Below are 57,671 nucleotides of genomic sequence, written 5' to 3'. Positions count from 1 at the left end.
CGACTATTGCCGCGGTCAACGGCATCGCCTACGCCGGCGGATTCCTGCTGGCCCAGCAGTGCGACCTCGTCGTCGCGGCTGAACACGCCAGGTTCGCGGTCAGCGAGGTGAAGGTAGGTCGCGGCTCGCCGTGGGCTGTACCGCTGTCGTGGCTGCTGCCGCCGCGGATTGCGCTGCAGATTCTGATGACCGGCGACCCGATCACTGCCGAGCGGGCCCGCGAGGTCGGGATGGTGAACGAGGTCGTGCCCGCAGCGGAGCTGCGGGCCCGAACGCAGGAGATCGCCCTGCGGATCGCTTCCAACGCACCGCTTTCGGTACTTGCGGCGAAGAAGACGGTATACCTCTCCGCAGAGCACCACCTGACGGAGGCCTACGACCTCGCCGACCAGATATGGGAGCCGGTGTACCTCAGCGCCGACGCGCAAGAGGGTCCCGCCGCCTTCCGCGAGAAGCGCACACCGGTCTGGAAGGGACGTTAGCCGTGGCCGTGACAATGGAGTCCTTGATCACCGACATCGAGGCGGAGACGGCCGACCTGAGGTCGCTGATCGCCGAGTTGCCCGACGGCCCGGCCGGGTGGGACGCGCCCACCCCCGCAGCAGGCTGGGCGGTCCGCGATCAGATCAGCCATCTTGCGTTCTTCGACGACGCCGCGGTGCGGTCAGCCACCGACCCCGACGGGTTCACCGCCGAGATGCTGCCCATGCTGGCCGACGGCCAGATTTCCCCGGACACCATCGCCGAGCGCTACCGGTCGATGCCGGGAACCGAGCTGCTGTCCTGGTTCGACGGCGCGCGCCGCGCCCTCGTCGCTGCCTTCGCCACGATCGACCCCTCAGTGCGGGTGCCATGGTTCGGCCTCCCCATGAGCGCGGCTTCCTCGCTGACCGCGCGGATCATGGAGACCTGGGCGCACGGTCAGGACATCGCCGACGCGCTGGGAGTGACCCGTGTGCCCTCGGCCCGGTTGCGCCACGTCGCCCACATCGGCGTGGGAGCGCGGGCGTTCAGCTACATGGCCAACGGCCTGGAGGTGCCCGAGGAGCCCGTCCGTGTCGAGCTCACCGCACCGGGGGCCGCGCTGTGGACCTGGGGCCCCGACGGCGTGCCCAACCGGGTCACCGGCACTGCGCACGACTTCTGCCTGCTCGTCACCCAGCGCAGGCATCGCGACGACACCGCACTGCACGTCACCGGTCCGCTCGCCGACCAGTGGCTCTCCATCGCGCAGGCCTTCGCCGGACCTCCCGGTGGCGGGCGCACCGCAGGACAGTTCGACGGAGGTGTGTCGTGAGGGACCCGGTCCGTATCGGCAATTGCTCGGGCTTCTACGGCGACCGGATCGCCGCGGCGCGGGAGATGGTCGAGGGCGGGACGGGCGAGCAGAGCATCGACGTGCTCTGCGGGGACTACCTCGCTGAACTGACGATGCTCATCCTGGCGAAGGCCCAGGCGAAGGATCCGGCGGGCGGCTACGCGCGCACGTTCCTGACCCAGATGGAGCAGGTGTTGGGCACCTGTTCCGACCGCGGTATCAAGATCGTGGCCAACGCCGGTGGGCTCAACCCGGCCGGGCTGGCCGTCAGATTGCGCGAGCTTGCGGACCGGCTCGGTATCGCCGTCCGGATCGCCCACGTCGAAGGTGACGACCTGCGCGGGAACCTCTCCGCGATCACCCCTGCGGTCGGTGAGGTCAAGCCGGTGTCGGCCAACGCCTACCTCGGGGGCTGGGGTATCGCCGAAGCGCTGGGTGCGGGCGCCGACGTCGTCGTCACCGGACGGGTGACAGACGCCTCGCTGGTCGTCGGCCCGGCCGCCTGGTGGCACGGGTGGGAGCGCACCGACTGGGACCGGCTCGCCGGTGCCGTCGTGGCCGGCCACGTCATCGAATGCGGACCACAGGCCACGGGCGGCAACTACGCCTTCCTCGACGAGATCACCGACCGTCGCTACCCGGGCTTCCCGATCGCGGAGGTGGCGGCCGACGGCTCGTCGGTGATCACCAAGCACGCCGACACCGGGGGGCTGGTGTCGGTCGGTACGGTCACCGCCCAGCTGCTCTACGAGATCGCCGAGCCGGCCTATTTGGGGCCCGACGTGGTGACTCACTTCGACACGATCTCGCTGGCCCAGCAGGCCGAGCACCGGGTGGCGATCACGGGTGTCACCGGCAGCCCGCCACCGGAGACGCTCAAGGTGGCGCTGAACGAGGTCGGGGGCTACCGGAACACCATGACGGTGGTGCTCACCGGCTTGGACCTGGAGGCGAAAGCCGCGTTCGCGCAGCAGCAGCTGTTCGACATCCTCGGCGGCCGGGGGTCCTTCGCCGAGGTCGACGTCCGGTTTCTGCGTTTCGACACACCGGACGCCCCCACCAACGACCAGGCGTGCGCGCACTTGCGGATCACGGTCAAGGACACCGACCCGCGCAAGGTCGGCCGGGCGTTCTCGAGCGCAATCATGGAGATCGCTTTGGCCGGGTACGCGGGCTTCCACACCACCACGCCACCCACGTCGGAGTCGGCGTTCGGCGTGTACCGTCCAGCGGCCGTGCCCCGGTCGAGCGTGACGCAGGTCGTGGTGCTGCCCGACGGTGAGCGCCGGACGATCGCCGATCCGCCGACCGGTAGCGTGCCGGGCGCGAAAGTCGCGGGCAGCTCGGCCGCTGCGCCGCCGACCGAGCCGACGTGCCGCGCGCCACTGGGTGCGGTGCTGGGCGCGCGGTCCGGCGACAAGGGCGGCAACGCCAATATCGGTCTTTGGGCCCGCGACGACGCCGGCTATGCCTGGGTGCGCGAGCACTTAACCGTCGAGCGACTGCGCGGGCTGCTCGGCCCGGAGGCTGCGCAGCTGCGCATAGAGCGATTCGAGCTGCCCAACCTGCGTGCGCTCAACGTTGTGGTGCACGGGCTGCTGGGGGAAGGCGTGGCATCCTCGACCCGGCCTGATGCCCAGGCGAAGGGCTTGGGCGAGTACCTGCGCTCCCGCATCGTCGACATCCCGCAATCCTTGCTCAGCGCGACCTGACAGGGCCGATCCGGTGCGGCCCGCCGGCCACGCGGTCGGCGCGTAGTCGCCGCTCCCCGTTCGCCGCTTGACTTAGCACCTGCACCAGAGCCTTGTCGCGGCCATATGGTGAGGACGACCGGATGCCACAGCGTCCACCAGACGGTATGGAGGCATTGACCAGATTTCGCCGAACTGTGCGACGAATACGGCGCACCCTCCTCTGCGGGGATGTCGCATTTGCCCGATGAGTCGGGTACCGCCCGTGGATTTCGGGTTCACACGTGCGGGAAGCTGGGCGGCCTGCCGTCGGCACCTACGAGTTCGACCCCGCATTGTGAGCAAGTGTTAACGTTCGTATTGTGATTCCTGGGTCTACAGTGCTGCGCGAGCACGCGTCGCGAACGAAGGAACAAGGAAGGTAGCGGTGAACAACGCGGTCGTTGCCGGACGTACTCGGGTCCGCGGCGAGCGTCGGGAGCGGATCCTCGCCTCCGCGGCGGAGTTGATTGCCGAGCGGGGCTATCACGCTGTTTCCATGGCCGACATCGGAGTTGCATCAGGCGTTGTTGGCCCGGCCATCTATCGCCATTTCAACAGTAAGAGCGACCTTCTGGCGGCACTCTTCGAGAGAGTGGTGGACAACCTCCTGAAGCGTGCCACTGCGATCGTAGAGCAATCGCGCGACGAGGCGGAGGCGTTAACCATGCTGGTGTCCGACCAAGTCGCCTTGGTAATGGATCAACGCGAGTTGGCGATGGTGTATTACCGCGAAGTGCACAACTTGCCGGATCAGCATCAGAGCCGATTGCGCCGGAAACAGCGGCACTATCTAGAAGAGTGGGTGCACCTCGTCGGGGAGTTGCGGCCCGCGGTCGACGAGATCGAACTCCGGGCGATGGTCCATGGGGCGATCGGCGCCATTCAATCGATCTTGCACTACCGCGGCACTGGTTTGGCTCCCGAGCAGACCTCTGCACTTCTCCTGGCGATGGGGCATGCCGTGCTTGGCGTCCCCGCGTCGAGTTACCAGACGGGCGCCGTGACCGCTGAACCATCGAGTCCCCGTCCCGGCAAGCCACAGCACTAGGGGCATTCTCGGGCACACGAAGACGACTCGACTGCAAGCGAACTCGGCGGCTATCCATTTGATCGGCCGTACCCACACCATCTTCATCCGCCAACGCCGGCCTGCTACGACGAACTTTCGAGACCAATCCCGGATGTGCAATTCGATCTAGAGCGAGCGAGCAATGATTTCCTTCATGATCTCGTTCGTCCCACCGTAGATTTTCTGAACGCGCGCATCGGCCCACATCCTGCCGATGGGATACTCGGTCATGTAGCCGTACCCGCCGTGTAGTTGCAAGCAGTCATCGAGGGCCACCATCGCGCGCTCAGTAGTCCACCACTTCGCCATTGCGACAGTGGGAATGTCGAGTTCACCACGCAGGTGGCGGACGACGCAGTCGTCGATGAAGACACGGCTGATGTGGGCATCGGTTGCGACCTCGGCAAGTTTGAACTTGGTGTTTTGGAAGGCGAAGACTGGCTTGCCGAAAGCGTGCCGATCCTTGGTGTACTCCACCGTGAACTCGAGCGCTGCTTCCAGCACCGCCACTGCGCCGAGTGCGAGGATCAATCGCTCTTGAGGCAGTTGCTGCATCAACTGGATGAAACCCTGGCCCTCAGTCGTACCGAGCAGATTCTCAACGGGAATGTGCACATCTTCGAAATAGAGTTCGGAGGTGTCCTGGCCTCGCTGACCGACCTTGTCCAACACCCGACCTCGCCGAAAGCCCGGCCGATCGCCTTCGACCAACATCAAAGAGATGCCGTTCGCTCCGGCAGTCGAGTCGGTCTTGGCGACGACGATGATCAAGTCAGCCTGAGCGCCGTTGGTGATGAAGGTTTTCGAACCGTTGATGACGTACTCGTCCCCGACGCGTACTGCCTTGGTGGTGACCGACTGAAGATCTGATCCCGTGCCTGGCTCCGTCATCGCGATCGCACCGACCATCTCGCCGGTCGCCAGTCGTGGAAGGAAGCGCTCCTTCTGCGAATCGGTGCCGTACTCGAGCAGATAGTGGGCGACGATTCCGCTATGAAGCGGCGCGCCCCAAGCCGAATCGCCGATGCGGGCCTGCTCCTCGATCAGGACCGCCTCGTGAGCGAACGTTCCCCCACCTCCGCCGTACTGCTCGGGGATCGACATGCATAGCAACCCTAGGTCGCCCGCTCGAGTCCACAGATCTCGATCCACGTGGTGCTGCTCGATGAAGCGGTCGCTGTGCGGCGCAACCTCCTTCTCGCAGAACGTGCGCGCCAAGTCGCGCAGTGCATCGAGGTCATCATCCATCCAGCTAGAGCGATTGGCGGCCATTCGAGTGTCCTCACTGTGTCTGTTTGCGCGCCGATCCCTAAATGGTTTCGCGAGGCGCAACGGGTACATGGTGTACCACGAACCCGGTCCTGGGTACAACCCGTACCCAGAACTTTCCAGCGCACGGTGGGCGTTACGGTGGGCATCGTGGAGCGGAAGCACTGGGTGGACACCACAGCGGTCCGTCGCGCAACCAGTAGATTGCCGGGTCGTGATCTGCGTCGTGAACAGATCATCAAAGCGGCGCTCAGCGCGATCGAAGAGAACGGGCCCCACGCACTCACGGGCCAAATCGCGGACAAGGCGGGTTTGGGCCGAACGCACTTTTACCGCCATTTCGCCAGTAAGGAAGAACTCGATCTGGCCGTGGCTCGTTACGTCCACCGCGAACTCACTGCCAAGATTCGTCTAACTCTGGGAGTGCGGGGATCACCGCTAGACGTGATTCGCGCGCCGGTCACTCAGCACGTTGTGTGGGCTGACGAAAACCCCAACCTCTATCGGTTCCTCGTGAACCGACACTACCGGCGAAGCACCGAGAAATCCGCGCCCGGTAGCAGTGCGTTCGCATCTGAACTCGCCCTGGCGGGCGCGCGTTACTTTCCCCGGTACGGCGAAGACTCCGCCGCGGCAGACCGGAACGTCGCCGCCATCATGGGCCTGATCGACGCATCAGTCCTGTGGTGGCTGGACCACCGAGACTCCACCCGTGAAGAACTCGTCGTTCGGTTGACACGGCAAACGTGGCTGATCATCGACGACAGGCTGCGCGAACTGGGAATCCAGCTTGATCCCCAATCCCCCCTGAACGACCCCACGGTCTCATCGAGTACAACCCCCGCCTCCCCGCGCTGAACCATCGGGTCTTCGACGCAGCCGTCAACGATGTCCGCGTTGGCGCCGCTCACCGACGCCACGCATCAACGCGAAAGCATTCAAGCCAAGCGACGGTGCGGCATCGCCGGCGCGGGCAACGACGCCACGCCACCGCGGAACTACCCGAAATACTTGGCGGCTTCCCAGCAGCTCGAGTCCTGCGCGGGCGACGTCTGCAGCATCCAAGGGACTGGCGCCGGCGAACAAAAGCGCCGCTCCAGGGTCGGCAACTCGGTCGGTGACCATCTTTGTACTTACCACGTCAGGGCACAGTGCACGGGCGCGGATTGGCAAACCCGCATGGTGAAGGTCGCCCTGCAAAGAGGTGGTGAACGACAATACGGCAGCTTTGCTCGCTGCGTACATAGCGAGCCCCGGGACAGGTGCCAGAGCGGAGAGCGACGCGATGTTGAGGATCGCACCTCCACCTGCGCCCATAGCGGCGACTGCGGCGTGTGAGCCGGCGACAACGCCGCGTACGTTGACATCAAGAATCGACGCAATCTCGCCATCGGTGTGGCTCCAGCTGTTACCCGCGATCAAAACCCCAGCGTTGTTTACCCATACGGCCAGACGGCCCGCGGCCGAAGCCTGCGCAGCGACATCACGATGGCCCGACGGGTCTCGTACGTCTTGTCTGGTACTCCAGGCGCCACCGCCCACTTGGGCTGCAGCACGCTCTGCTGCATCGCCGTCGACGTCCGTGAGCAACACCCTGTGACCGGTACCGGAAAGTTGTCTCGCAATCTCCAAACCAATCCCTCGACCTGCCCCGGTGACGACCGCTATTGATGGCGCTGGCATGTCAATCCCTTCCTCAGGTCGACGTCGGCTTGCCGACTATGGTTTGCACAAGTTCGTGAGGGGTTCCCGACGCACATCGGACTAGTGTCAATGTCGCCGACACGCCGATGTCCGTTGACGCCCGGTCTGGCCCAACCCGTCTAGGGGTTCTAGACCTCACCGCGCAGCGACGTAAAGGGCGAGCCGTCGATCGGGAAGGGTAAGGCCGTATCCCCCCACCGAGCGCGTTAGCCGTCCGCGGGAGCCGTTGCGATTTCAGGGCTTCCGCCGCGGCGACCTCGATATCGGCCATTGTCGACTCAGTTCTCATGGGGCACACTCCTCCCCCTGTGCGGGCGCAAACAGCACCGATGTCAGCCCGCCCAAGGCATAGTCGCGATCTCGATGGGCGCCCTTGTCATCGGTTCCCCCCGGGAATCTCGTTGGCGGCGGTAAACGCAAAGAGGCAGCATCTGCCAAAGGCCGACTCGATCGACAGTGTGGGTCGACAATACGTCCACCCAACTGCCGCTTTGAGCGTGCCACACGAGACCGCCATCAGTCGGCGCTGTCGGTGCCGCTTGAAACGGTCGAACCGGTATGGGCCGGCTCGGGCGTCCGACCGCTCGACGAGTTCGTAGCCACTGCATTCGAAAGGACGTATGCATTCCGTCGCGGCCGCCTTGTACGAACGCGATAGAGAAAGGTGGGGCTGGGCCAGTTAGTGGATATCGAACCACGCGCCGAGCGATACCAGCTAGAGCACAGAGTCCATACGGATTTGTCCAGGCGGCGACTCAACAGTTGATTGAAGCGCCACTCCGCGGTGGCACGCACTTCGACAGCAGTGCCCGGGTGGGCCCGGAGAACCTTCATCAACCTGACTATGTGTCGGGCTTGCGACTCGAGCATATAGACGATCGACCCTGATCCCACGTTCGTATTGGGCCCATACATCATGAAGAAATTCGGGAAATCTGGTACCGACAAGCCGTAATAGGCGTGCGCACCATCTGCCCAGACTTCGGACAGCTTCCGGTCCGCGCGGCCGTGGACCTCCATAGGCGAAAGAAACTCTGTGGCAGTGAAGCCGGTGCCGTAGATGACGACGTCGGCGGCATGGAAGCCGCCGTCAACCGTGCGAATTCCCCCAGCTTCTACTGCCTCGATATCTTCAGTCACTAGTGAAACGTTGGGACGCCCGAGTGCAGGATAGTAGTCGCTAGAGAAAAGAATTCTCTTGCATCCGGGAGCATAGTCAGGTGTGAGCTGGGAACGCAGGTTGGCATCGCGCACCTGGCGACCGAGGTGCCCGAGGGCGACGGCGCCGAGGGCGCGTGCTACTGGCTTTGCATCCACGAGCGCCAACGCCAAGAACTCGAATATCGTCCAAATCATCAGGCGCTCACCGAGTCGCAGGATGGGTAACCTGCGCAGCAGCTGGTGATGCCGCTCACCGTACTGGCGATCGATTTTGGGCAGCACCCACGGGGCTGACCGTTGGAAGACATCCAAGTGCTCAGCGCATTCAGCCACCACCGGGACGAACTGCACCGCACTTGCGCCAGTGCCAACGACCGCAACCCTCTTACCGCTTAGATTCAGATCGTGGTCCCAATCGGCGGAATGAAAAGACGGGCCAGCGAACCGCGATATTCCAGCAATGTTCGGAACCGAAGGGCGGGACAGCTGGCCCACGGCCGAAATCACCACGTCACACTCCAACTCCTGGTTGGTAGTCGTGGTCAGACGCCATGTGTTCGAGCGCTCATCGAAGGTTGCCTTGGAGATTTCGGTTTGCGTCCGAAGGAGGGGTGGCAATCCGCTTTCGTCGACGACGCGGCGAAGGTAGGCGAGGATGTCGGGCTGTTCTGCGTAACGCCGACCCCACGTGGGATTTGGCGCCGACGAGATTGAGTACAACTGCGACGGGACATCACAGGCGGCACCCGGATAGGTGTTCTCGCGCCAGACTCCCCCGACACCATCGCCCTTTTCGACAATGAGGACGCTGTCGAATCCAGCGCGTTTGAGGCGGAGTGCCAGGGTAATTCCCGCGAAGCCGGCGCCGATGATGACGATAGACGGGTTCCCTTGGGAATTCGCCTGGTTATGTTCGAGTTCAATGGTTTTCATCGTTAGCTCATCACCCTTCTTGCTGGGGCGCCGAGGGGCGAAGCCGTGCGTTGAGACGCTGTCAACCACGGTGGCCGCGGTCGCAAGAACTCGCCACCGCGCCCGAGGGCCTTCCAGCGAAAGGGGTGTCCAACTTCTCGACACTGGTTCCGCCCTCGGACCGGGGCACCACGAGTACTCCCCGTAGTACGCAGTCCCTGACCGCCAGGCCATGCAAGTCGGCGGGAATCACTTGCGTGAGCGGCCGGACGCCGCGACGCACCGTCGCCGCGACCAAGTGGCTCGCCATGATCGGATTCGTCTTGGCAGGTGGAGTCATCCGGCAGTGTCCACCTCTTGTGGCGCAGCGTCCGCCGTTTTCGCCGGTCGCCGTTCGAAACGGTAGTCCGCCAGGTCGAATCGTCGACTGCGCCAGACCGTTTCGACCGTCGTCGTCGGACGGAGTGGCACGTCCCCATGCTTGTCGAAGTAGTAGCTGTTCGCGCCCGCACAGCTGTCCTGCCAGAAGACTTGCGTATGCCGCCGTGCCAGCATCTCCGCAAAGAAGCGTCGATTCGCCTCCTCACGTACCTCGACGTAGTTCGAATCGGCCGCCCGGGCATGCCGGAGGCAACGAAGAATGTGACCTGCCTGTGCCTCGATGAGTGCAAAGTAGGAAGACCCGTTGTACCCATACGGGCCAAACACTGAGAAGTGGTTCGGAAATCCCGGCACGCTGACGCCCTCATACGCCTGCAGGCGGTTCTCGTCCCACCACTGAGCCTGGTCTCTGCCACCTACACCTGCCAGCGAGTAGGTCGGCATGCTGTCCGATTCCATGACCTTGAATCCCGTTGCCAGCACGAGCACATCGATCTCGTGTCGTCCGCCATCCGCCGTAATCACCGCGGTTTCATCCACCCGGGTAATTGGGTTGGTTTCGAGATGAACGTTGTCGCGGTTGAATGTCTTCAGATACTCGTTGTGGAAGCTTGGTCGCTTGCAGCCCAGCGCGTAGCGGGGTGTCAGCTTCTCCCGAACGACCGGGTCGGTGACTTGCCGACGCATATAGCTGATCGCTACGCGCTCAATCGCCGACGAGAGCGGTATGGCGGTATGGAAGTGCGCTGCAACGGGGAAGGTGAGTTCGACAAACGCCTGGCTGGCTCCCCGCGCGGCGATCTGCGCCCCAGGTGCGAGCCTGAGGAGGGCACTCAGCGCGCTGGGCACCGCGAAGTCGAGTTTCGGCAGGCACCATATCGGTGTGCGTTGGAAGACGGTGAGTCTTTCGACGCCCTTGGCTATCGAGGGGATCAGTTGCACCGCCGAGGCGCCCGTTCCGATGACGGCGACTCTCTTTCCGGTGAGAGTTTGCTGATGGTCCCAACGCGACGTGTGCATCGTGACCCCGCCGAAGTCTCCAACACCCGGTATATCCGGTGACTTTGGTCGGGTGAGAACCCCGGAGGCATTGATGACGAACCTAGCTGTCAGTTCCTCGTCCGCCGAGGTATACAGACGCCATAGTGTCGATTCCTCGTCGAACTCAGCCCTCACAACCGTGACTCCGAAGCGAATGCGCGACGCAAGGCCATACTTTTCCACGCAATGCTTCGCGTAGTTCTTCAGTTCGACCCCCGGCGCATAGGTGCGTGACCACGACGGGCGTTTCTCAAAAGAAAACTGGTAACTATATGACGGGATGTCTACTGCAATCCCAGGGTAGGTATTCCAGTACCACGTTCCACCCACCCCTTGGGCCTCATCAACGATGAGGAAATCTGAGAAACCTTCCTTGAGCAGCTTGATGCCCACCCCGATCCCGGAGAATCCAGCTCCGATGACCAAAATCTCGTGGGTGGGGACCTCGTACGTAGGGGCTCCGGAGGTGGGGGCATCCTCGTCGCCCGCGACATGGACACTCAAGCGTCTTTCCTCACACTCGAGGCTGCACGCTTAGGCGGTACTTTCCCAACGCCCACGTCCACGACGTCTGCTCTGACGTCTGGCCGCGTTGGCAAGGCGCCTGCGCTTTTGCGGCCCTGGGCGACCTTGGCCACACGCAAGCCGTTTTCGGCGTGTTCCACTGTTTGGAGTTCACGCCGTGCGGTTGCCGGGTTCGTCACGTAATCACCCATGTCGACCTTGGACAATGCGCGCACGAACTGGGTGGCGAAACCGGGGTACATAGTGCCGTTGTATCCGTCATTCGTGAGGTACCAGCTCTTGCAGCCCGAATTCCATGTCGTACTTACCAACCGTCGCTGTACCTCGCCGTGGTAATCATTTTGCCGGTCTTCTCGGACCTCGAGCGTACTGAGATCATTCTCGACTATCGCACCAATGACTTTGACGATGTAGTTGATCTCGGCTTCCATGTACACGAGGGCCGAGTTATGGCCGGGCCCCGAATTCGGACCGAATGTGAAGAAGAGATTGGGATAGCCTGCGACAGTGACACTCCGGTACGCATAGGCGCCCTCGGACCACTCGTCGGAGAGCTCACGACCATGCGCGCCTCGGATGGGAAAAGGCGTACCGGCCTTGCATACATCGAAGCCGGTGGCAAACACGATGCAGTCCAGTTCGTGTTCGATGCCATCTGCGGTCCGTATGCCATTCGGCGACAGGGTCGCGATCGGCCATGAGACGAGCTTGCAGTTGTCGCGCTGAAGAGCCGGGTAGTAATCGCTGCTCATCAGCATCCGTTTGCAGCCGGCGCGGAAGTTCGGAGTGAGCTGGCGCCTGAGCCAACTATCCGAAACCTGCCTCCGCAGATTCGCCTTCGCCACCAGCTGGATGCCGGTGGTGACCGGGGTATCCCAGACCATCCCGACGGCCATGAGCTCGTGCACCCAGAACCAGGCCTGCCGTGCCGCATTTTGCACGAGAGGCACTCGACGAAACGCCGTGCGCGCCCACTGCGGATGGGAGAAGTCGGGCCGAGGCAGGACCCAGCCGGGGGTGCGTTGAAAGACCTTCACCGAGCGCGCAGTGTTCACCAGTTCGGGGATGATCTGCACCGCGCTGGCGCCGGTGCCCACCACTGCGATCCGTTTGTCGCTCATGTCGTAGTGGTGATCCCAACGCGCACTGTGGATCTTGTGACCAAGGAAGGTGTCCAGTCCGCGGATGTCAGGCAGGCTCGGATTCGCAAGCGGCCCGCTGGCCATCACTGCGGTGCGCGCCTTGAACTCGGAGCCGTCAGCAGCCTGCGCTGTCCATAGTGCGCTTTCGTCGTCGAAATCCAGACCGGTGACGTTCACGCCGAACCGGATGAAACGCGACAGCGAGTGCTTGTCCACCATCGTCTTGATGTAGTCGAGTATCTCGCCGCTGCCCGAGTATGCGCGGGACCAGTTCGGATTCTGCTCGAACCCGTAGGAATAGAGCAGCGACGGGATGTCACAAGCTGCGCCAGGATACGTGTTGTCCCGCCACGTACCACCCACCTCATCGGCGCGTTCCAGTATGAGGAAGTCGTCAATACCCTGTTGTAGCAACCGGATTGCGGTTCCCAGGCCAGCGAAACCCGCACCGACTATCAAGACGTTCGTGGTGTCGCTCATCTAGCCACCGGTTCATAGGTCAACTCTTCGGTCCACGATGGCGTCTTACCGAGCACTGCCGTGGGGAAGTAGTCGATCGCGGTACCTAGTCGCTGCGAGATGTAATGCAGTGGCTGAGAACGCTTTATACTTGCCGACATGTGGGCCTTCAGGATGTGGTAGCCCGGCACGCGACGCGTGAACTCGCTCCGATCCCCTACGTTCTCGTAGCGCATGACCGCGTTGTACAACTTATCCTCCGACAGACCCATGGCGTTGAGGTTGGCCAGCATCCGCGTGAGCAACGGCACGTATAGGAGTCCGCCGGCAAGGATTCTCGGGTCGACCAGTGCCCCTATCGTCTGCATCGCGTGAATCCGCATAGGGCTAGCACCGAGATCGTTCAAGACTTGGAACCCGACCGCTAGGTGCCGCGACTCGTCATTGTTGACCTTGTTGAAGACCTCGGCGCACAAAGGATCCTGCACCTCATCGAGCAGGAACTTCAGCAACGCTCCGTCGAGCGCAGTCTCCAAGGCGGGAATCGCCGCGCCGATAACCGTCAACGGGAGGGCCTCAGCGTATCGGTCAAGCCACTCGATGACCAGCCGAATGTTCTTGTTGGGCACGGGGACTTCCCCTACTTCAAGCATCCCCCAACGTTTCATGAGAGCCAGTTCCGCGTTGGCGTGCCGCTGCTCCTCGGCATGGAAGTACCGGTAGATCTCACCTAGGGCCTCGAACGGCGCCTTCGGCGCCATGGCGGCGAAGGCTCGGGCCCCGACGTGTTCGATCCACACCACGTCAGACATGAACTGCTTCAGGCCGGGCCGCTGTTCATCGGTGACCTTGTCGGCGCCCGGCGCATCCCAGTCGATGTCGGCCAGCGCCCACTGCCGATTCTTGATCGTCTCGAGCATGTCGCTGTATTCGAATGCCATTACGGTCTCCTTCGTCCTTGTCGGGAGTGACTTAGCTCGATTTGGTCAATCAAACCGAGAGCACGGGTATACGTGGCAGGCACTGCCCGTTTGAAGAGCCATAAGGTCTTCGCGTCGATTCGAGGTAAGACGTGCAACCGTCCGTGGGCCGTTCGCGTTGATTGTCCCGCGAGCCAGCAATTCCGCTGACGCGCCCGTTCTCTCATCAAGTTGGTTCAAAGCTTGGAGGCTGGCTCCCGTATGTGGGAGCTGTCGACGATGTTGGTTCTGACGAACGCTGGGCACAGTACCCACCACTCGTCCACGCGAACAGGCATAGTCCCAAGCGAAGGCACGGCCGATTCCGCTGCCCGCCCCCGCAACAACCACGTTGGCGCGGCGGCTGGGGCGAGGCGACCCGTCCAACGGCAAGAGATTCATCGGTACCGATTCCTTTAGAGATTGGGCGATGTCGGGTGGTTGAGTCAAGCCAATCTGCTGCCAACTGGTGGCAGTGAACGCAATTGTGGTCACGTGCCACCAGTTTTGCTCGCGCATCAATCGTTGTCAAGACGCAGGCCTGGGAACGTAAGCAGCAAGATGGGGCGGCGTACGGGCGCCGGATTGACGACCGGGTGGCGCTTAGTCGAAGCGGCAATGGAAGTCTGGGCTGAGAGCGGATGGGCTGCCGACTGCCGTGATGCGTTGACTACGCGCCAGAGTGGCGTTGTGGGATCGCCGATCCATGAGGAGTTCGAGGCCCGCGATGAGTTGCTGCTGGCAGCGTTCGGCGGCGTCCGAACCAAGCTGCTCGGCGGGTGTGCCGAACGCGTGGGCACCACCAACCGGGACCTTGGTCCCGCGAACTCGAGCGTTGTTCTCCGCATCGCCCAGCATGCTGACCGAACCTGAATTCTGCTGACACAAAAGTCGGGGTAGTTCGACATGCAAGGTCGTCGCCCAGTGGCGTTACGAGGAGCAACCCAAGAATGGCTTTGCGCATCGGCACTTAGCGGCCGGCGGGACCGTCGAACTGATTGGCGCCAGGCACGCGAACAACTGGTCCATGTAAGTCAAGTGGACGTCGTCGAACATGGAGCAGGCTGCTCCAGCACGGGACCACCGCTACGTGGTCCGTACGTCTCGCTGAATGGCATTGTGAGCACCCTCGCTCGCACAGGCATCATTCGAGAAAGGGCGTGCGGCGACGCAGCCGACTCGCCTCCAAGATGGCTAGCGGTCAGTACCGTCGGCTGTCGAAGCCGACGCTGCTCGCTCGTCGAATGACGAGTTGTACTCATAACCCGATCCGCTTGGCGATGATCTCCTTCATGATCTCGGTAGTACCGCCCCCGATGCCCAGGATGCGCGAGTCGCGATAGTGCCTTTCTACCTCGGTCTCGCGTAGGTAGCCCATGCCACCGTAGAGTTGGACGGCGGTGTCAACGGCGAGCGCGCAGGCCTCTACGGCTTGGTTCTTGGCCATCGAGACCATCCGCACGTCGGTGTCTCCGGCGACGATGCGGTCCACAGCGGCACGGGTGTACGTACGAGCCACGTCGACGGCCGTCGACATATCGACGATCTTGTGCCGCACCACCTGTCGGGTCGATAGCGGTCGACCGAAGGTTTCGCGCTTCTTCACCCAATCCAGCGTCAGGTCGAGGCAGCGCTGGGCCGTGGCGTAGCACTGGACGGCGATGAAAGCACGTTCGACTTGGAACTGTTGCATGATCTGCAGGAATCCGCTGCCTTCGGGGCCAACCAGATTGACCACCGGCACGCGCACGTCGGTGAATCCGAGTTCGGCGGTGTCGGAGCACAGCCAGCCCATCTTCTTCAGTGTCCGCGAGACCGAGAAACCCGCGGCGCCACGCTCCACCACGAGCAGTGAAATCCCCGACGGGCCCGGGCCGCCGGTACGCACGGCGGTGGTCACGAAATCGGCGCGGACACCCGAGGTGATGAACAGCTTCGCACCGTTGACCACGTAGTGGTCGCCGTCGCGCCGTGCGGTAGTGCGGATGCCGGCGACGTCAGAACCGGTGTCTGGTTCGGTGATGCCGAGGCTGCCGATCTTCTCCCCGGCCAGGGTCGGCGCCACGAAGCTGCGGATCTGCTCGGGATCGCCCTGCGCGGCCATATGGGGCACTGCGATGTGATGCGTAAGTAGGCTGGCCAGCAAGCCCGACGAGCCGCCGGCCTCCATCACGGCCTCAGTGAGCAGCACCAGGTCGCGCAGGTCACCGCCGGAGCCACCGATCTCTTCCGCGAACCCGATGCCCAGCAACCCCGCTGCGGCTGCGCGGCGGTGGAGTTCTCTAGGGAGTTCTCCGGCGTCCTCCCAGTCTTGCAGGTGAGGAACGATCTCCTTCTGGGTGAACGACATGGCGAGGTTGCGCAACGAGATGCGCTCGGGCGTCATCCACGGGTCGGCTGCGGCCGCCTCCGCTTCCCGCTGATCCGGCTGTTTCATGTGAGTTGCTCCTGCTGTGATCACTCGGGGACGGCACGATTGCCACGTCGACCCCGATTGTCCGCGAATGTTAATGATCGATAACGTAGCGTGTCAGGAGATCGACGTTGATGTCATTTGGAGGAAAGTTGATTGACGTCCTGCATGACCGGGTCGACACCCGCGCGCCGGTATACCTCGAGAATCGCGAGGGACTTATCGCGCAGCTCCATGCGCTCGCCGAACAGCTAGCGCTGGCCAACGGTGGCGGCGGCGAGAAGTACGTCGCCCGGCACCGTAGCCGCGGCAAGATGCTGGCTCGGGAGCGCGTCGAGCTGCTCATCGACCCCGACACGGCCTTCCTGGAACTCTGTCCGTTCGCGGCGTGGGGCACGAAGTTTCCGGTGGGCGGCAGCGTTGTGGTCGGCATCGGCATCGTCGAAGGCGTCGAGTCGATGATCATCGCGCACGACCCGACGGTGCGCGGCGGAGCCTCGAACCCCTACACGTTCCGAAAAGTGTTCCGGGGCATGGCAGTCGCCCGCGAGAACCGCCTGCCCATCATCAACGTCGTCGAGTCGGGCGGGGCGGACCTGCCCACGCAGGCCGAGATCTTCGTGCCCGGGGGCCAGCTATTCCACGACCTCACCCAGCACAGCGCGCTGGGCCTGCCGACCCTCGCGCTGGTATTCGGTAACTCGACGGCAGGCGGCGCGTACATCCCCGGCATGTGTGATTACGTGGTGATGGTCCGCAACCGGTCCAAGGTCTTCCTCGGCGGTCCGCCGCTGGTGAAGATGGCGACCGGCGAAGTGTCCGACGACGAGTCGCTCGGCGGCGCAGACATGCACGCCCGCACCTCCGGGCTGGCCGACTACATGGCCGAGGACGAGCAGGACGCCATCAGGATCGGGCGGCGCATCATGGCCAGACTGAACTGGCGCAAGCTCGGGCCCGGACCGACACATTCCCCGGCCCCCCCGCTGCGAGATCCCGACCAACTCCTCGGGATCGCTTCGGTGGACCCCAAGGTTCCCTTCGACCCACGTGATGTCATCGCCCGAATCGTGGACGGGTCCGCCTTCGACGAGTTCAAGCCGCTATACGGCACCTCGCTGGTCACCGGTTGGGCCTCGATCCACGGATACCCGGTAGGGATCCTGGCCAACGCGCGCGGAATCCTGTTCAGCGAGGAGGCGGAGAAGGCCGCCCAGTTCATTCAGCTGGCGAACCAGATCGACACGCCACTGGTGTTTCTGCAGAACACCACCGGCTACATGGTCGGCGCGGAGTACGAGCAGGGTGGCATCATCAAGGACGGCGCGAAGATGATCAACGCCGTCTCAAACAGCGCTGTCCCACACCTGACGATCGTGATGGGCGCGTCCTACGGTGCGGGCAATTACGGGATGTGCGGGCGGTCCTACTCTCCCCGCTTCCTGTTCACCTGGCCCAACTCGCGTTCGGCCGTCATGGGCCCGGCCCAGCTCGCGGGCGTGCTGTCGATCGTGGCCCGCGAGTCGGCCGCCGACAGGGGCCTCCCGTTCGACGAGGAGGCCGACGCGCAGATGCGCGCTGCCGTCGAGGGCCAGATCGAGCGTGAGTCGTTGGCGCTGGCCAACAGCGGCAGGCTCTACGACGACGGGATCATCGACCCGCGCGACACCCGTACCGTTCTCGGGTTCTGCCTGTCCGTGGTCGACAACAGCGAGATCCGTGGCCAACGTGGCTACGGCGTGTTCCGGATGTGATGGCGATGCCCGTGATCAAGAAGCTGCTGGTGGCCAACCGGGGAGAGATCGCCCGACGCGTGTTTCGCACCTGTCGCGAACTCGGCATCGCGACCGTCGCCGTGTACTCCGACGCCGACGCCGACGCCTGGCACGTGGACGATGCCGACGAGGCCGTCCGGCTACCGGGTTCCTCGCCGGCTGAGACCTACCTCGACGGTGACCGGGTGATCGCCGCGGCCCTCCTCACCGGCGCCGACGCCGTCCACCCCGGCTACGGGTTCATGTCGGAGAACGCAAGCTTCGCGCGGGCCTGCGCCGACGCCGGGCTCGTGTTCGTCGGCCCGCCGCCGGATGCCATCGATGCGATGGGCTCCAAGCTGACGGCCAAGGCGATGATGGCCGATGCGGGGGTGCCGGTCCTCCCGGGCGGCGACGCCACCGGCCTGGACTCCGAGCAGCTGCGCAAGCTCGGCGCCGAGATCGGCTACCCGCTGCTGGTCAAGGCGAGCGCCGGCGGCGGCGGGCGCGGGATGCGGGTCGTCGAGTCGGCCGACGAGCTCGACGGAGCCGTGGCCTCGGCCTCGCGCGAGGCGATGTCGGCGTTCTCGGACGGCACGGTGTTCCTAGAGCGTTACGTGCAGCGTCCCCGCCACGTTGAGATCCAGCTGTTGGCCGACATGCACGGCACGGTTGTCTCGCTGTTCGAGCGGGAGTGCTCGGTGCAGCGCCGCCACCAGAAGGTCATCGAGGAGGCGCCCTCCCCCGTCGTCGACGACGAGATGCGCGCGCGGATGGGTGCGGCGGCGGTCGCGGCGGCACAGGCCGTGGGTTACGTCGGGGCCGGAACGGTCGAGTTCGTCCTCGACGCGAACGGCGGCGATGACGACGGGACGTTCGCCTTCCTGGAGATGAACACCCGGCTGCAGGTCGAGCACCCGGTCACCGAACTCGTCACCGGGCTCGACCTCGTGCGCCTGCAGCTGCTGGTGGCGATGGGTCGGCCACTGCCCGCCGATGTGAGCAAGCCGCGGATCACCGGCCACGCGGTCGAGGCCCGGCTCTACGCCGAGGACCCCACTAAGGGCTACCTGCCGCAGACCGGGACCCTGCGCACCATCCAGATCCCGAACCACGTCGGGGTCCGGGTGGACTCCGGCGTGCGCGACGGCTCGGTGGTCAGCCACCACTACGACGCCATGCTGGCCAAGGTGATCGCCTGGGCGCCCACCCGCGCCGAGGCGCTCGGCGCGCTGTCCGCCGCGCTCGCCGGCGCCCGGATCCACGGACTCACCACCAACCGGGATCTCCTGGTTCGCGTTCTGCGCCACGACGAGTTCGCCGGACGCGGCACCGACACCGGGTTCCTCGACCGCCACGACGTGGCCGGCCTCGGCGCAGCCCTCATCGACAGCGACGGGGAGGGCTTGCACGCCGTCGCGGCCACACTCGCCCAGGTCGCGGGACGCCGCGCGGCGGCCCCCGTCCAGCCGACCCTGCCTGTCGGGTGGCGCAACAACCCGTCCCAACTGCAGGCCACCGGATGGCTGACCGCCGACGGCCGGGAGCGACGGGTGGGCTATGCGCTGCTCCGCGACGGCGTCGAGGTCGAAGTCGACGGCAAGCCGGTCGAAGACGTCAGCGTGCTCGTGCAGCGGCCGGACCGGGTGGTCCTGGAGACCGGCGGGGTACGGCGCGCCTACGACGTCGTCCTCGACGCCGACATTGCCTACGTTGACAGCCCTGCCGGGTCCACTGCGTTTACCCAGGTACCACGGTTCCTGGACCCGAGCGCGCTGAAGCCGGCGGGCTCCCTGACGGCGCCTATGCCGGGTTCGGTGATCCGGCTGCCCGTCGCCGCGGGCGACGTCGTGACGGCCGGGCAGGCGTTGGTCGTGGTGGAGGCGATGAAGATGGAACACACCATCGTCAGCCCGATCGACGGGATCGTCGCCGAGCTTTCGGTCGAGGTGGGTCAGCAAGTGTCAACCGGCGATGCCCTCGCGGTGGTCGGAGCGGCCGCCGGTGCAGACCAGGATTGACACCATCCGACCCGTCACCGGCCCCGGTGGCGGGTGACATCGAAGTAGGAGAGCGGTATGGAACTGCACGAGACCGAGGAGCGGCGAGCGCTGCGCAAGGCCGTGTCCGAGATCGCCAAGGACTTCGGGCACGACTACTACGTGGCCAAGTCGCTCGGCGGGGAAAAGAGTTCGGAACTCTGGCACGCCGTGGGGAAACAGGGGTTCCTCGGGGTCAACATCGCCGAGGAGTACGGGGGCGGCGGCGGCGGCATCTACGACATGCAGATCGTCGGTGAGGAACTGGCCACGGCCGGCTGCCCGCTGCTGATGACGGTGGTCTCCCCCACCATCTGCGGCACGATCATCGAGGCTTTCGGCAGCGACGAACTCAAGGCGCGCTGGCTGCCGGGCATCGCCAGCGGCGAGGTCATCATGGCGTTCGCGATCACCGAGCCGGATGCGGGCTCGAACTCGCACAACATCTCCACCCAGGCCAAGCGCGTCGGTGGGGATTGGGTGCTCAACGGCACCAAGTACTACATTTCCGGCGTCGACGAGGCGGAGGCCATCCTGGTCGTTACCCGCACCGCGACGGATGATCGCGGACGCGGACGGCTGAGCCTGGTCGTGGTCCCGACCGACGCGCCGGGGTTGACCAAGACCCTCATCCCGGTGCAGGCCGTTACACCAGAAAAGCAGTTCACTCTGTTCTTCGACGACGCACGGGTGCCGGCCGAGAACCTGATCGGCGCGGAAAACGACGGTCTGCGTCAGGTGTTCATGGGCCTCAATCCCGAACGGATCATGGGCGCCGCCCTGGGGAACGGCATCGGCCGCTACGCGCTGGACAAGGCCTCTGCCTACGCGCGCGAGCGCAAGGTTTGGGACGTGCCGATCGGAGCCCACCAGGGTTTGTCCCACCCGCTTGCGCACGCCAAGATCCAGCTCGAGCTGGCGCGGCTGATGACCCAGCGCGCGGCCTCACTGCACGACGCCGGCGATCCCGGTTCGGCGGAGGCGTCCAACATGGCAAAATACGCTGCGGCCGAGGCGGGCATCCTCGCCCTCGACCAGGCGATCCAGACCCACGGCGGCAACGGGTTGGCCACCGAGTACGGGCTGGCCACTCTCTGGGGCCCGGCACGGCTGATGCGGACCGCGCCGATCAGCCGAGAGATGATCCTCAACTACGTAGCACAGCACAGCCTCAACCTGCCACGCTCGTACTGAGCATCCTTCATCCGATCGTGTCCGTTCCGATGGACATGGGCGGACGGCATCGACCGAGTGGCCCTCAGGGCCCCGGCGCTGCCCCACCGAGCCATTCTCAACTAGCAGGAGCCGCCGACGCGGCGGCAGAGGAGTACGCCATGGATCGCGGTATCGGTCAGTGGGTCACCAAACGGGCCTTCCTCAACGGGCAGCGCACGGCGTTCGTCTGCGGTGACACCAGCTTCACTTATTCCCAACTCGAACAGCGCACCAATCAGGTGGCCTCGAACCTGCTGCGTCTTGGCGTCCGCAAGGGGGACCGAGTGGCCGTGCTCCTGGTGAACTCGGTCGAGTTCATGGAGGTCCTACTCGGTTGCGCGAAGATCGGCGCCATCACCATCCCGATCAACGTCCGGCTCGCCGGCCCGGAGATCGGCTACATCCTCGCCGACGCCGGCGCCGACACGCTGATCTTCCACCACCCGCTCGCGGCGGCCGCGGTCAGCGCGCTGGCCGAGCCGGGGGTCCGGGTCCGGCACACCGTCCGAGCCGGGGGCGCCGCGGCCAACGGCGAGACCTCCTACGCCAACCTTCTCTCCGGCGGCGCCCCCGAGGCTCTCGACAACGACGTCGACGGCCATGACCCGGCGTTCATCATGTACACCTCGGGCACCACCGGCCGCCCGAAGGGCGCCATCCTCACCCACGACAACCTGCTGTGGAACGCCGTCAACGTTCTGGGCACCGATCAGGGCCTGAACGGCAGCGACGTGACCGTGGCCGTGGCCCCGATGTTCCACATCGGCGGGCTCGGGGTGCATACGCTGCCATTGCTCTACGTCGGCGGGACTAGCGTGATCCTCCCGTCGTTCGACCCGGTGGGCACGCTCATGGCGATGGCAAAGAGCCGAGCGACCGTGCAATTCATGGTGCCGGCGATGTGGTCGGCGCTGACGCAGGTGCCCGACTTCGACTCCTACGACCTCTCGGCGCTGCGGTTCGCCATGGGCGGCGGCGCGCCGGTGCCGTTGACCGTCATCGACTTCATGCAGCAACGCGGCGTCCCCTTCACCGAGGGATTCGGGATGACCGAGACTGCACCGATGGTCTCGGTCTTGGACGCCGCCAACATCACGACGCGGGCCGGGTCGATCGGCCGGGTCGCCATGCACGTCGATGCCCGTATCGTGGACGCCGACGACCGGGACGTCCCGGTCGACACCGTCGGCGAACTCCTGGTGCGCGGACCCAACGTGTTCGTCGGGTACTGGATGAAGCCGGCGACGACTGCCGAGGCCTTCCGGGGCGGCTGGTTCCACACCGGCGACCTCGGCCGGATCGACGCCGACGGCTACATCACGCTGGTCGACCGCAAGAAGGACATGATCATCTCGGGCGGGGAAAATGTCTACCCCATCGAGGTGGAGCAGGTCCTGTTCCGTCACCCCGGTGTGCTGGACGCCGCGGTCGTCGGCGGTCCGGACGACAAGTGGGGTGAGCGCGTCGTCGCCGTGGTGGTGGCCGACCCAGCCGCCGAACAGGAACCCGGCGCCGACGAACTGATCGCTTGGTGCCGCGAACGGCTGGCGCATTTCAAGTGCCCGCGCGAGGTGCACCTCCTTCCCGAGTTGCCCCGCAACGCCACCGGAAAGCTCCTCAAGACGGAGTTGCGCAAGCGATTCACCGGTGTCGAGGGCGGCGTCGTCCAGCGCTGAGGCACGACACCGGAGGCGGAGCGCGGGTTTGGGAAGTGTTGTCGCGACGAGTAACCGCGGTCACCGCTGCAACTAGATGAAGATGTTAATTGTCGCTAACGTCTAGCGCGTGGCAAGACCACGCGCGCCACTTGTCGGATGTTCTTATGCCTCCTGGTTGTCTGGGCCGACAAGTCGCAACCTGCGCCACGACTCGCCTGTCGCCTTGCGCGATGGGTGCTTGAGCGTGTCTGACGTCGATGAGCTTCGGTGAAAGGGGTGCTTCAGCTCCGTACGGCGGCGATCGACGACTCCACTCGATCAGCCTGCCCGCAGCAGAGCCCCGCGGCAGCGTCGAAACATGAATCGAACTCGGATTATCAGGCCGGGCGGCGCCGGATCGTCGCGCTGACCATCCTCAGATTCGGCGTGTTCGTCAGTAGACGGCACAGTTACGCAGCAAGGGCGTTCGCGGGACACGAACGACTAGGACCGCCCCAAGGCTTGTGTTGGGTTCAGTGCTACTTCGCCGAGCCAATAGCACATCAGTAGGGCGACCTCGACGTCTAATCGTTCCGCGGCGATCGGGCGACCGCGGCGCTCGAGTGCTCGATTTACGCGATACTTGACGGTATTGGCGTGTATCTGCAATTCGTTGGCCGCGGCTTTGAAGCTGGAACCGGCACGCAAGAACACCCTCAGCGTGTCTCGTAGACGCTGGTCCGATGCAGTGTTCTGAGCCAACGGGCCCAGCACATCGTGAATCCATTCCTTCAGAGTCGCGTCATCGGTCATCAGCATCGAGGCCAGGGCCACACCGGGATCTCGTGCAGCGACGATCCGGTGCCGTGAGGAGCCGTCGGCTGCCATCGCGACCACACGGGCCTGCTCAGCCTGTCGGTAGGTGCGACGGAAGCCTTCAATCCCCGGAAGTGGTTCACCGACGGAAAGTCTTGGGCCGTCAGGTTGAGCCCGGACGAAGTCGCGCAGCTGCGATAAATGGTCCGACGGGCGGTGAACCGTCATCCATGCGCATCCGACGAGGCGGTCGATGGAGAAGTAGACCGATTGCTTCGCTCCAGTGGCGGAGACCGCGTGTTGCATGAAGCGCTCCATGGCGATGAACTCGTCGGTGTCGGCGCCCGCATCTCGGTCGAGCCATACCATGAGAGCCACATGCGTTGCGCCCAAGAAGTACCTCATAGCCGACGACGCCTCGGTCAGGTCTACGTCGCGTCCGTCGAGGATCTCTCGAATGGCTTGTGCACGCAAACTTCGTCGGCTCTCGTCCCACTCCGCGCGTTCAGTCTGATATGTCTCCAAGACCTGCTCAGACATCCAGTCGATGTAGCGGAAAGACACACGGGTGATGTGTTCAATGAGCGCCAATTTCTCCTCGGGCGGTAGGTCCGCGCTCCGAAGGCCAGCGATGATGAGGTTCAATCCATACTGGTGCCCGAGCCTGTATGCCCGCAGCAGCGCGTTGACGGGTACCTCGCGTTGCGCCATCCTCCGGGCGTGTTCAAGGGCGGCCGTCGGTGACTCCATGCGGTCGAACGGGATCGAGTGACGGACGACGGAGAACCAAGTGTCTACGTTCGCGGCGACGGTGTCACTCAGTAGCTCTTTGAGCTGTTGATCGGCAGCGAGTTCGGCAACTTGCTCAATCAGAAGGCCATGTATGGACTCGGGCAATTCTCTGACGAGGTCGCCGAGGTCTCGGAATAGGTGATGAACCGCGTGACCGGGGGTGTCTTGAACTTCGGATGAATCAAGCACAGCTGCGACCGTACTCGATTACTTGTCTTTGCGAGACAACAGACGCCCGCAGGTTCGACCCTTCGAGACATACCGATCGCGGCTCCGGGTATCTACGCTGTTAAGGAGCGGTGAGCCACGTTTTACCATTTCAGCAGCCGAACGAGCCATTGCTGTGGGCCACGGCGAACGGCTGCGCGTGACGAGGAAGGCGGAGGCATGAGTTGTCTGCTCGCAATAACCTTGTTTGCGGCCTTCGCGGCCGGAGCAGCCCCATTGCGAGGAACGATCAGCACCGCCCTGGCCGCAATAGACGACTTTCTCGATCGTTTCGGCCACGAAGTTTCCGGAACTGCTCATGCGAAGGAACGCCCGCCGCTCTGACGAGGTGGTCGAATCGGGCGCCGGATATGCCCGCCCGCCTCCCGCATACCGAAGCTGAAGCCTGGATAGCAGTAGGCTCCCCTCTGGACTCGCCCCCGGCCGTCGACTGACTCCAAGATCCCAACAGCAGCGCCGATCTGATCCGGGTCGCCCCGGCGGCGGGTGTGATCGTCAAGGTGTGCGGGCACTGGTTCGGAGAACTCCGACCGCTCGATCCGACCTGGACAGCGCCCACCAGCAAAATGCTTCGGTTCGAATGATAATTCGGCCCAGGCGATGGTCGAACCACACGGTTTGGCATCGCTGCCTTCGGATGCGCCGATACTGCGCCGCCGGGGTTCCGTTCATGGAGGTAGTTCTGACACCTCGACAACGAACCAGAGTGGCCGGGCCGCGGCCATCGCAGGGCCCTGAATGACGCTCAGTCCGACGAGTCGTTCAGCGTGCGGTCGAGAAAATCTGCGACTGCCGAGGCGAAGGCGTCGTTGTCGTCGCCCGCAACCATGTGGCCCGTGCCCGAAACGTCGACAGCCTCGGCGTGCGGTACGACTTCGAGGAACTCCTCGACCGACTGCTGCGACGTCACGTCGGAGTGAACGCCGCGAATGAGAAGCGTTGGTGCTCGCACCCGGCGGGCCCCTTCGATGAGAAGGTCGCTTATGGCGCCGAATTCTTTGGCACCAGTTGCTGGGTCGCCCTGCAGGAACTCGAAGTTGGAAGCTATGAACGCCGGATCCCATCGCCAGATCCACCGACCGTCGTCGCGCTGCTGCAAGACCTTTCGGAGGCCGTCCAAGTTCTTGGGCCGAGCGCGATGCCGGTTGTACTGGGCAATGACGTCCGCGGCCGCGTCCAGTGTATCGAATCCGTCGGGATGGGCGCCCATGAAGGACACGACCCGGCGTGCTCCGTGAAACTCCATTCGCGGAGTTATGTCGACCAGTACGACGGCTCCCCACAGATCGGCAGGCGCCACCAAATGCGTTCCCAACACCGTCATGCCGCCCAAGGATGCGCCAACGACAGCTGGCGGGCGGCCATCGCTGGCATATCGGCGAATGGACAGCAGGTCGGATGCAAGTCGGTCGAGATCGTATCGACCATCGGGGTCCCACTCGCTGTCGCCGTGACCGCGGGCGTCGTAAGCGACGACGGTATACCCGCGCGCGTGTAAGCGGCGCGCCGTAGTCGCCCAGGCATGGCGGTTCTGTCCACCGCCGTGCAGCAGTATGACGACCGCGCGGGCGGATTCGTGTCGGTAGACATCGGCTGCAAGGGCGGTTCCGTCTTCGTTGCGGACGCGCTCGAACGTTGAGGTCATTTGCTGTGTCCTCGATGGTCGCCTTGGGCAGCGTTCTCGTTCCGCGACCGGATCACGAGGCGCTCTGGGCGACGACGGTCACTGTTCCCTGTGCGGCGCATACCGGGCGTCCCGTATTGGTGATGTCGATCCTGGCGACGCCGCTACGCTTACCCAGCGCGATGATGTCGGCGACCGCAACGCAGACTCCACTGGACACCGGACGTAGGAGGTTCAGTTTGAATTCGGTTGTGGCCACCCATGACCCAGGTGGGATCACCGGATAGAACACCACGCCCAAGCAGTGGTCGACCATCGCTGACAGGCATCCGCCATGCAGAGTGCCGAAGGGAGTCAACAAATCGGCTCGGGCGTCCATTTCCACTACCAGTCTCCCGGCGGAGAACTCGATGTGGCGGAAGTCCAAGTACTTGGCGAGCCCTCCCGAGGTTCCCCCCGCGTGCTGGAGCTCCTCGGCTATTTGCTTGTTGAACTGGGGGAAGTCCATGGTCAGCGCCTCGTTTCGTTCAGCGATACCGATGCCATCGCTGAGACACTACTCCGCAGTTGTCGCAGCAATGCAACTGTGAGTGTCGGCCAGTAGCGCGGGAAGCAGGAATCGGCGCAAGAAAGCGTCGATTCCTTCGGGGCTGCGGTGCCGGGGGCCGCGAACCGAGAGCAAGCTGAGGATGATGCGCAAAATCCATTCGGCGGCGTCATCGACCGAAACGCCGGCTTCGAGTTGATGCCAGTGTGCGGCGAACACGGGTCGCAGAAACTCGGCGACGAGTTCGAACAGCGCCACCGACGTTCCCTCGGCCAGTCCCACGCCGGCGAGTTCATCGTCGCTGGCGAAGAGCATGCCGATTATCGGTTCGCGGCGTGCCGCGCGCACCGTGACTGCAACGAAGTCCAGTATGGCAGAGCCCAAGTCGGTGTGCGCCAAGATCCGTCCGCTGGTGCGGTGCAGGTAGCGTTCCGCTGCGCGGACGATGACACCGGATACGACGGATTCGCGACTCGCGAAGTAGCGATAGACCGTGGCGCGCGATACGCCCGCTTGCCTGGCGATATCCTCCATCGTGGTGCCCGACAGCCCCTTGCCTTGCAGGCACGTTTCGGCGGCGTCTAGTAGGCGATCGCGCGCCATATCGCGGTTTCGCCCAGGAGTCGCGTCGCCCCGCCGCAACGATCTCTTCGTCACGGGTACGAGTATGCCCTGTCAAGGGACTCGCTCTGTCGAACACCCGCGGTTGTCGCATGGAAACGGATGTGACAATATCGCAGTCGTGTCGCATAGAAGACCTCGACGATGAGCGTGATCTGACCGTTGGCCATCCCACCACGCACTCCAGTTGTCGTCGGCGTCGGTGAACTCACACATCGCGGTGAAGGCACCGTCGATCCCATCGATTTGGCCGCCGAGGCCGCGCGTCGAGCACTGCATGATGCGTCGGCCGCGATCGGGCATCGCATCGATACCGTGGCGACGCCCGGAATCTTGATGATCCCACGCGACAACCCCGCGTCGAGGATTGCCGAAGCGACTGGACTGACGCCGAATCATCGCATCAGTTGTCCGGTCGGCGGCAACACCCCCCAGTATCTGGTCGAGGTCCTCGGCCGCCGCATTTGGCGCGGCGTCAGCGACGCGGCTCTGATCGTCGGAGCGGAAAGCGGCGCGTCAGCACGCAAAGTCGCATCCGGTAGCGCACTTTTGGAGCCCAAACCCGTCGCAGCACAGGACGAGTCACTCGGTGACACCCGCCCGGGACTGAGCGAAGCCGAGATGGGCGCCGGGTTACATTGGCCGCACGAGGTGTACCCGATCTTCGAATCCGCGATCGCGGCCCGATCAGGCCGCACATTCGACGAACAGCGCCGCTGGCTGGGTGACTTGATGGCTCCGTTCACGGTTGAGGCGTCCCGACATCCCGAGCAGGCCTGGTTTCCGCGTGCCCGTAGCGCAGACGAGCTCAGCACGGTCTCCCCGGCTAACCGGATGGTGTGCGAGCCGTATCCGAAGCTGCTCAACAGCATCATTGCCGTGGATATGGCTGCCGCTTTCGTGATCATGGCCGCCGAAGTCGCCGAGGAACTCGGAGTGCCCAGTGATCGTTGGGTCTTCCCGTGGTCGTCGGCCACATGCAACGACGTGTATTTCCCGGTTCAGCGGCCTGATCTGGGTCGTTCCGCCGGAATAAGGGCCGCCGGCAAGGCGGTATTGGCGGCCAGTGGACTTCACATCGACGACATCAGATGGTTCGATTTCTACTCTTGCTTTCCTTCCGCGGTCGAGGCGGCGATCGACGCCTTGGATCTCGACCCGGCGGATGACCGCGGGTTCACGGTGACCGGCGGACTGCCCTACCACGGAGGGCCGGGTAACAACTATGTCAGCCATTCGATCGTCGAGATGGTGCGACGCTGCAGGAGCGACCCGGACGCCGTCGGGCTCGTGTCCGGACTGGGCTGGTACATCACAAAGCACTCGCTGGGTCTGTGGTCGGCGACCCCACCGCCAACGGGATGGCAGACTCCGGACATGGCCGATGCGCAGTCTGCGATCGACGGCACCTCCCTCCCGGTCGCTTCTCCCGCCGACGCATCCGGAGAGGCGACCATAGATGGATACACCGTCGTGCACGACCGTGACCAAGGCCCCTCCTGGGTGCCGATTTTCGCGCGCATGACCGACGGCCGCCGCGTCGCGGCGCGCAGTGACGATGCCGAGGTGGCGGTGGCAATGTCACGAGACATGTGCGTCGGACACCAAGTCGCCGTGCGGCAGGCCGACGGACACGTCGAATTCGAACTGTCGTGAACGCCGACGCGCTCGTGCTGACCAAGCCGCGCACCCTTGAACGGCGGCATCTTCCGGTGCCGCGCATCGACGACGAGTCCGGTCTCCTGCGGATCGAGGCGTGCGGGCTCTGCGGAACCGACCACGAGCAGTTCAGCGGACACCTGCCGACGGGGTTCGCCTTCATCCCCGGACACGAGATCATCGGCGTCATCGAGGGAATCGGTGACGCCGCGCGCCAGCGTTGGGGCGTCTCGGTGGGTCAGCGAGTCGCCGTCGAGGTGTTCCGATCGTGTCGGGAGTGCGACTCGTGCGGCCGCGGCGAGTATCGCAGGTGCTCGAGCAACGGCCTCGCCACCATGTTCGGCTTCGTCGACGCCAACATCCCGCCCGGCCTGTGGGGAGGCTACGCAACCCACCTGCATCTGCCGTTCGATTCCATGTTGTTGCCGGTCCCGGACGGACTCGACCCGATCGTCGCGACGTTGTTCAATCCGCTTGGCGCAGGGATCAAATGGGCTGCCATGTTGCCCGAGACAAGCCCGGGCGACGTCGTCGCGGTCCTCGGACCAGGGATCCGCGGGATTTGTGCTGCCGTAGCCGCCAAGGAGGCCGGAGCGGCATTCGTCGCGATGACCGGGGTCGGCCCTCGCGACCGAACTCGGCTAGCCGCAGCCCACCAGTTCGGCGTGGACCTGACCATCGACGTCACCGAAGACGACCCGGCGCAGGCCCTGCAAATGGCGACCGGCCGGCTCGCAGATGTCGTCGTCGACGTCACCGCGAAGGCGCCAGCCGCATTCGCGGACGCCGTCGCACTCGCGCAGCCCGGCGGACGCGTGGTGGTCGCGGGCACACGCGGCGGCGGAGGAGCGCCGGGCTTCGAGCCAGACCTGCTCGTATTCAAAGAACTACGCATCTTCGGTTCGTTGGGGGTCGATTACCCCGCCTACCAGAGCGCCATCGAGCTGCTGGTCTCTAGGCGTTGGCCCTTCGAAGAATTGCACCGCGAGATCACCGGTTTCGCCGGCCTGCCCGGGCTGCTCGACCTTCTGGCCGGCAACGAGCCGGACCGGGTTCCCGCTCTGCACAACGTCTTTGTGCCGATCGCCTGACAGCGCCAACTAGCGCCCAACCGGAAGGATCCACCGTGAGCAGCCAAAGCCGGGTTGACATGCTTGCCCTGACAGATGCCCGCGAGCGCGCCGCTCAATGCGGGATTCCGGACGCCATGGCTGAACTGTCTGTTTTCAGGATCGCGCTTCATCAGCCCCCTGTGGCCGTCGCATTGCATGGAATGCTGGAGGCGTTGCTGTGGAAAGGCGCGCTGGATGCGCGTTTACGGGAGCTGATCATCATGCGAATCGGCTGGGTCACTGATTCGGTCTATGAATGGACGCAACACTGGAGGGTTGCCCGCTTGCTCGAAGTGCCCGAACGCGACCTGCTCGGGGTGCGCGACTGGCAGAACGCCGGCCACTTCGGCGAAGCCGAGCGGGCGGTACTGGCGGCGACAGACGAGACGTTGCGTGACGGCACCATCTCGGATGAAACCTGGGCTGAGTGTCAGCGCGCGTTGCACGGGGACCCGGCCGTCCTCGTCGAACTCGTCGCCGCGATCGGGAATTGGAGATTGTTCTCAGCGCTGCTGCGGTCCTTGCACGTGCCGCTAGAAGACGGCCTCGAAGCATGGCCCCCTGACGGAGTTCGACCCTCCGTTGACTGAAGGGTGATCGGCTCGCCATGTCGACTCCGTGCTATGACTCTGCCCCTAGCACCTGTTGGTCGGGATCTGACGATGTCGAACGGTCGGGCGGTTGCATCTGCAGACGGCGATTCCACCACCGAGGATTGCGCCGGGCCTGAAGCCTGAGCCGACGGAATTCCATCCGCTGCAGTCGAAGGAGAACTGGAACACCCACCAGCGGGACGATCGCACCACGGACCGCACCTCGGCGACCATTCTCCAGCAATCCGGCTACAGCACTGAGTCCCGAAATGTAGAGAATACCGTTGTAAGGCACCAGGATTGGGCCGCATAGTCCTTCGCACTCGGACAGGCTTGGCACACCAAATCTCCAGCGCTTCGGCCAGTGTATGAAGTGAGCCAACACGGTCGTCAGGAACAGGCCGTTCACAACACCGAGGACAGCCTCGTGACGCTTATCGGCACGTTCCGCCATGCGAAGTACTACTGCGGTGCTCATGCCCCAACCCGTCGCTGCCGGCACCGGACCAATCACCGACGCGAACGGCATCGCAACTCCGGACAGCAATTCGTAGAAGACATGCGCGCCCGCTGACACGGCGCCAACTTGTGTCCAGATTTGCCGGGACGTCTTCGGACGCTCGCGGGACGGCGGTAATGGCCCTTCCGCCCGCATCAGCGGAATGCCTGAACGCGCGATGCGGCCACGGCGCAACGCACTTCTTCGTGAAGAGGTCGTTCCATATGGCGGCTTTCACCACAAAAGTACTTGTCGACCTACACATTACTCCGTAGCTGTTGGCCGCCATCGGCGTCGAAGAGTTCCTTGGTCCAACGTTCGAGGATTTCTGCGCTATCCCAGTCGTCGGGATGGAACCCGGCGTGGGTGTAGGAACGGAAGCGCTCAATCGCTGCTCGGCTGAACAGCGGGTTATGACGGAAGGCTCGAAGGCTGCGCAGCAACCGCACCGGGTTGTAGGCGGCACGATCGCCGGCCAGAGAGCGGGTGGTCTGGATGACCAACTCGGTGAACAATAGGAGACTGGCGATCCGCATTCCCCAGACCCTGGTGCGTTCGCTTCCACCGACCGTCTCGTAGACATCGAAAGCGACGGCCTTGTGCTCGCATTCCTCCAGTGCGTGCCAAAGCAGAATCGGCCGCACCTCGGTGTAGCCGATCAGTTCTTGAGCTTCGTCGCTGGTGAGAATGATCTCGGCGAATGTCGCCGTGTAGTGCTCGAGGGCTGCCGTCACAGCCAGGCGCATCTTGGGAGAAAAACGCTTCTCGAGTCGGCCAACCAACTTCTTGATATGCCGATCGATCCCCTCGGTGGGATAGCCCATCGCTTGAAGGCGATCGTTGAGCAGCCGATGCTGGTGCCGGTGGGTGGCCTCTTGAGCGATGAATCCCTTGACCGCCTCCTTCAGGTCAGCGTCGCTGATGTGGTCCCGGTACTCGCGGACTGACCGGATGAAGAAGTCTTCGCCTTCGGGGAACGTGGCCGACAAGGTGGACACAAAGTGGCTCATCACCAAGTCGCCATCGACGAAGTGCTGCCGGCTGGTCCCAGCAGGCATGTCGAATCGGACACGGCGGGGCTTCGGGACGACCCGCGTGGTGGGCCGTGTGGACGAATCGTCGCTCATGTTGTTCTCCTGTTGTCATGGGCACTGATGATCTGACTTTACGCCTAGTCAGAATTAGATGGCAAGCTATGCGTTGTGCGATCGGTGCGGGTGTACAGCGGGATGTCCGCCGAGGAGCGTCACCGGAACAGGCGCACGCGTCTCATCGAGGCCGCGATGGAGTTGATCGGCACGCACGGCGTTGCCGCCGCCACGGTGACTGCCGTATGCGCTGAGTCCGGCGTGACGTCACGCTACTTCTATCAGCATTTCCCTGACAGAGACGCCCTCTTGCGAGCTGTCTACCAGCAGCTCTACGCAACCTTCCAGGAGGTGATAGTTGACGCGATCCCCGATGCCGGCGCCCCACCCGAGGTGCTCGCGTACGCGCCGATCCGCGGGCTGGTCAGCATGATCAACAACGATCCTCGACTGGGTCGGATCTTGTTCGTGGAATCTGCAACGGAGCCGCTGCTTCGGGAGTTACGCAGCGACATGATGACCGGTTTCACCGACCTCGTATTGCGTGAGGCCAGACTTCACCTTGACATCGCCGACTCCGCAGTGGGCGTTGCCCATTTGGCCTCGACATTGGGCGTGGGTGGGTTATTCGAAGTCTTGCGCCGCTGGCTCGACGGAGAACTCGAGTTCACCACCGATGAACTCGTTCAGCACTGCGCAGGTTTCCTGGGCAGCCTCGGCAGCTATGTGCTGCTGCAGAACGCAGTCGAGTCGGCCACGACCAAAGCCAAACCTCAGAGCTAGCTTCTGGCGCCTCCCGGCCGCGCTTCGCGAATGTCGAGGTGCCTCCGCTTGCTTCATTCCGGACTGAACACTGAACGCCGCTGTACAACATTAGAGGCCAGCGTCGTCGACCAAATAACGTTCGGCGAGCGTCTCGGCAAGCCGACTCGTGTGCTCCACGATCTCCCCCTGGATGACGTCAAGCAAACCTGCATGCCATGCGGTGATCAATTCGACGAAGCCACCAACGGCCACCAGTGTGTCCATTCGAAGGGCGGTTTCATCGGCTTCCGGCCTCAGGTGTGGCTCACTGGCTGCGATCACCAGGTGTGTCGCCTCCTGCAGTGCGACAGCGCGCCGATCCTGAAGCGGGGAACTGCCCACGTGTTGAGCCAGTAGAATCTTCGCCCTGCCCGGATCCTCTGCAATCCGGTCGACCACCGCGGCGATGGTCACGCGGATGGTCTCCATCGGCGGCTGCCCGATGCGTTCTGCGAGCGTCGCAGAAACCTCACCGAGCATCTCGTTGCGCACGCCGTCCCATGCAGCGACAAGTAACTCGTCGCGGGTCTTGAAGTCTTCGTAGAAGTAACGGTCGTTCAGGCCGGTTTTGGCGCACACTCCTCTCATCGTGACTGCTGCCCAACCGCTTTCACTCCAGATTTCCGTCGCGGCATCAATGAGGCGCTGACGGCGCTCCGCCCGGCGTTCAGCACCGGTACGCCCGCCCCATCTCTTCGACCGCGTCCGCACATGTCCATCTTGGCAAACCACAGTAGGTCGCAACAATCTGGTGGCATCCGCCACCAGTGGGGGCGCGTGCCACCATAGGACTCCGCGGAGGGCAGCGCTTGACGATCAGAACGCTCGGACTTCGAGTTCTCAGAGACGTGGCAGCGGCTGTCGTCATTCCTGCTCCCAGCAGTGATCGTGCGGCACTGGCGAGGGTGGCGGTAGGAGGCGCCCTGCACGCCGTGCAGGTATTCGTGGCCGACTGGCCCGCTGCAATCCCGTGGGGAGTCGACTCATGACGCTCTTGAGCGAGGCCACCACCGGTCGCCGTCACCACTTGCACTACGTGCGGTAGCGTACCGATACCGGCAGTATCGCTACCAGTGGAGGCCAAGTGACCGACGGCAGTGCAGATGCCCCAAGCCAGGCCAAGCGGCCTGGTCGGCGCGCCAACGGATCCACCGACCCGGCCGACACTCGCGAGTACAGCGAACGGTTGGCGACCCTGGCCCGGTTCACCCTCCGACACAAAGCGCTCGTCATCGGGGTATGGCTAGGTGCCGCGGTGGTTCTCGCGCTGCTGTTCCCACAGCTGGAAACCGTGGTTCGCCAACAGTCGGTGGACCTCATTCCTCGCGACGCCCCGTCCTTGCAGACGGTTGACCGCATGAGCGCCGCGTTCGGCGAAGAAGGCTCGAAAACCATGGTGTTCGTCGCCATGGAAGACCCCACTGGCTTGACTCCAACTGCACGGCAGCGCTACGGCGAACTCGTGCGCCGGTTGCAGGCCGAGGGCGACCACGTCCTGCTGGTGCAGGACCTGCTGGCCGATCCGATTACCGAAGCTCAGGCAGTCAGCGCCGACCGCAAAGCCTGGTATCTGCCCGTCGGTGTCACCGGCACCCTCGGAGACCCCACGGCAGCCGAATCCTTGAACGCGGTGCGCGACATCGCCGCGGAGGTGTTCACCGGATCGACCACGACCGTCCAAGTGACGGGACCACCGGCGACCTTCAGCGACATGATCGCCTCCGCCGAGCACGACCTGCTGCTGATCTCAATCGCTACCGCCGGCGTGATCGCCCTGATCTTGCTGATCGTCTACCGGTCAGTGTTCACCGCGCTGTTGCCACTGCTGGTAATCGGGTTGAGCCTGGCGGTTGGGCGCGGCGTGCTATCCGCCCTCGGCGAGATGGGCATGCCGGTCTCCCAGTTCACCGTCGCATTCATGACGGCGATCCTGCTCGGCGCCGGAACTGATTACACAGTTTTTCTGATCAGCCGGTACCACGAGCAGCGCCGCGCCCAAGTACCCGCTGATCAGGCGATCATCCACGCCACCGCCAGCATCGGGCGCGTCATCCTGGCGTCCGCCGCCACCGTGGCACTCGCGTTCTTGGCCATGGTCTTCGCGCGGCTCAGCGTCTTCGCCGCCCTGGGCCCCGCGTGTGCCATCGCCGTGCTGTTCGGATTTCTGGCGACCGTCACCCTGCTGCCACCCGTGCTGTCGCTAGCCGCCAAACGCGGCATCGGTGAACCCAAATCCGATCGCACCCGCCGCTACTGGAACAGCGTCGCCGTCGCCGTGGTCCGCCGTCCGGTGCCACTGCTGATCGTCAGCCTGGCCATCCTGCTCGCCCTATCGGCAGCCGCTGCGACCATCAAAATCAGCTACGACGACCGCAAGGGACAACCAGACACCACGGCCAGCAACCAGGGCTACCAACTTCTGGACCGCCACTTCCGCAAGGACGTCGTCATCAGCGAGTTCCTCGTCGTAGAGAACCCGACCGACATGCGGACCGGGAGGGGGCTGGCCGATCTCGACGAGATGGCCTCTCGCGTCTCCCAGATCCCTGGCGTCACCAGGGTGTCCGGAGTCACCCGCCCCACCGGGGAGCGCCTCGACCAAGCGGAACTGGCCTGGCAGAACGGCCAGATCGGCGACAAAATGGCCAGCGCGGTCGCCGAGGGCAACTCACGCAAAGACGACCTCGCCAAACTCACCGGCGGCGCCGACCAGCTCGCCGACGGCCTCGCCCAACTCGATGGCACGGTGCGCACCGCCCTCGCGCCACTGGCCGGAATCCTCACCCAAGCTCAATCCGCGGGAACTCAGGTCAACCAGTTCCGCCCACTGCTGCAACAACTTTCCGCCACCGCCCCCGCCGTCGACCAAGCCATCCAATCCGGCCCAGGACTGCGACCGCTGGCCAACCAGGCGCAGAACGCGATCACCCAGCTCGATCCACTCGTGGGCGCGCTCAACACCTCACCGTGGTGTGCCGCCACCCCGCAGTGCGCCCAAATTCGTGACCAGGTGAAGATTTTGGTCAGCCTGCGCGACAGCGGATTCTTCGACCAGATCGCCGACCTCGGGGACCGCTACGATCCCGCGACCAATGCCACCGTTGGTGGCACCCTCGCCAACGTCCAGAACGCAGTCGCCTCGCTGGACAAGGCATTCGGAGCCCTGGGTGATCCCGACGACCTGGCCACCAACCTCCGCCGACTACAGGAGGGAATCGGACAGCTGGCCTCCGGCGCTCAAGCACTCGCGACCGGTGTCCGCACCCTGGCCGACAGCAACATCGAAATGCTGTCCGGCATGAGCCAGATCGCCACCCAACTACAGAATTCCTCACGCGCAGCGGCGGACTCCGACTCCTCGAGCGGTTTCTACTTGCCCGCTAATGCATTCGAGAACCGGCAATTCACCGACGTTGCCAAGCAATTCCTCTCACCGGACGGCAAGACCGCGCGGTTCATGATCGAAAGCAGCCACGACCCTTACAGCGTCGAAGCCATGGAGCTCGCCAGCCGCATCACCGACACCGCCAACACCGCACGACCCAACACGTCGCTCGCCGACGCCACCGTATCCGTCGCCGGCTTCCCCGCCGTCAACTCCGATATCCAACGATTCCTATGGGCCGACTTCGCACAACTGGCCGTCGCCACCATAATCATCGTCGGCGTCATCCTGGTCCTACTGCTGCGCGCACTCCTGGCACCGCTCTACCTACTAGGCACCGTCGTGCTCAACTACCTCGCTTCGCTCGGCATCGGCGTTGTGGTATTCCAATGGGGACTGGGCTACGAAATCGCTTGGCCCGTACCATTACTGGCATTCATCATCCTCGTCGCCGTCGGCGCCGACTACAACATGCTGCTCGTCTCACGGCTCCGCGAAGAATCCGGGACCAACATCCGCGTCGGCGTCCTGCGCACCGTGGCAAACACCGGAGCCGTCATCACCTCAGCTGGTCTGATATTCGCGGCCAGCATGTTCGGCCTCATGGTCGGCTCAGTCGCCATCATGATCCAAGCCGGCCTCATCATCGGCTTCGGATTGCTGCTCGATACCTTCCTCGTGCGCACCCTCACCGTGCCCGCTATCGCCACACTGTTACGCGAAGCCAGCTGGTGGCCCACCAAACCAACAGCCCCGCGACGTGGTGAGCCCATCGTCGGCTGACGGCTCCTGCAAGACCTGAAACACCCCCTTCCGAGGGCGCATGAGTTGCGCGATGTCCGCAAGAGCCACACCTGCGAGGGCGACAGGCTCACGTCGTCAGGTTCAGGTTCTGGGCCTCTGTGTATTTGTCGTCGATGAGGACGACGGCGCGGTCGGGTTGGTCGATGAGTGATGCGGCGATGGAGGAGCGGTAGCCGGAGGCGCAGTGCACCCAGACTTCACCGGTGGGGACGTCGCCGACGCGGCCGGGTAGTTCATGCAGGGCGATGTTGAGGGCGTTGGGGATGTGGCCGTTGTCGTATTCGTCGGCGCGGCGGACGTCGAGGACAGTGATGTTGGGGTTGTCGATCTCGGTGGCGAGGGCGGCGAAGTCGGCGACGCGGTAGCTGCGCAGCGGGGTGTCGTGGGCCAGGGTGTGGACGTCTCCGGTAGCGGAGCCGGTGAGGTTGTCAACGCCGATGCGGGCGAGTTCGCGTCGCGCCTCGAGGATTTGGTCGTGGTCGTCGCCGATGAGGGTGAGCGGGGCGCCCCAGGTGTAGAGCCAGCCGAGGTAGGCGACGAAGGATCCTGAGAGTTCGAAGCCGAGGGTGCCGGCGAGGTGTCCGGCGGCGAAGGCGGTGCGGTTGCGTAGGTCGATGACCCAGTCGCCGGCGTCGATCCGTCGACGCAGTTCCTGGGGGTCTACCGGTGTCGGCAGTGACAGGTCGACGGGGGCGGGGCCGCGGCTGTTGATGACGCCCATGTGGGCGTAATAGGTCGGATATTCCGAGAGCCCAGCGATGAGTTCCTCGACGTAGGTCTGTTCGTCTTGAGTGAGTGCAGGGTTGGTGGTGCGTTGTTCGGCGATGGTGGAGGAGTCGCCGGTGGCGGGGCTGGAGGAGCAGAAGCTGCCGAAGCCGTGGGTGGGATAGACCGCGGTGGTGTCGGGCAGTTCAGCGGCGAGGCGACGCACCGAATGGAACTGCGCGTGCGACAGGGTTTCGGTCTGGTCGCTGCCGAGCAGGTCAGTACGCCCGGTGGTGCCGTGCAGCATGGACCCGCCGGTGAATACACCGTGCACCGTGCCGGCGGCGTCCTGCAGCACGTAGCTGACGTGGTGATGGGTGTGGCCAGGGGTGTGCAGGACGCGGAGCTGGATGGGCCCGGCGTCGATGGTGTCTCCGTCGGTGACGGCGTGTCGCTGGTAGTCGACGTCGTCGCCGGCGGGCACGACGTACACCGCGCCGGTCGTGCGGGCCAGTTCCAGGCCGCCGGTGAGGTAATCGTTGTGGATGTGGGTTTCGAGTACGTGGGTAATCTGCACGCCGTGGTCGGCGACGAGGTCGAGTACCCGGTCGATGTCGCGTTGCGGGTCGATCACCACCGCGGTGTCACCGTGGGTGATCAGGTAGCTGCGGTCTCCGAGACCGGAGGTTTCGATGATGGACACGTCCATGAGATGAACTCCTTGTTCGAATTGGGGGTGGGGTGTCACGTCGGTGTTGTGCCTCAATGCAGGAGCAGGGTGTCGACGAGGACGTAGGCCGCGACCACGAAGACGAGGTAGGCGAACCAGTGCTGGAGGCGGGTGTTGTTCAGTTTGGTGCCGAGCTGCCCGGCGATCAGCGAGCCGGCTACCGCGGTAGCGACGAAGGCTGCGGTCACCGACCAGTTGATGGTGGCGTCCTGAGCGTGCGAGGCGATGCCGGCCGCGGAGTTGGCGGTGATGATCAGCAAGGAGGTCCCCACCGCGATCGGCATCTCCACGCCCAACATGATCACCAGCGCGGGAATGATGAGGAATCCGCCGCCCACGCCGAACAGGCCGGTGAGCAACCCGACAACAGCAGCAGCGGGGATCGAGCGCGGTGCGCAGCGGCGCCAGTTGATCCCGCCGTCAGCGATCTCGCACGCGCCGCCGGTGTCGTCGGCGTCGGTCAGCATGCGGATCCCGGCGACGACCATGACCACGGCGAACCCCACCATGACGACCGTTTGCGGTAGGTGGTCACCGATGGCGGAACCGGCGAACGCGGCCGGGATGCCGGCAAGGGCGAACACACCCGCCAGCCGCCAATTGACCTGCCCGGCAGAAATTTTGGGTAGCGATCCCACCGCGGAGGCCACCGCGATTACGATCAGCGCGATGAGCACGGCCTGTTGGAAGTCCAGCCCAAGTGCATAGACCAGGGCCGGGATGGCCATGATGGACCCGCCCCCGCCGAGCAAGCCCAGCAGGACCCCGATGACCGCCCCGAAAGCCAGCGCCAGCGCGATGGTCATCGGTGCGGGGACGGCATCGGAGTCTGTGGCTGTCTAGCTGGCCGCGGTCTGCTGCAGCGAGGCGATCGCCGCTTGCAACTTCTCGGCGGCGTCGTCGGCGACCTCCCGCAGCCCGGGCGCATTAGACATTTGCACCATGACCTGCGGATCCATGGCATCGACGATGATGGTGTCCGCGTCGTCGGGGTCGGTGCGCACCGCCACATTGCAGGGCAGCAGCAACCCGATCTGTCGATCGCAGGTCACGGCGCGGTGCGCCAGCGGTGGATTGCACGCACCCAGGATCAGGTAGTTCTCCATGTCCTCACCGAGTTTGGCCTTCAGTGTGGCCTTCATGTCGATTTCGGTGAGCACACCGAAACCCTGCTCGGACAACGCCGTACGCGTGCGCGCCACCGCGTCGTCGAATGTCGTGCGCAGTGTCGTCGACAAGGCGTATCCCATCTCTCACTCCCTTCTCAATAGGTCAGGCCAACGCCAGAAACAGTTTCTCCAGCTCGGCCTCGGTCAACGGCGTCGTACCCTCGGGGGCCTCGCCGGTCACACACTGGCGCATCCCGGTCGCGACGATCTTGAATCCGGCCCGGTCCAATGCGCGCGACACCGCCGCCAGCTGGGTCACCACGTCCTTGCAGTCGCGGCCCTGCTCGATCATCGAGATCACCCCCGACAACTGACCCTGCGCACGACGTAATCGGTTGAGCACCAACGTCATACTCGCATCATCAGCAACCATCGCACACTCCTTCGCGGACCTTACCGGGTTACGCCACTACAGCGCCGACCCCACTTTCAATACTATACCCCGTAGGGTATCTAGCGGCGAACGACTTTCCTGCCGCGTAGTTCTTCCGCAGTGACGGGGACTTGGGTGAACAGTCCGGCGTAATCAGTTGGGAGGTGACGGCGTGGGCGGCGATCGCGACGCTAAGCAGCCACAGGCGTGCATAGACCGAGCGGCGCCTCGGTGCGGGGTCGGGCCGGCGATGACCCCGGCGCACAGGTAGCCCACCAGCAGGAAGTGCAGGTCAATGAGGGCGTGCAGTGCGGGGCTGTCGCTGGCGGCGGCGTAGAGCGGGGTGAAGCAGAGCGCGGCCAGGCCGCGCCGATGGTCAAGGTGAGCGTGACGATCGGGTCGGGCCAGGATGTGGGCGAGCCAACGAACGCAGGATGCGGCCGATCTCTTGGCCGTGCCGCCGCGGGATCGAACGCAGCAGCAGGGTCATCGGGGCACCGAGCACCAGGGCCAGTGCCAGTGCCAGTGCCAGTGCCAGTGCCAGTGCCAGTGCCAGTGCCAGTGGTGCGTACATCCCAGGAGCAGGTGTTGGTGCCGGGTCCCTGATGTACTACGGCGGCGACATCGCCGAACTCCTGCTCGTCCTGGCCCTGCTGGCCAACTGGCGCCCAACCGAGCCACCACCAAGGCGCCGACGCCACGTCCGGGACCGCAACGACACGCATCCATTCCTGCCTAGGAAGAATCTGCTCGCTCGCCGCCAGCCGCCCTACGCACTGTCGGCCGCACCACGAGTAGGTCACGGTCAGCGGCGACCCTGCGTAGGCCTCTGTGGTGGGCCCGACGTCGGCATGCCGACCGGGCAGTCGACGGGCGTGACGTTGGCCTGGCGAGGGTCCGCGGCGGGCGGCGAGCGCGTCGGTGACTGCGCCGGTGGTGAAGGCGTAGACGCCTTTGTGCAGCACGTCGATGACCTGCTCACGCCGTGGCCAGGTCTGCGGCGGAGCGCCGACACCAGTGGCGTTCTCCAGGATCTGGTCGTTGGTCAGGCGCAGCACAGTGAACTTCGCCGACGCCAGCGGCCCACGCAGACCAGCTTCCGACATCACCGAGCGCAGCACGCCCAACAAGGCCCCTTGCCCGTAGTGCATGCCCCAGTTCGCCGCCAATCGTGTGCGCGGTGACATGTCCTGCGCCCCACTCAGGCGCGACCACACATCTGCCGGCACGTAGGAGTTCGGCCGGCCGGTGAGCCGCTGCTCGATCTTCTCCGCCACGGTCATCACCGCCACGCCAACCGCGCCTGCCATCAATCCCTCGGTCACCGTATGTCGCCACATGATGGCAGTCGGTACCCCGCCGATACGGAAGGAAACTGGCCTCGCGGGGATGCGCCACCGGTCATTGTTGGAGACCGGGTATGGGTTGCCGATGGTTATCCGCTGAGGGCGCGAACGTGGTCGTAGATGGCGTTCGGGATGTCGTGCAGTGGTAGGACGCGATGGACTAGTCCGGTATCGATCGCTGCGCCAGGCATGCCGGAATGCTCGGAGCTGAACTCACTTTGAGCGAACACTGTTCCCTTGCAGAGCCTGATGGCGCGGATGCCGGCTTGCGCGTCGGTACCCTTGCCTGTGAGCACGACCGCCAGGGCGCGCGGTCCGCAGGTGACGGCCAGGGTGGCCAGCAACAGATCCGCTGACGGCCGCGCGGGTGGGAGGTCTCCGGACCTGATCAGCCCGAGACGGGCCTCGGAGGTCACCAGCAGGTGTTGAGCGGGCGGTGCGATCAACACGGTGCCCGGTGTGAGGGTGTCGCCGTCCTCGGCGTCGCGTACCGGCAGCGCGGTGCGTCGACTCAGAATCTCAGCCAAGGCACTGGTCTTGTCCGGGCTGTGGTGTTGAACGACAAGCACGGTCGCAGGCAAATCGGCTGGCAGCGGAGCCAGCACATGCGACAACGCATCCAAGCCGCCCGCCGACGTCACCAGTGCGATGACCGGGTGGTTGACCGCGTAGGGGTCATCGGTTGCGATGCCGTCACTCCGTTTACTCAGACGAGGCTTCCCAACTACTTGGCATTGTTCTCTCCTGATCGTTTCGCCACATCATGCCGTCCTGCGGGCAGATCACTACCCGGCCCGAATAGAAGGCGTGTGGAAACCGAGGCCAGCGTCCGTCTCATTTCTAGACATTCGACGCGTCTCGGCTTTTGCCTAATCGAGTTGCCATGGGCTGCGGTGTCGGTCATGCTCCGGGTTGGGGATCGCCGCGTGGACGAAGTGGTCGACGAGGGTCACGGGCTAGTTCGCGTAGGGGTCCGCGGTCGCATCAACGTTGATCTCGGTGCCGGCTGCGGCGTGGGCGGGCATCAGCGGCGTGATGCCGTAAGTCCAGCGCAGCTCCTCCAAATCACGTGCGACGACGTCGAAGAAGTCCCACTGCGGTGAAAGTACGTCGGTGGTAGCGGCCTCGCCGCGCTGCCAACTGATCAGGAACTTGACCGGATCCAGAGCCCCCTGCTGCTTGCCGATGCCATTGACCTCCTGACCGACATGCCACTCGAAGATGGTCGGCAGGATCTGAGCGCGCAACGCGTCACGGCGGTGCATCCCCCCGGTAAACGCACTGACCAGTAACTCACCCTGAATCGACGTGCTGTACCCCGACAGGACGTGCAAGCCGTCGTGCGGCACGGCCCACACACCGGTGAACGCGTTGGGCTGACCAGGAAAGTCGAAGCCGTGCTTGCGAAAGTGCGCCCAGAACTGATGTCCGTAGGTGTTCTTCGGCAACCCCTCCAAGACGAGAAACCGCTCGGCGAGTCGCTTGTCGTCATCGGTCTGCGTCTCATAGGGCATCATCGGTGCCAAGGTGTCATCGGGATTGGCGAACCCGGGAAAGTTCGAGGCGTTGCGTCGCGTCATGTCGGCCATTGCCCACGCTAGATGCCCTCGGGCGACCTGCAGAACATCGCGCACCCAGCCGTCGCTGACGTGCATGGCATGGGCGTACTCCACGACCAGTCGCAGACGGGTGGGCTCGATTACGCCGTCGGCGAGGCCAGCGCAGGCGATGAGGGCGGCCGCATGCTCTGCGAGGTCACGGTTGGCCCCGATTGCCTTGCCGAGATCCTGGGGCTCGATGCGCGGCAACGCCTTTGGATCGACGAATACTTCGGGGGTGAACAGCAAGCGGCCCGCCGCCACGACGACGCCGTCACCACGTCCAGAACGGGGGTCCGCGGGGTCGAGCACTTGTTGGACGACCCGGTGAGCGGCGGCCAGCACCGCCAGAGCCTGCTCAGTGGTCGCGCCTTCGAACACGACTTCAACCTACTGCGGATCACTAGATACGGATAGCAAGCCGTGCCCGCCTGGCTACTCCTGACGCGACCAAGACGCCTACCGACGTGAACCAACTGCTCGGTCTCATTTGTAGAGAAACGGGACACCCGACAAGTGGCCCACTCCCCGCCGCATAGTCCCAGCTTGCCTTGTCTCGTTTCCTGTCTCGCATCCCGTGTCTCAGATCCTCATGTCGGAGCCGAATGAGACGGTAGTGGTGTGACAACGATTCTCGGGTACGCCCGCGTGAGCACCGCCGCCCAAGGCCTCGATGCGCAACTGGCCGCACTCGCTGCCCAAGGCGTTGAAACCCCTAACTGAGGCCGCGGAGCTATCGCTCCTCGATGATCGGCGGGGCGGTTTTCCTTATCCACGGCGGGGTTGCGTTAGGCGGCGGTTCGCCCACCCAGGTGCCAGTTTCCTTATCTCGAGGCGCTGTCCCGAGGACCTTCCGAAAGCCCTCCTCGGTGTCGCACTCCCGAACCAACTTTTCAACGTAGGCCTGCGTGTAGCCGTAGTCCTTGTGCCGCTCGTCGTAGAGGCAGTATTTTTCGTCGGTCTTCTCGGGATGGGGGCTACCGACCGGGGGACGCACGCCAAGCCGCTTCCAGGCGTTAGTGAAGTGCCCGGTGCTGAAGAGGAACGGGATCCGATCCTGCACGACCTTGGCGGCCCTAGTCGGCTTCATGAGGCCATGCCCGACGACACCCCGCTGGCGCTCCCGGACGACGACGTGGCCTTTCTTGCCGATCGCCTCGACAATGGCCCGCTGCTCATCGTCCATGTCGTCGTATCTGGTGAATTGCACCGCCAGAGCGTCAGGGTCCTTCGGCGCGAGTTCTTGTATCACCCGGAGGCGGAGTTCGTAGCGGGAGTCACTGGTGATCGAGTCGTCGAGTCCGGCGTCGTACTCGGATATGAAGGTTCGTAGCGTCGCCGGGAGTTGAGCGCGCAGTCTGCGCAGAGTGCGCTCGCCCTCGTCGGTGAACGAGCCAATGAAGACTGGGAACCGCAGGCGAGTAGCCAGCGACAGTTCGACGCCAAACTGGCTGGTCACTTCTTCCTCGTAGTTCAGCAGAAGCGCCTGGACTTGACCACCCACCACCGCCGTTAGGGCTTCCTGCTGACGGGCGTACCGGTGCTCAAACTTGTTGCGCAGCCCGATGAAGAACATGAGGTTTGCCCGGACGGGGTCCTTCTCGTTCGGCCAGCGGTAGCGCATGCTTTTTGCCAACTCCCAACGCTTAGGCTCTCCGTCCACCCGCTCCAGCCGACGGGAGCGGCCCTGCTGGTGCCAGTACCGGTAGTCGACCCCGTCACGCGTCAACTCGGCGTGCAGCAAGTAAAGCCAGGCCAGGTGCATATGAACTACAAACCCTTCGAACGACCGGGCTTCCGAGGGGTTGTTGTAAAGCCGGACAGCCAGCGATGCCTCGTCGCGCGAGGATTCGACCATTTGCATAAACCGGGTGGGCGGCGCCATCGCACTACTCTGCCTCGCAGAGGCGCGGCGGAAGGTTAGAAACAGGGCACAAGGGCAGCCAAACAACATCGGCCGCCCCCGCCTAACGCTCATCCGCGCTACGTCACCGCCGTATCCGAATGATGTGCCGGGGCCCGTCGCCGTCACGAATCGGCCGGTGATCGCGCTGCGGCCTCACCGTGGTTTGCGCCGCTCTTGACGACGCGGCTGCAGGGGCAGCTGACGTCGAAGAATCTTTAGGCCATCAGGGGCAGTGCCGCCTCAATAATTGCTTTCCGAGGTCGGTGCCGGCCGCGGTCGCGATCGAGGTCATCGCTTCTGTGGCTAATTCCTGAACCGGCTGGGCGTCGGACTTGCCGTGTTTCAACGTCGAGCCTCGCGAAACCTTCGCCGAGTTTGGCGGGCGCCGACGAGCCCTCCCGTTGCCACCATCGGCGCTCGCACTCTAACCAGCGTCAACGAGGCACGCGAGGTCCGCGAGGGTCTTTCGCAGTTGTCATCTTGCGCTGCGCATCATCAGGATCGCAGGCCGAAAGGGCCGTCCCGGCCGAACGTCAGTACTCCAGCGCCGCCAGGACACCGTCACATTGAAAAATTCGGTCGTATCGTCCCGCAGTCCTTTGCCGGAGTATCCCTTTATCGACCAGCTTGGTGATAGCGGTGTTCGCGGCCTGGTAGGACACGCCGTGGAGCGCCGCCGCAGCCGACGCAGTGATCATGGGGTAACCGATCAGGTCGTCGGCGATCCGGAGCGAGACCCCTTTAGCTCCGTGCAAAATCGCCTGGAACTCCTCGCGGAGTGCAAGAAGCTTGTCCACTCGGTCGATGACTTCCAAGGCCTCAGCATGGATGGCCGCGGAAATAAAGCACACCCAGTTGTCCCATCCGCCAGTCTGCGAGACCCGCAGCAAGCCGTCCTGATACTCCGTGCGATGTTGCTCTAGCCACGGTGAGATGTTCAGGACTGGAAAGCGCAGTTCACCAGCACTCATCAACTGCAGAGCCATAACGAGACGCCCCAGACGGCCGTTGCCGTCATGGAACGGGTGCAGTGTCTCGAACTGGTAGTGCGAAACCGCGACTCGGATGATGGTCGGTATCGCGCTGGGTTCCCGGATCCAGTCCTGCCACAGCCGCAAGCCGTCGAGCAGCCGATGATCGGCCGGGGGCGGCACAAAGCGAGCCGACATGACACGCTGATTGCCGAGTCCGATGAACACCTGAGTGGTGCGAACACTGCCTGCGTGCGAGCCATCACTGGCAGTCCCGCGCAATAGTTCGCGCTGCAAATCCTCGAGCATCCGAACCGATATCGGTTGTCCTTCGGCCACCATGTCGTATGCCCGCTCAGCTGCGGTGACGTAGTTTCTGACCTCGCTGACCGAACCGGTGAGTTCCCCGACGTCGAGAAAGTCTGCTTCGAACACGTCCGCCAATAAGGCGTAGGTGCCCTCCAGCGCGGAGGTGCTTACCGCTTCACGTCGAGTGGCCGGCCGGGCGAGCAGGCTTGGGTTCGGCAGCAGCGAGGACGCCTGGTCGGCACGCGCCATTGCCGAGGCGGCGTCAATGACGGCAGCATAAGTCTCGGCTTTCAGCTCGAGGTTCGACGGTAGGGGGTCCGGGACGTAGGCGACGTATTCGTACGCCTCGCCTAGGCGGGGGTCATGACCCCTGATCGGAACCAGCTGTCCGATCGGGCTGTCACGAAGCGCCTCGATGTCCACCGCTTCCACCTCGACTCGCCAAGCTTGAATTCCAGAACTGTAATTTCAAGGTTAGCGCGTCAACCTTGAAAACCGACACTCTGATTTCAAGGTTCACGTTCCGCCTAACTCAGAAACGGTGGTGGTCGCGACGTGGCCTCCAGTCCGCAGTCAGTCCGCAGTACATTTTCGCACCGCCTGCGCACCCCAACCGTCCCAATGCAGCTGACCTGGGGAAACTCGCTTCCGCCAACGCACCCAACGTCATCAAAACCCCAGGTGGCGTGGTTCGGGACGAAGAGGTCGTGGGTTCGAATCCCGCCACCCCGACTCGCGTAGGTGCAGAAGAAGGCTCTGATCCGATTCATTCGGTCAGGGCCTTCTTGCATTCCCCGGCCAGTTCGCTCTGCGGCGAAGGCATCCCCTGACGGTCTCGCCGACTCAAGGGGGGAGTGAGTCGACGAGACCTGAACGAGCGCGGCACAGGGGGGTCGGCCAATCGCTCGTCTTATGTCAACACTACGTGGACGCTCGCGGAAACTGCGATCCGGCGCGCAGGCGGCGACGGCGGCGAACGGTTTCCGGCACTAAACTGGGAAGGCTGAAAGACTTTCGTCGCAGTCCAACGGGAGGCAGTCATGGCGCGCCAAGGCACATCGTCTGCGAACCGCCGCCGCTCGTTGCTGCACGACAACGGCTTGCTGCTGGCCTGTCTGGCGCTCTTCGGCGTCTTCTTCGTCGGGATGATCCTGGCCGGCACCGCCACCTACAACGAAGAGCAGTCCGAACACGGCTCCGCCGAGCAGGTTTCGATCATCGGATACCTGACCACCGGCGACTTCGTAGAAGCCACTTTCGAGAACTGGGAGTCCGAGTTTCTTCAGATGGGCATGTACGTCGTGTTGACGGCATTCTTGTACCAGCGGGGCTCCTCGGAGTCCAAGCAGATCGACAGCCCGGCGCCACAAGACGAGGACCCGCGCTACGCGGACGTGACCGACCGGACGCCGTGGCCGGTCCGCCGAGCCGGGTGGCCGCTGTCCCTGTACGAGAACTCCCTGGCCATCGCGTTCTTCGTGCTGTTCTTCGCCTCGATCGCCCTGCATGCCCTGGGAGGCAGCCGCGCGTTCAACGACGAACAGGTCCAGCACGGGCAGGCTGCCATCTCGGTATGGCGGTACGTCACGACGTCGCAGTTCTGGTTCGAGTCGATGCAGAACTGGCAGAGCGAGTTCATCGCGGTCGCCGCGATCGTCGCGCTATCGGTATTCCTACGCCAACGAGGTTCGGCGGAGTCCAAACCGGTCGCAGCGCCGCACGGCGAGACGAGCGCCTGATCCGGCGCGCCCGCTGTCGGGCCAACTCAGGTGAGGACGGTGGCGCGGTCGTCGCTGTGCTCGTGCACCTTGGCGTACATCGCGAACGAACCGAACTCCGCGATGCCGATCAGTAGTACGGGCCAGATGGCGCCGGCGCACAGGCTGAGCACTGCCCGCTGAACTGCAGGACGTCGGTCATCGGAGACCCGGTCACTGAGTACGAAGACTGCGACAGCGCTGACCAGCGCGATCACGGCGTATGTGAGCATCAGCGTTGAAATCACAATTCCCCCTCGCGGTTTTGTGCTTCAAGCGCGCATGTACCCCTGGATAGGCGACCCTAAACCAGTCGTTCAGCCGAGTTCGTCACGCAGCTTGTCGAGCAGCGGTCGAGCGGCCTCGGCGAGGAACCGATCCTGACCTTCGTCACCGACCTGGACCAGGGCGATGTCGGTGAAGCCGGCGTCCTTGTACTCGCGGACGCCGTCGACGATGGCGTCCAGATCGGGCCCGCACGGGATCGACGAAGCAGTGTCCTCCGGTCGCACGAATTGCGTGGCACCGGCGAATCCTGCCGTCGTCGGCAGGTCGGCGTTGACGGCCCACCCGCCGGCGAACCAGCGGAACTGGTCGTGGGCGCGGCTGACCGCAGCGTCGCGGTCGGGGTCCCAGCAGATCGGCATCTGACCGACCACCCGGATGTCACCGGGCAGCCCGGTCGCCCGGCGCGCCTGGTGCCACTTGTCGACGACGTCCTTGTCGGGCTGCACGGCGATGAGGTCGTCGGCGAGCGGCGCGAAGATCTCCACCGACCGGTCCCCCGAGACGGCCGCCGCGATGCGCACCCCACCCTCGGGGACATCCCACAGTCGGGCCGAGTCCACCTCGAAGTACTCGCCCTTCCAGTCGACGAGGTCGCCGGTGAACAACTCGCGCATGATCTGGATCGCCTCGCGCAGCATGTCCTGCCTGCGTGCGATGGTCGGCCAGCCCTTGCCCACCACGTGTTCGTTCAGGTTCTCACCGCTGCCGAGGCCGAGGGTGAACCTGCCGTCGGCGAGGATCTGCAGGGTCGCCGCCTGCTGCGCCACGACTGCGGGGTGGTAGCGCATCGTCGGACAGGTGACGTAGGTGAACAGCTCCACGTTCTGGGTCGCGTGCGCGACGGCGCCCAGCATCGTCCAGGCATTGGGGGCGTGACCCTGCGCGCTCAGCCACGGCGAGAAGTGGTCGCTGCTCACCTCGAAGTCGAAACCGGCTTGCTCAGCTGAAACCGCGTACTCCACAAGCTGTTTCGGTCCGCTTTGTTCTGTCATCAAGGTGTATCCGAAACGCGTCATGTCCACCGTGTACCCGCCCGGCGGTGCGGAAAACTAGAGCCGCTGCTTGACCGCCGCCGACAGCCGCGAGCCGTCGGCCTGGCCCGCGGCGATGGCGGTCGCCGCCTTCATCACCTGGCCCATGTTCTTCATCCCGGGGCGTTCCCCGATCTCCTCGGCCACCTGTGCGATCGCGGTGTCCGCCACGTTGGCCACTTCTTCGTCGTTCAGCTGCGTCGGCAGGTACTCGTCGATGACGCTGGCCTCGGCGCGTTCGTTGGCCGCGAGTTCGCCACGTCCGTTCTGCACGTAGATCTCTGCGGCCTCGCCGCGCTTGCGGGACTCGCGGGCGAGCACCTTGAGTACTTCCTCGTCGGTCAGGTCGCGCGCGGCCTTGCCCGACACCTCCTCGGCCTGAACTGCGGCCAGCAGCATGCGGAGCGTCCCGGTGCGCAGCTTGTCCTGCGCCTTCATCGACGCCGTCAGATCAGCCCGCAACCGCTCCTTGAATTCCGCCATGAGCCAAACGGTACGCCCGGGGCGGGTTGGCGCGAAGATCGAACGCGTTGTGAAACCCCCCGGCTGTCGACAGGATGGGGGCATGAGCAACGACGCCGGCGGGTACGGTCCGCCCCCGGGTTACGGCACGCCTGCCTACGGTGCGCCGCCTGCCTACGGGCCGCCCGGGTATGGTCCGCCCCCGGGCTACTACGGACCGCCACCGGGATACGCGCCACCTCCGCCCGGCTACCCGGGTTACCCCCCGCCGGGCTATCCGCCGCAGCCGGGGTTCGGCGGGTTCACGCCTCCCCCACTGAAGCCGGGCATCATCCCGCTGCGGCCGCTGACGCTGTCCGACGTGTTCAACGGTGCGTTCGCCTACGTGCGGGCCAATCCGAAGGCCACGCTCGGGCTCACCGCGATCGTGGTGGTCGTCGCGCAACTCATCTCGCTGCTGCTTCAAGTCGGGCCGATCGCGACGGTGTCCTCCGTCGACTACGCCGAACAGAGCACCGACATGGATATCGCGACCGTCCTCGGTCTCGCGCTGTCCACCACCCTTGGGGCGCTCACCACGGTGCTCTCGGCGATCGTGCTCAGCGGACTGCTCACCGTCGTGATCGGCCGCGCGGTCTTCGGCGCCGACATCAGCATCGCGGACGCGTGGCGCCGGGTGCGCGGTCGACTGCTCGCCCTATTCGGCATCGTCGGCATCGAGGTGCTCGGTGCGGCGCTGATCATCGGTCTCGTCATCGGCATCATCGCGATGGTCGCCTACATCATCGGCGGGGTCGCAGCCGTGATCCTCGGGATCCCGTTGGGTCTGGCTGCGATAGCGGCGCTGTTCTACCTCGGGACGATCCTGCTCTTCGCACCCACGCTCGCGGTGCTCGAGCGCCTTCCGGTGATGGCGTCGATCCGGCGCTCGATCGCGTTGGTGAAGAAGGACTTCTGGCGCGTGCTGGGCATCTGGCTGCTTGGCCAGTTGGTGGCGGCGATCATCGCCGGCGCCGTGTCGATTCCGTTCAGCCTCGGCGGGCAACTCTTCCTCGGCACCGACCCGTCCGCGTCGGGAACCGTGCTGGCGCTGGTGCTGTTGTCGATCGGTTCGGCGATCGGGCAGATCGTCACCGCACCGTTCACCGCGGGCGTGGTCGTCCTGCTCTACACCGACCGCCGCATCCGTGCCGAGGCCTTCGATCTGGTGTTGCAGACGGGCGTGGGCATCCCGCCGTACGCGCCGTCGGACTCCACCGACCATCTCTGGCTGACGTCGCAGACCCCACAGCGGTGACGTGTCGGCTCTAGACATCGACGGCGATGCCGCACGCGACGCCGCGCAACGGGAACTGTCCAAACCCATCTATCCGAGGGCATCGCTGACCGACCGCATCGGGGACTGGGTCGACGACCTCGTCTACAAGCTGATGGTCGAGGGTGCGTCGATCCCCGGCGGCTGGATCACGATCGGGGTGCTGCTCGCGATCGTCGCGGCCGCCATCGTGGTCGCCGCGCGGATAGCGCTGCGCACCATGCGAACCGACCGCGGACACGACGCGACGTTGTTCGGCAGCCAGGAACACACGGCCGCCGAACACCGCGCCGCGGCGGACCGGGCGGCTGCGGGCGGCGAGTGGGCGGCGGCCATCCGGCACCGGCTGCGTGCCGTCGCACGAAGTCTCGAGGAGAGCGCAGTGCTGACCGCCGTCCCCGGCCGCACGGCCACCGAACTCGCCCGTGACGCGAGCGGCCCGTTCCCGGGCCTGAGCACCGAATTGCGCCGCGCGGCAGACGCCTTCAACGACGTCACCTACGGGGAGCGACCGGGCACCGAAGCCGAGTACCGCCTCGTCGCCGACCTGGACGACCACCTGGGCAGCCGTGCCTCGTCGGCGTTCGAGTCTTCCGCCGGCGGCGGTGACCGCGGTGGTTGGGCTGAAGTCCGATGAGCGACACCGCTATCGGGCAGTCCATCGCCCAGCGCTGGCGCACGATCCGCTGGGTGCTGCTGGCACTCGGGGTCATCACGGCCGTGTCGGTGCTCACCACGTATCTGACGGAGTCCCATCCGGGCGGGCCGATGGACCCGGAGTCCACCTCCCCCGACGGCGTCCGTGCTCTGGTCTCGCTGCTCCGCGAGGAGGGCGTCGAGGTCATCGACGCATCGAGTCTCGAGGAGGTGCGCCGCGCGGCACGGCCCGACACCCTGCTCGTCGTGGCCGAGACCTACTTCCTCGTCGACGACGACGGCCTGCGCACCCTCGCCGGACTGCCGGGCGACCGACTGCTGGTGCAGCCGGTGTCACCCACGCGGGAAGCACTCGCACCGGAGATCGCCGTCGCCGACGAGACCAGCTTCGGCGGCGCACCCGACTGCGACATGCGCGAAGCCGAGCGCGCCGGTGACGTGGAGTTCGGCACCAGCGCGACCTACGAGGCCGTCGACGACGTCGACCTGACCCAATGCTACGGCGGCGCACTGGTCCGCTACACCGACGGCGAGCGCACGATCACGACCGTCGGCACCGCCGACTTCATGACCAACGCCGAGCTGGCCAAGGAAGGCAACGCCGCCCTCGCGATGAACCTCGTCGGTAGCCGCGACCGGGTGATCTGGTACGTGCCAACCTTCGTCGAGGGCGAATCCGATTCCACGGCGTCCATCACCGACCTCATCCCCGACCGGGTGGCGTGGATCGTGCTGCAGCTGTGCCTGGCCGTCCTGCTCGTCGCGCTGTGGCGCGGCCGACGCGTGGGCCCCTTGGTGGCCGAGGACATCCCGGTCGTGGTGCGGGCATCGGAGACCGTCGAGGGCCGCGGCAGGCTGTACCGGTCTCGGCGTGCCCGCGACCGCGCTGCCGACGCCTTGCGAACGGGCACGCTGCAACGCATGCTGCCCCGCCTCGGGCTGACCGCGACGAGCGATCCGCCCGCAGTGACGCAGGCCGTCGCGGCGCGCATAGGCGGCGATCCGAATGCGCACGCACACTGGTTGTTCGGGCCGACGCCCAGCACCGACCCCGAGCTGGTCACCCTGGCCAACAACTTGGACGACATCGAAAGGCAGGTCTCACAGTCGTGACAGTGCCAACTCCCGCCCACCCCCCGACACAATCTGACTCCGACTCCGCACGGAATGCCCTCCTCGCCCTGCGCGGCGAGATCGGCAAGGCGGTCGTGGGTCAGGACGCCGTGGTCAGCGGCCTGGTGATCGCGCTGCTCTGCCGCGGCCACGTGCTGCTCGAAGGCGTGCCGGGCGTGGCCAAGACACTGTTGGTGCGCACGCTGTCGGCCGCATTGCAACTCGACTTCAAACGGGTGCAGTTCACCCCTGACCTGATGCCCGGCGACATCACGGGTTCGCTGATCTACGACGCCCGGACCGCCGAATTCGAGTTCCGTTCGGGCCCGGTGTTCACGAATCTGCTGCTGGCCGACGAGATCAACCGCACCCCACCCAAGACCCAAGCGGCACTCCTGGAGGCGATGGAGGAGCGTCAGGTCAGCGTCGACGGCGAGGCGCGACCGCTGCCGGACCCGTTCATCGTCGCGGCGACCCAGAATCCGATCGAGTACGAGGGCACCTATCAACTGCCCGAGGCGCAGCTCGACCGGTTCCTGCTCAAGCTCAACGTGCCACTGCCACCGCGCGATCAGGAGGTCGCCATCCTGTCGCGGCACGCGCACGGCTTCAATCCGCGTGACCTGTCGGCCGTCCGTCCCGTGGCGGGCCCGGCCGAACTGGCCGCCGGACGCGCCGCCGTCGCGCAGGTCCTGGTCGCCGACGAGATCCTCGGCTACATCGTCGACATCGCCGGCGCGACACGGCGATCGCCGTCGCTGCAGCTCGGCGTCTCACCGCGCGGGGCGACCGCACTCCTGTCGACCGCGAGGTCGTGGGCATGGCTGTCCGGTCGCAACTACGTGACGCCCGACGACGTCAAGGCGATGGCACGACCGACGCTGCGACACCGCATCGCGCTGCGGCCCGAAGCCGAACTCGAGGGCGCCAACCCCGACGGCGTCCTCGACGGCATCCTGGCCTCGGTCCCGGTCCCCCGCTAGTGTTCCTCACCGGCCGCACGGGACTGGTCGCACTGGTGTGCGTCCTGCCCGTCGGTCTGTCTCCCTGGCCCGCAGCGACGTTCGTTGTCCTGCTGGCCATCCTGGTTGCGGCGGTGGCCGCCGACGTGGCACTGGCAGCGGGCACCCGTCGGCTCACGTTCACCCGCTCGGGTGACACGGCGGCCCGCCTCGGCGAGCCCGTCGATGCCACGCTGGTGGTCGAGAACGGCGGCGCTCGTCGCTTCCGCGGGGTGGTCAGGGATGCTTGGTCGCCGTCGGCGCGCGCCGAGCCGCGCGTGCATCACGTCGACGTCGCGGCGGGGCGCCGGCACGCGATGGTCACCACGCTGCGGCCGATGCGCCGCGGCGACCAACGCTCCGCGGTCGTGACCGCGCGTGCGGTCGGCCCCCTCGGGTTGGCGGGCAGGCAGAGTTCGCACCGGGTGCCGTGGCAGATCCGCATCCTTCCGCCGTTCCTGTCCCGCAAGCACCTGCCGTCGCGGCTGGCGAAGTTGCGTGAACTCGACGGCATGGTGCCGGTCCTCATCCGTGGCCAGGGCACCGAATTCGATTCGCTGCGCGAGTACGTCGTCGGTGACGACGTCCGTTCGATCGACTGGCGCGCAACCGCCAGGCGCGCCGACGTCGTGGTCCGCACGTGGCGTCCCGAACGCGACCGCCGCATCGTCATCGTCCTGGACACCGGCCGCACGTCGGCGGGCCGCGTCGGCATCGACCCCACGTCGAGCGACCCCAGCGGCTGGCCGCGTCTGGACTGGTCGATGGACGCCGCACTGTTGCTGGCGGCGTTGGCTTCTCGCGCGGGGGACCACGTCGACTTCATCGCCCACGACCGCATCTCGCGGGCAGGCGTGTTCAACGCGTCGCGCACCGAACTCCTCGCCCACCTCGTCGAGGCGATGGCGCCGCTGCAGCCCGCACTCGTCGAGTCGGACGCCGCCGCGATGGTGGCGACCGTGCAGCGCCGCATCCGCAGACGAGCGTTGGTGATCCTGTTGACCGACCTCAACCCGTCGGCGCTCGACGAAGGGTTGATGAGCGTGCTGCCGCAGCTGGCGGCCAAGCACCAGGTGATGGTCGCCGCGGTCGCCGATCCCAGGGTCGACGCGCTGGCGGCAGGGCGGGCCGACGCCGCTCAGGTGTACGACGCCGCGGCCGCCGAACGATCGCGCAACGAGCGGCTGGCGATCGCCGCCCGGCTGCGACGCCACGGCGTGGACGTCGTCGATGCCGAACCCGAGGACCTGGCACCGGAACTCGCCGACCGCTACCTCGCCATGAAGGCGTCGGGCAGGCTCTAGCCAGTCGGGACCACGTCGGGCGCGTCGGCGACGTCCCCGGTCTCACCCGCGCGGACGGCCCTGCGGCCGAAGTGCACGACGTAGGCCAGGAACGCGACCTCGGCGGCCACGCCGATCGCGATCCGCACGAACGTCGGGAACGGTGACGGCGTGACGAGCGCCTCGATGAGGCCGGATACCAGCAGCACCACCGCGAGACCGACGGCCACCGGAACAATGGCGCGGCCACGTTCGGCGAGCACCTGACCGCGCGGCCGGTCGCCCGGCGCCACCACCGACCACCCCAGCCGCATGCCTGCCGCGGCGGCCAGGAACACTGCCGTCAGCTCGAGCAGTCCGTGCGGGGTGAGCAGGCCGAGGAAGACGTCGCCCTTGTCGGCGTTGAACATCAACCCACCGGTGACGCCGAGGTTAGCGGCGTTCTGGAACAGCACGTACGGGATGGGGATGCCCAGCACGATCGCGAACGCAATGCATTGCGCGGCGACCCACGAATTGTTGATCCACACCCGCAGCGCGAACGACCCTGCGGGGTTCTCGCTGTAGTACGAGGCGAAGTCCTCGTTGACGAGCCGCGCGATGTCCGTCGGCGTCCCGACCGCCGACTGCACCTCGGGGTTCCCCGCCACCCAGACGCCGATCAGTCCGGCGACCGCGAAGAACACGATCGCCGTGGACAGCCACCACCGCCACGTCTGATAGGCGACGAGGGGGAACGACACCGTCCAGAACCGGGTGAACTCGCTCCACAGCGGCGCGTGCGCCCCGGTCACGGCCGACCTGGCCCGCGCCACCAGACCGGAGAGCCGTCCGACGATCACCGGGTCGGCCGACGCCGACCGCACCATCGACAGATGGGTCGACACCCGCTGGTACAGGTCGACCAGCTCGTCGACCTCGTCGCCGGTGAGTCGCCTGCGCCGCTTGACGAGGTGCTCGAGGCGGTCCCACGTCGCGCGGTGCGCGAGCACGAACGCGTCGGTGTCCACGTGAAAAATCCTACGTGCGCGACCTAGTAGCGTGGGTCGTCATGGTGGCGCAGCCGATGGTGACCGGCGACGCGGTGGTACTCGACGTTCAGGTGGCGCAGCTGCCGGTGCGTGCGCTGTCGGCGTTCATCGACGTCACCGTGGTGTTCATCGCGTACGTGATCGGCATCGTGCTGTGGGCGTTCACGCTGGCCGACCTCGACCCGGCGTTCTCGGCGGCGGTGCTCATCATCTTCACCGTGCTGGCGATGGTCGGGTATCCGGTGATCTTCGAGACGGCGACCCGCGGTCGCTCGCTGGGCAAGATCGCGATGGGTCTGCGCGTGGTCTCCGACGACGGCGGCCCCGAGCGATTCCGGCAGGCGCTGTTCCGCGCGCTGGCCGGCTTCGTCGAGATCTGGATGCTGGCCGGCGGCCCCGCGGTGATCTGCAGCATGGCCTCGGCGAAGGGCAAGCGCCTCGGCGACGTGTTCGCGGGCACGATGGTGATCAGCGAGCGCGCCCCCCGGATGAGTCCTCCCCCGCCGATGCCGCCGCAACTGGCGTGGTGGGCGGCGTCGCTGCAGCTGTCCGGCCTGGCGTCGGACCGCGCCGAGCGGGCACGCCAATTTCTGTCCCGCGCGCCGCAATTGGATCCCCGATTCCGTGATGAGATGGCCCATCGGATCGCCGCCGAGGTGGTCGCCCAGGTGTCGCCGCCGCCACCGCCAGGGACGCCACCACAGCTGGTTCTGGCCGCGGTCCTCGCCGAACGCCACCGTCGCGAACTCGCGCGGATGCAGTCGGCCGCGCAGCACTCCCCGCCCGTCGGCCAGCCGCCGCCCGGGTACGGGCCGCCGCCGCAGCAGTGGAGTCCGCCGCCGCCGGCCGCAGCCCAGCCGCCGTCGCAACCCGCACCCCAACCCCAAGCCCAGCCCGGCGGTTTCGCCCCGCCGGACTGACGTCCGTCACCGAGTGGGACACCCATGTCCCACTTTGAACCACCTGTGCTAGATTCAGCGTCATGGTTGCACTCCCGTCGAACGAAGGTGGCCCGCGCTCGCGGACCCGCCGGGCGATCCTCGAGGCCGCCATGGTCGTGCTCGCCGAGAACGGCACGGCCTCGCTCGCCGACATCGCCTCGGCCGCCGAGGTGGGCCGCAGCACGCTGCACCGCTACTTCCCGGAACGTTCGGAGCTGCTGAAGGCGCTCGCGCTGCACGTCCACGGCCTGAGCAACGCGGCGATCGCCCGTGCGGAACCCGAGTGCGGGCCGCCGCTCGAGGCGCTGCGGCGCGTGGTGGAGAGCCAGCTCGACCTGGGCCCGATCGTGCCGTTCGTCTACGCCGAGCCCAGCCTGCAGGC

At 65.1% G+C, this 57,671-nt stretch carries 50 protein-coding genes (2 of these 50 running past the window's edge); 22 read left to right on the top strand and 28 right to left on the bottom strand.

The window, feature by feature from the left end:
* The 4 genes from LOK44_RS05510 to LOK44_RS05495 all read left to right on the top strand — a co-directional run.
* A protein-coding gene (locus LOK44_RS05510) for an enoyl-CoA hydratase/isomerase family protein (RefSeq protein WP_163795389.1) crosses the window boundary here: on the top strand, nucleotides 1–482 show its 3' portion. The gene continues 286 nt to the left of window position 1, outside the view; the window shows 482 of its 768 coding nt (coding positions 287–768); its start codon lies off the left edge, out of view; its stop codon occupies nucleotides 480–482.
* Nucleotides 483–484: 2 nt separating this feature from the next.
* The gene (locus LOK44_RS05505; RefSeq protein WP_163795390.1) at nucleotides 485–1,297 is read left to right on the top strand and encodes a TIGR03084 family metal-binding protein; all 813 of its coding nucleotides are present in this window, start codon (nucleotides 485–487) and stop codon (nucleotides 1,295–1,297) included.
* A complete protein-coding gene (locus tag LOK44_RS05500; protein WP_163795391.1) occupies nucleotides 1,294–3,030 on the top strand; it encodes an acyclic terpene utilization AtuA family protein in 1,737 nt (578 codons plus the stop codon). Before LOK44_RS05505 ends, LOK44_RS05500 begins: the two co-directional genes overlap by 4 nt.
* Before the next feature lie 406 nt (nucleotides 3,031–3,436).
* Nucleotides 3,437–4,099: a TetR/AcrR family transcriptional regulator gene (locus LOK44_RS05495; RefSeq protein ID WP_163795392.1), complete on the top strand. Its 663-nt coding sequence runs from the start codon at nucleotides 3,437–3,439 to the stop codon at nucleotides 4,097–4,099.
* Nucleotides 4,100–4,246: 147 nt separating this feature from the next.
* Here the strand turns inward: LOK44_RS05495 and LOK44_RS05490 are convergent, their stop codons facing one another.
* On the bottom strand, nucleotides 4,247–5,392 hold the full coding sequence (locus LOK44_RS05490; RefSeq protein ID WP_163795393.1) for an acyl-CoA dehydrogenase family protein: 1,146 nt from the start codon (nucleotides 5,390–5,392) through the stop codon (nucleotides 4,247–4,249).
* A gap of 147 nt (nucleotides 5,393–5,539) precedes the next feature.
* Between LOK44_RS05490 and LOK44_RS05485 the strand changes: the two genes are divergently transcribed.
* Nucleotides 5,540–6,247 carry a TetR/AcrR family transcriptional regulator gene (locus LOK44_RS05485; RefSeq protein ID WP_237569051.1) on the top strand — a complete coding sequence of 236 codons (708 nt, stop codon included), beginning with the start codon at nucleotides 5,540–5,542 and terminating at the stop codon, nucleotides 6,245–6,247.
* A 24-nt stretch (nucleotides 6,248–6,271) separates the two neighbouring features.
* Here LOK44_RS05485 and LOK44_RS05480 read toward each other — a convergent pair whose 3' ends face one another.
* From LOK44_RS05480 to LOK44_RS05450, 7 genes are all read right to left on the bottom strand, one after another.
* A complete protein-coding gene (locus LOK44_RS05480; protein ID WP_174266742.1) occupies nucleotides 6,272–7,072 on the bottom strand; it encodes an SDR family NAD(P)-dependent oxidoreductase in 801 nt (266 codons plus the stop codon).
* Nucleotides 7,073–7,609: 537 nt separating this feature from the next.
* Nucleotides 7,610–9,187 carry a flavin-containing monooxygenase gene (locus tag LOK44_RS05475; RefSeq protein WP_163795394.1) on the bottom strand — a complete coding sequence of 526 codons (1,578 nt, stop codon included), beginning with the start codon at nucleotides 9,185–9,187 and terminating at the stop codon, nucleotides 7,610–7,612.
* 315 nt (nucleotides 9,188–9,502) lie between these two features.
* Nucleotides 9,503–11,017: a flavin-containing monooxygenase gene (locus tag LOK44_RS05470; RefSeq protein WP_174266911.1), complete on the bottom strand. Its 1,515-nt coding sequence runs from the start codon at nucleotides 11,015–11,017 to the stop codon at nucleotides 9,503–9,505.
* A gap of 71 nt (nucleotides 11,018–11,088) precedes the next feature.
* Nucleotides 11,089–12,735 (bottom strand): flavin-containing monooxygenase, encoded by a 1,647-nt coding sequence (locus tag LOK44_RS05465; protein WP_163795396.1) that lies wholly within the window; start codon nucleotides 12,733–12,735, stop codon nucleotides 11,089–11,091.
* Nucleotides 12,732–13,655, bottom strand: a complete 924-nt coding sequence (locus LOK44_RS05460) for a ferritin-like domain-containing protein (RefSeq protein ID WP_163795397.1) — start codon at nucleotides 13,653–13,655, stop codon at nucleotides 12,732–12,734. Before LOK44_RS05460 ends, LOK44_RS05465 begins: the two co-directional genes overlap by 4 nt.
* A 621-nt stretch (nucleotides 13,656–14,276) precedes the next feature.
* Nucleotides 14,277–14,531: a hypothetical protein gene (locus tag LOK44_RS05455; protein WP_237569050.1), complete on the bottom strand. Its 255-nt coding sequence runs from the start codon at nucleotides 14,529–14,531 to the stop codon at nucleotides 14,277–14,279.
* Nucleotides 14,532–14,931: 400 nt separating this feature from the next.
* Nucleotides 14,932–16,131: an acyl-CoA dehydrogenase family protein gene (locus tag LOK44_RS05450; RefSeq protein ID WP_372481207.1), complete on the bottom strand. Its 1,200-nt coding sequence runs from the start codon at nucleotides 16,129–16,131 to the stop codon at nucleotides 14,932–14,934.
* A gap of 107 nt (nucleotides 16,132–16,238) precedes the next feature.
* Between LOK44_RS05450 and LOK44_RS05445 the strand changes: the two genes are divergently transcribed.
* The 4 genes from LOK44_RS05445 to LOK44_RS05430 all read left to right on the top strand — a co-directional run bounded on the left by LOK44_RS05445 (nucleotide 16,239) and on the right by LOK44_RS05430 (nucleotide 22,770).
* Nucleotides 16,239–17,840, top strand: coding sequence for an acyl-CoA carboxylase subunit beta (locus tag LOK44_RS05445; RefSeq protein WP_237569049.1), 1,602 nt, complete (start codon nucleotides 16,239–16,241; stop codon nucleotides 17,838–17,840).
* A 5-nt stretch (nucleotides 17,841–17,845) separates the two neighbouring features.
* Nucleotides 17,846–19,861 (top strand): acetyl/propionyl/methylcrotonyl-CoA carboxylase subunit alpha, encoded by a 2,016-nt coding sequence (locus LOK44_RS05440; RefSeq protein WP_174266743.1) that lies wholly within the window; start codon nucleotides 17,846–17,848, stop codon nucleotides 19,859–19,861.
* A gap of 57 nt (nucleotides 19,862–19,918) precedes the next feature.
* Nucleotides 19,919–21,073, top strand: coding sequence for an acyl-CoA dehydrogenase family protein (locus tag LOK44_RS05435; protein WP_163795402.1), 1,155 nt, complete (start codon nucleotides 19,919–19,921; stop codon nucleotides 21,071–21,073).
* Between the two features lie 140 nt (nucleotides 21,074–21,213).
* Nucleotides 21,214–22,770 carry an acyl-CoA synthetase gene (locus tag LOK44_RS05430; protein ID WP_163795403.1) on the top strand — a complete coding sequence of 519 codons (1,557 nt, stop codon included), beginning with the start codon at nucleotides 21,214–21,216 and terminating at the stop codon, nucleotides 22,768–22,770.
* 465 nt (nucleotides 22,771–23,235) lie between these two features.
* Here LOK44_RS05430 and LOK44_RS29655 read toward each other — a convergent pair whose 3' ends face one another.
* The 4 genes from LOK44_RS29655 to LOK44_RS05410 all read right to left on the bottom strand — a co-directional run bounded on the left by LOK44_RS29655 (nucleotide 23,236) and on the right by LOK44_RS05410 (nucleotide 27,341).
* Complete coding sequence (locus LOK44_RS29655; protein ID WP_163795404.1) at nucleotides 23,236–24,528, bottom strand: PucR family transcriptional regulator; 1,293 nt, start codon at nucleotides 24,526–24,528, stop codon at nucleotides 23,236–23,238.
* Between the two features lie 784 nt (nucleotides 24,529–25,312).
* Entirely contained in the window at nucleotides 25,313–26,212 is a 900-nt protein-coding gene (locus tag LOK44_RS05420; protein ID WP_163795405.1) for an alpha/beta fold hydrolase, read from the bottom strand.
* A 52-nt stretch (nucleotides 26,213–26,264) separates the two neighbouring features.
* Nucleotides 26,265–26,699 (bottom strand): PaaI family thioesterase, encoded by a 435-nt coding sequence (locus LOK44_RS05415; RefSeq protein WP_011895463.1) that lies wholly within the window; start codon nucleotides 26,697–26,699, stop codon nucleotides 26,265–26,267.
* 48 nt (nucleotides 26,700–26,747) lie between these two features.
* Entirely contained in the window at nucleotides 26,748–27,341 is a 594-nt protein-coding gene (locus tag LOK44_RS05410; RefSeq protein ID WP_174266912.1) for a TetR/AcrR family transcriptional regulator, read from the bottom strand.
* 180 nt (nucleotides 27,342–27,521) lie between these two features.
* Here LOK44_RS05410 and LOK44_RS05405 point away from each other — a divergent pair, with 180 nt between their 5' ends.
* Genes LOK44_RS05405 through LOK44_RS05395 form a run of 3 tightly spaced genes read left to right on the top strand, consistent with a single transcriptional unit; the run spans nucleotide 27,522 to nucleotide 30,720 of the window.
* Nucleotides 27,522–29,015 (top strand): acetyl-CoA acetyltransferase, encoded by a 1,494-nt coding sequence (locus tag LOK44_RS05405; protein ID WP_163795407.1) that lies wholly within the window; start codon nucleotides 27,522–27,524, stop codon nucleotides 29,013–29,015.
* The gene (locus tag LOK44_RS05400; RefSeq protein WP_163795408.1) at nucleotides 29,012–30,109 is read left to right on the top strand and encodes a zinc-dependent alcohol dehydrogenase; all 1,098 of its coding nucleotides are present in this window, start codon (nucleotides 29,012–29,014) and stop codon (nucleotides 30,107–30,109) included. The genes LOK44_RS05405 and LOK44_RS05400 overlap by 4 nt, the downstream gene beginning before the upstream one ends.
* 35 nt (nucleotides 30,110–30,144) lie before the next feature.
* On the top strand, nucleotides 30,145–30,720 hold the full coding sequence (locus LOK44_RS05395; RefSeq protein ID WP_372481192.1) for a carboxymuconolactone decarboxylase family protein: 576 nt from the start codon (nucleotides 30,145–30,147) through the stop codon (nucleotides 30,718–30,720).
* A gap of 759 nt (nucleotides 30,721–31,479) precedes the next feature.
* On the opposite strand, the gene LOK44_RS05390 is transcribed toward LOK44_RS05395, so the two are convergent.
* A complete protein-coding gene (locus LOK44_RS05390; protein ID WP_105387184.1) occupies nucleotides 31,480–32,349 on the bottom strand; it encodes a metal-dependent hydrolase in 870 nt (289 codons plus the stop codon).
* A 102-nt stretch (nucleotides 32,350–32,451) separates the two neighbouring features.
* Here LOK44_RS05390 and LOK44_RS05385 point away from each other — a divergent pair, with 102 nt between their 5' ends.
* A complete protein-coding gene (locus LOK44_RS05385) occupies nucleotides 32,452–33,093 on the top strand; it encodes a TetR/AcrR family transcriptional regulator (protein WP_011895470.1) in 642 nt (213 codons plus the stop codon).
* A 90-nt stretch (nucleotides 33,094–33,183) separates the two neighbouring features.
* On the opposite strand, the gene LOK44_RS05380 is transcribed toward LOK44_RS05385, so the two are convergent.
* Complete coding sequence (locus LOK44_RS05380; RefSeq protein ID WP_085981140.1) at nucleotides 33,184–33,825, bottom strand: TetR/AcrR family transcriptional regulator; 642 nt, start codon at nucleotides 33,823–33,825, stop codon at nucleotides 33,184–33,186.
* A gap of 373 nt (nucleotides 33,826–34,198) precedes the next feature.
* Here LOK44_RS05380 and LOK44_RS05375 point away from each other — a divergent pair, with 373 nt between their 5' ends.
* On the top strand, nucleotides 34,199–37,282 hold the full coding sequence (locus tag LOK44_RS05375) for an MMPL/RND family transporter (RefSeq protein ID WP_163795409.1): 3,084 nt from the start codon (nucleotides 34,199–34,201) through the stop codon (nucleotides 37,280–37,282).
* A gap of 88 nt (nucleotides 37,283–37,370) precedes the next feature.
* Here the strand turns inward: LOK44_RS05375 and LOK44_RS05370 are convergent, their stop codons facing one another.
* From LOK44_RS05370 to LOK44_RS05325, 10 genes are all read right to left on the bottom strand, one after another.
* Complete coding sequence (locus tag LOK44_RS05370; RefSeq protein WP_078316084.1) at nucleotides 37,371–38,717, bottom strand: MBL fold metallo-hydrolase; 1,347 nt, start codon at nucleotides 38,715–38,717, stop codon at nucleotides 37,371–37,373.
* Between the two features lie 53 nt (nucleotides 38,718–38,770).
* Nucleotides 38,771–39,544, bottom strand: a complete 774-nt coding sequence (locus tag LOK44_RS05365) for a sulfite exporter TauE/SafE family protein (RefSeq protein WP_078316085.1) — start codon at nucleotides 39,542–39,544, stop codon at nucleotides 38,771–38,773.
* A 33-nt stretch (nucleotides 39,545–39,577) separates the two neighbouring features.
* Entirely contained in the window at nucleotides 39,578–39,988 is a 411-nt protein-coding gene (locus LOK44_RS05360; protein ID WP_078316086.1) for a DUF302 domain-containing protein, read from the bottom strand.
* A 22-nt stretch (nucleotides 39,989–40,010) separates the two neighbouring features.
* Entirely contained in the window at nucleotides 40,011–40,280 is a 270-nt protein-coding gene (locus LOK44_RS05355) for a metal-sensitive transcriptional regulator (RefSeq protein WP_078316087.1), read from the bottom strand.
* Nucleotides 40,281–40,433: 153 nt separating this feature from the next.
* Nucleotides 40,434–40,589 carry a hypothetical protein gene (locus LOK44_RS30075; RefSeq protein WP_372481206.1) on the bottom strand — a complete coding sequence of 52 codons (156 nt, stop codon included), beginning with the start codon at nucleotides 40,587–40,589 and terminating at the stop codon, nucleotides 40,434–40,436.
* 67 nt (nucleotides 40,590–40,656) lie between these two features.
* Complete coding sequence (locus LOK44_RS05350; protein WP_237569048.1) at nucleotides 40,657–40,854, bottom strand: hypothetical protein; 198 nt, start codon at nucleotides 40,852–40,854, stop codon at nucleotides 40,657–40,659.
* 861 nt (nucleotides 40,855–41,715) lie between these two features.
* The gene (locus tag LOK44_RS05345) at nucleotides 41,716–42,267 is read right to left on the bottom strand and encodes a chemotaxis protein CheB (protein ID WP_197748316.1); all 552 of its coding nucleotides are present in this window, start codon (nucleotides 42,265–42,267) and stop codon (nucleotides 41,716–41,718) included.
* Nucleotides 42,268–42,582: 315 nt separating this feature from the next.
* Nucleotides 42,583–43,488: a hypothetical protein gene (locus LOK44_RS05340; RefSeq protein WP_237569047.1), complete on the bottom strand. Its 906-nt coding sequence runs from the start codon at nucleotides 43,486–43,488 to the stop codon at nucleotides 42,583–42,585.
* A 469-nt stretch (nucleotides 43,489–43,957) separates the two neighbouring features.
* The gene (locus tag LOK44_RS05330) at nucleotides 43,958–45,109 is read right to left on the bottom strand and encodes a DUF3644 domain-containing protein (RefSeq protein ID WP_174266744.1); all 1,152 of its coding nucleotides are present in this window, start codon (nucleotides 45,107–45,109) and stop codon (nucleotides 43,958–43,960) included.
* A 554-nt stretch (nucleotides 45,110–45,663) separates the two neighbouring features.
* Nucleotides 45,664–46,833, bottom strand: a complete 1,170-nt coding sequence (locus tag LOK44_RS05325) for a Fic family protein (RefSeq protein ID WP_078316146.1) — start codon at nucleotides 46,831–46,833, stop codon at nucleotides 45,664–45,666.
* A gap of 617 nt (nucleotides 46,834–47,450) precedes the next feature.
* Here LOK44_RS05325 and LOK44_RS05320 point away from each other — a divergent pair.
* Nucleotides 47,451–48,149, top strand: coding sequence for a DUF6766 family protein (locus tag LOK44_RS05320; RefSeq protein ID WP_237569046.1), 699 nt, complete (start codon nucleotides 47,451–47,453; stop codon nucleotides 48,147–48,149).
* A gap of 26 nt (nucleotides 48,150–48,175) precedes the next feature.
* Here LOK44_RS05320 and LOK44_RS05315 read toward each other — a convergent pair whose 3' ends face one another.
* From LOK44_RS05315 to LOK44_RS05305, 3 genes are all read right to left on the bottom strand, one after another.
* On the bottom strand, nucleotides 48,176–48,400 hold the full coding sequence (locus tag LOK44_RS05315; protein WP_237569045.1) for a hypothetical protein: 225 nt from the start codon (nucleotides 48,398–48,400) through the stop codon (nucleotides 48,176–48,178).
* Between the two features lie 84 nt (nucleotides 48,401–48,484).
* Nucleotides 48,485–49,471, bottom strand: a complete 987-nt coding sequence (locus LOK44_RS05310; RefSeq protein WP_237569044.1) for an LLM class F420-dependent oxidoreductase — start codon at nucleotides 49,469–49,471, stop codon at nucleotides 48,485–48,487.
* Between the two features lie 33 nt (nucleotides 49,472–49,504).
* Nucleotides 49,505–49,969 (bottom strand): GatB/YqeY domain-containing protein, encoded by a 465-nt coding sequence (locus LOK44_RS05305; RefSeq protein WP_237569043.1) that lies wholly within the window; start codon nucleotides 49,967–49,969, stop codon nucleotides 49,505–49,507.
* 82 nt (nucleotides 49,970–50,051) lie between these two features.
* Between LOK44_RS05305 and LOK44_RS05300 the strand changes: the two genes are divergently transcribed.
* The 5 genes from LOK44_RS05300 to LOK44_RS05280 are packed head-to-tail and all read left to right on the top strand — an operon-like array spanning nucleotide 50,052 to nucleotide 55,338.
* Entirely contained in the window at nucleotides 50,052–51,245 is a 1,194-nt protein-coding gene (locus LOK44_RS05300) for a glycerophosphoryl diester phosphodiesterase membrane domain-containing protein (protein ID WP_372481191.1), read from the top strand.
* Nucleotide 51,246: 1 nt separating this feature from the next.
* The gene (locus tag LOK44_RS05295) at nucleotides 51,247–51,900 is read left to right on the top strand and encodes a DUF4129 domain-containing protein (protein ID WP_237569041.1); all 654 of its coding nucleotides are present in this window, start codon (nucleotides 51,247–51,249) and stop codon (nucleotides 51,898–51,900) included.
* On the top strand, nucleotides 51,897–53,033 hold the full coding sequence (locus LOK44_RS05290; RefSeq protein WP_237569040.1) for a DUF4350 domain-containing protein: 1,137 nt from the start codon (nucleotides 51,897–51,899) through the stop codon (nucleotides 53,031–53,033). The genes LOK44_RS05295 and LOK44_RS05290 overlap by 4 nt, the downstream gene beginning before the upstream one ends.
* Nucleotides 53,030–54,016, top strand: coding sequence for an AAA family ATPase (locus LOK44_RS05285; protein WP_237569039.1), 987 nt, complete (start codon nucleotides 53,030–53,032; stop codon nucleotides 54,014–54,016). The genes LOK44_RS05290 and LOK44_RS05285 overlap by 4 nt, the downstream gene beginning before the upstream one ends.
* Nucleotides 54,016–55,338 carry a DUF58 domain-containing protein gene (locus LOK44_RS05280; RefSeq protein WP_237569038.1) on the top strand — a complete coding sequence of 441 codons (1,323 nt, stop codon included), beginning with the start codon at nucleotides 54,016–54,018 and terminating at the stop codon, nucleotides 55,336–55,338. Before LOK44_RS05285 ends, LOK44_RS05280 begins: the two co-directional genes overlap by 1 nt.
* Here the strand turns inward: LOK44_RS05280 and LOK44_RS05275 are convergent.
* Nucleotides 55,335–56,327 (bottom strand): stage II sporulation protein M, encoded by a 993-nt coding sequence (locus LOK44_RS05275; RefSeq protein ID WP_237569037.1) that lies wholly within the window; start codon nucleotides 56,325–56,327, stop codon nucleotides 55,335–55,337. The genes LOK44_RS05280 and LOK44_RS05275 overlap by 4 nt on opposite strands.
* Before the next feature lie 41 nt (nucleotides 56,328–56,368).
* Here LOK44_RS05275 and LOK44_RS05270 point away from each other — a divergent pair, with 41 nt between their 5' ends.
* Together LOK44_RS05270 and LOK44_RS05265 are read left to right on the top strand one after the other, a co-directional pair.
* A complete protein-coding gene (locus tag LOK44_RS05270) occupies nucleotides 56,369–57,268 on the top strand; it encodes an RDD family protein (RefSeq protein WP_237569751.1) in 900 nt (299 codons plus the stop codon).
* A 62-nt stretch (nucleotides 57,269–57,330) separates the two neighbouring features.
* On the top strand, nucleotides 57,331–57,671 hold the 5' portion of the coding sequence (locus LOK44_RS05265; protein ID WP_237569036.1) for a TetR/AcrR family transcriptional regulator. It continues 226 nt past the right edge of the window; the window shows 341 of its 567 coding nt (coding positions 1–341); the start codon lies at nucleotides 57,331–57,333; the stop codon falls past the right edge of the window.

Source organism: Mycolicibacterium lacusdiani, assembly GCF_021916785.1.
Classification (GTDB): Bacteria; Actinomycetota; Actinomycetes; order Mycobacteriales; family Mycobacteriaceae; genus Mycobacterium; species Mycobacterium lacusdiani.
The sequence above is the reverse complement of the archived record's forward strand: the minus strand, read 5'-3'. Positions and strand labels throughout refer to the sequence as shown.

Excerpts from the sequence above, each read along its gene's own strand:
- LOK44_RS05490 (WP_163795393.1), bottom strand. The coding sequence starts at position 5,392 with ATGGCCGCCAATCGCTCTAGCTGGATGGATGATGACCTCGATGCACTG.
- LOK44_RS05480 (WP_174266742.1), bottom strand. The coding sequence starts at position 7,072 with ATGCCAGCGCCATCAATAGCGGTCGTCACCGGGGCAGGTCGAGGGATT.
- LOK44_RS05475 (WP_163795394.1), bottom strand. The coding sequence starts at position 9,187 with ATGAAAACCATTGAACTCGAACATAACCAGGCGAATTCCCAAGGGAAC.
- LOK44_RS05465 (WP_163795396.1), bottom strand. The coding sequence starts at position 12,735 with ATGAGCGACACCACGAACGTCTTGATAGTCGGTGCGGGTTTCGCTGGC.
- LOK44_RS05460 (WP_163795397.1), bottom strand. The coding sequence starts at position 13,655 with ATGGCATTCGAATACAGCGACATGCTCGAGACGATCAAGAATCGGCAG.
- LOK44_RS05455 (WP_237569050.1), bottom strand. The coding sequence starts at position 14,531 with ATGCTGGGCGATGCGGAGAACAACGCTCGAGTTCGCGGGACCAAGGTC.
- LOK44_RS05440 (WP_174266743.1), top strand. The coding sequence starts at position 17,846 with ATGCCCGTGATCAAGAAGCTGCTGGTGGCCAACCGGGGAGAGATCGCC.
- LOK44_RS05435 (WP_163795402.1), top strand. The coding sequence starts at position 19,919 with ATGGAACTGCACGAGACCGAGGAGCGGCGAGCGCTGCGCAAGGCCGTG.
- LOK44_RS05430 (WP_163795403.1), top strand. The coding sequence starts at position 21,214 with ATGGATCGCGGTATCGGTCAGTGGGTCACCAAACGGGCCTTCCTCAAC.
- LOK44_RS05420 (WP_163795405.1), bottom strand. The coding sequence starts at position 26,212 with ATGACCTCAACGTTCGAGCGCGTCCGCAACGAAGACGGAACCGCCCTT.
- LOK44_RS05415 (WP_011895463.1), bottom strand. The coding sequence starts at position 26,699 with ATGGACTTCCCCCAGTTCAACAAGCAAATAGCCGAGGAGCTCCAGCAC.
- LOK44_RS05410 (WP_174266912.1), bottom strand. The coding sequence starts at position 27,341 with ATGGCGCGCGATCGCCTACTAGACGCCGCCGAAACGTGCCTGCAAGGC.
- LOK44_RS05390 (WP_105387184.1), bottom strand. The coding sequence starts at position 32,349 with ATGAGCGACGATTCGTCCACACGGCCCACCACGCGGGTCGTCCCGAAG.
- LOK44_RS05385 (WP_011895470.1), top strand. The coding sequence starts at position 32,452 with ATGTCCGCCGAGGAGCGTCACCGGAACAGGCGCACGCGTCTCATCGAG.
- LOK44_RS05370 (WP_078316084.1), bottom strand. The coding sequence starts at position 38,717 with ATGGACGTGTCCATCATCGAAACCTCCGGTCTCGGAGACCGCAGCTAC.
- LOK44_RS05365 (WP_078316085.1), bottom strand. The coding sequence starts at position 39,544 with ATGACCATCGCGCTGGCGCTGGCTTTCGGGGCGGTCATCGGGGTCCTG.
- LOK44_RS05360 (WP_078316086.1), bottom strand. The coding sequence starts at position 39,988 with ATGGGATACGCCTTGTCGACGACACTGCGCACGACATTCGACGACGCG.
- LOK44_RS05355 (WP_078316087.1), bottom strand. The coding sequence starts at position 40,280 with ATGGTTGCTGATGATGCGAGTATGACGTTGGTGCTCAACCGATTACGT.
- LOK44_RS05350 (WP_237569048.1), bottom strand. The coding sequence starts at position 40,854 with ATGTACGCACCACTGGCACTGGCACTGGCACTGGCACTGGCACTGGCA.
- LOK44_RS05330 (WP_174266744.1), bottom strand. The coding sequence starts at position 45,109 with ATGGCGCCGCCCACCCGGTTTATGCAAATGGTCGAATCCTCGCGCGAC.
- LOK44_RS05320 (WP_237569046.1), top strand. The coding sequence starts at position 47,451 with ATGGCGCGCCAAGGCACATCGTCTGCGAACCGCCGCCGCTCGTTGCTG.
- LOK44_RS05315 (WP_237569045.1), bottom strand. The coding sequence starts at position 48,400 with ATGCTCACATACGCCGTGATCGCGCTGGTCAGCGCTGTCGCAGTCTTC.
- LOK44_RS05310 (WP_237569044.1), bottom strand. The coding sequence starts at position 49,471 with ATGACGCGTTTCGGATACACCTTGATGACAGAACAAAGCGGACCGAAA.
- LOK44_RS05305 (WP_237569043.1), bottom strand. The coding sequence starts at position 49,969 with ATGGCGGAATTCAAGGAGCGGTTGCGGGCTGATCTGACGGCGTCGATG.
- LOK44_RS05300 (WP_372481191.1), top strand. The coding sequence starts at position 50,052 with ATGAGCAACGACGCCGGCGGGTACGGTCCGCCCCCGGGTTACGGCACG.
- LOK44_RS05290 (WP_237569040.1), top strand. The coding sequence starts at position 51,897 with ATGAGCGACACCGCTATCGGGCAGTCCATCGCCCAGCGCTGGCGCACG.
- LOK44_RS05270 (WP_237569751.1), top strand. The coding sequence starts at position 56,369 with ATGGTGGCGCAGCCGATGGTGACCGGCGACGCGGTGGTACTCGACGTT.